Origin of the sequence: Anoxynatronum sibiricum (assembly GCF_039414295.1) — a bacterium.
In the GTDB taxonomy this organism is placed as follows: domain Bacteria; phylum Bacillota; class Clostridia; order Peptostreptococcales; family Tindalliaceae; genus Anoxynatronum; species Anoxynatronum sibiricum.
In genome coordinates this window covers 1-57,671 of record NZ_JBCITM010000001.1, presented here as the reverse complement: position 1 = coordinate 57,671, position 57,671 = coordinate 1, and the positions used below count along the sequence as shown (strand labels likewise).

Below are 57,671 nucleotides of genomic sequence, written 5' to 3'. Positions count from 1 at the left end.
GCCGAACATCGTCTGTGGTGATGTGCAGGTAGATGGGATATCCAACAGATCAGGAAACTGATGCTCGAAAAACTTCACCCAGGCAGGGCAGCAACTGGTGAGCATCGGTAGAGTTCCCCCATTTTGAATCCGGTGCATCAGTTCTGCGGCTTCTTCCATAATAGTGAGGTCCGCTGCAAAATTGGTGTCGAAAACGCCCTTGAAACCCATTTTTTTCAGAGCAGCGACAATCTTTCCCGTTGAAACTTCACCCGGGGCCATGCCAAAAAGTTCACCGATGGACACCCGAATGGCAGGAGCCACCTGCACCACCACATGACGATTCGGGTTGCTCAGAGCGCTCCACACCAAACCGGAGTTGTTCACTTCTGTCAGCGCGGCAGTGGGGCAGACGGCCACGCACTGACCACAGAAGGTGCAGGAGGTTTCGGACATGGGCAGGTTAAAGGCAGGCCCAACAATAGCATCAAAGCCCCGGTTGACGGCGGAGAGAATGCCGCAGGTCTGCACATCGTTGCAGACGGTTTCGCAGCAGCGGCACATGACACATTTGTTGGGGTCTTTCACCAACGAATGACTGGACTGGTCTTTGGCATAGTTCATTCTGGCGCCCTTCCACTTTATATCTCTGACACCCAGCTCCTGAGCCAACCGCTGGAGCCTGCAATCCATGTTTTTGGCACAAGTGAGGCAATCTTGGGGATGGTTGGACAGCAGCAGCTCAACAGACATGCGCCGGGCAGAAATTGCCCTTAGGGAATCCGTGGTCACCACCATGCCTTCAGTGACTTTTTCTGCACAGGAAGGTACCAGCGTATGACGTCCTGCCACTTCCACCATGCACACCCGACAAGAGGCGGCCTGGTTAACAATACCCAAGTCCTTTAAATTCAGGTGACATAATGTGGGGATCTTCACACCGCATTTTCCAGCGGCATCCAAAATAGTGGTTCCCTGGGGAACCTGCAAATGGGATCCATTGATTTGTACATTAACCAATTCCATTACTGGCACCTCTTTCTATGGTTTGATCACTGCATCAAACTTGCATTTGTCGAAGCAAGCGCCGCAGGAGATACAGGCCTCTTCATCGATGACGTGCACCTGTTTGACGGCACCCGTGATGCAGTTCACCGGACAGACACGGACACAGACAGTACAGCCAATGCACTTCTCCGGGTCAATTCGAAACTTGGCCAATGCCTTACATTCCCCGGCAGTGCAATGTTTGTGAACTACATGGTCTTCATATTCATTGCGGAAGTACTTGAGGGTGGACAGCACCGGGTTGGGGGCTGTCTGCCCCAGCCCGCAGAGAGAAGCATCCTTGATCATGATGGCCAGTTCTTCCAGATGAACCAGGTCCTCGTCAGTTCCTTCCCCCTGAGTGATTTTTTCCAGAATTTCATGCATTCGTTTGGTACCCACACGACAGGGAGTGCATTTACCGCAGGACTCCTCCTGGGTGAAGTCAAGGTAAAACTTGGCAATGTTCACCATACAGGTGGTGTCATCCATAACGATCATACCGCCAGACCCCATCATGGAACCAATGCTTTGGAGAGATTCGAAATCAATGGGTGTGTCCAGGTCGGCCTGGGTAATTACCCCACCTGAGGGCCCCCCTGTCTGCACTGCCTTGAATCCTCTGTTGTCCAGAATACCGCCGCCAATTTCAAAAATCATCTCCCGGAGGGTGGTGCCCATGGGCACTTCCACCAAGCCCACGTTGTTCACATTACCGGCCAGAGCAAACACCTTGGTGCCATTTGAAGTTTCAGTGCCAATGCTGCTGAACCACTGGGGCCCGTTGAGAAGAATCGGAGGGATATTGGCAAAGGTTTCCACGTTGTTGACGGTGGTGGGCTTTCCCAGGTAACCAGCTTCTGAGGGGAAAGGAGGCTTTTTCGTGGGTTCGCCCCTGGCGCCTTCCACAGATTTGATCAGAGCTGTTTCCTCCCCACACACAAAGGCACCAGCCCCCAATTTTATCTCCATGTCAAAGTCAAAGCCAGCGCTGAAAATGTCTTTTCCCAGCAGGCCCAGTTCCCTGGCCTGGTCAATGGCAGTTTGAAGCCGCTTGATGGCCAGTGGGTATTCAGCGCGGATGTAGACGAAGCCTTTGTTGGCTCCCGTGGCATAACCTCCGATGGCCATGGCCTCGATCACTGAGTGGGGGTCTCCTTCAAGGATGGAGCGGTCCATGAAGGCCCCCGGGTCGCCCTCATCCGCATTGCAGATGATGTACTTTTCTGTACCTGGGGCCCGGAGGGTGTACTCCCATTTCAACCCAGTGGGAAAACCGCCCCCGCCCCTGCCTCTTAAACCGGATTCCTTAATGATCTGGGCAACTTCCACAGGTGTCTGTTCCTTCAACACCCGGGCCAGCGCCTCGTACCCCCTGAAGGCAATATACTCACGAATGTCATCCGGGTTGATGAGCCCACAGTTCCGCAGGGCAATGCGGTGCTGTTTCTTGTAAAAACCCATCTGATCATGCTTGTCCAGCCTTTTACTGTCTTCCGGGTCCACGTACAGGAGCCGGGAGACAACACGTCCTTTCACCATGTGTTCCCGAACAATTTCCCCAGCGTCTTCAGGCTTCACCTGCACATAAAACACATTGTCAGGATGGATTTTAATGATGGGCCCCTGACCGCAGAAGCCAAAGCAGCCGGTGCGAATGACCTTTACTTCCCTGGCATACTCAACGATTTCCAGTTCTGCCTTTAAAGTGTCGATGATTTCCTCTGCGGCACATGAAATACAGCCCGTTCCTCCGCAGACCATGATGTGACTTCTCACCCGATCCATTGTTTCTCCTCCTCATCGATCCATGCAGCCGACACGTGACAGGTGCTTATCCTTTTTGGAAGGTGTTAATCAATATGGCGTTATCCAGAAACTCTCCGCCCAGAAGGTGTTTTTGAATGATCTCCCTTGCTCGCTGGCGGTCCACATTGCCGTACAGAACCGGCTCCTCACCAGGCACATTCACCTGCACAATGGGCTCAGAATGGCAATAACCCAGGCATCCCACCTGAATGACCCGGACCTTCTCCATGGCCTGTGCTTCAATTTCCTGGAGGAGGGCGTTCAGCGTGTCTCTGGCACCGGCTGCAATGCCGCAGGTGGCCATACCTACCATCAACTCTGTGATTCCTTCCGGGCTCACACCGTTTTCTCTTAGCATCACTTGCCGATGCGCTTTTTCTCGGATTTTGGTCAGTTCTTCCAGTGATTTAATGGTCATCTCGATGGTCCTTTCTGTACTTTTTCACAAGTTTCCGGGCATCTTCCACTGTCACGTGGCCGTAGATCTGGTCGTTGATCAACACCAGGGGCGCCAGGCCGCAGGCACCCACACAGCGAACATCTTTCAGGGTGAAAAGGCCGTCTTCGGTGGTTTCGCCCGTGCCAATGGAAAGTTCTTCTTTCAGAACATCCAGCACTTTATCAGCATTTCTCACAAAACAGGCTGTGCCCATGCACACACTGATTTTGTATTTTCCCACAGGCTCGGTGGTAAAATAAGAATAAAAGCTGACAACACCGAAGACCTTTGCGCCGGGTATATCCAACTTTCTGGCAATATGCAACTGAACTTCTTTTGGCAGATACCCAAAGATCTCCTGTGCCTGATGAAGAACACGGATGAGGGAACCTTTTCTGTCCGGCAAGTTGTCGATATAAGCATCGAGGGCATCATAGTGTTCTTGGGGAAATCTTGGCATGTTCTTCGCTTCACCAAATTGCTCTTCGTTGTCAACAGGCTGCAAAACTGTCTGAGACATGGATCAACCACCCTTTCTTTAAAATACATGTCAACGCCAATCCCGTTTTTCATCATCACCCCGTTCTTTATGGTCAAAATCAGTTCTTAAACAGCAACGAACATTTCGTCATGAATGACTTCGCTGGCATAATTGTTAATTATTTAACAATTATGCCGAAAAAATAGAGACATTATCAATCATTCATTTTATTAATGGGTAAGTAACGGAGTATCAGCAAAGCCATGAGTCCACCCAGCAGCGCAGTGTATAGTTGGGGCAAAGAAAAGGCATGAATCAGCCGCTGCGGTATGTTCGGCATGAAGAAATGAGCTATGAAACGGATCATTGTCGCCATCACCAGGAATTTTGCTGTGGCAGCGACCAGAAGAGACAAGAATGAAAAGCTCCTTGTCAAACCTTTGCACATCAACGTGTATACAAGAATGAGAGCGGTATTTCCCAGTATGACCACAGGAACCAGCACGGGCAGGGGCATTATTCCCAGAAGAAAGGCCATGAATGGGGTTATGCAGCCAATCAACACCGCTAAAGCAGGACCAACCACAACAGCGGCAATCACCAGGGTCATGTTCACCAAAGGGCCCACAGCGGGCTGTGCCAGTGGCATCAACCCGATCTGAAAACTAAGTGCCAGCGCCATCAGAATGCCCGCTCTGGCCAGCTTTCGATTCACCACTGTTTCAACGTTCTCAATCTGGCGGATCATGTTCGTTCACCAACCCTTTCTCTTTTAGGTTTCCAAAGCTTACTCCAATTGAGCAAAAAACTGCTCGTCAGTATTAGTATACACGGATGCTCTATTACTTTTCAAATTCACGTTTATCAACCTGATTATGTAAAATGATTATATCAGACAGTATTTTATTTTGTCAATTATTTAACAATTAAAGCAGATTATTTTTCTATTTCACGGTTCCATCTCACGAACACTTTTTACGGCAGCTGCAAAATGATTCACCCCCCGCTCGTCTGAACTGCAGGGGGTGCTTTAACATATTCACCTGTTGCTATTTGCGATGATCAACTGCGTCCGAAAAATATCCTGTATAGATCTTTTTTTCAACTGTTTGGGGAATCACCAGCTGTTTAAACCCAATGGTGTCTTGACTTGCCATCATGCGCCCGCTGGCCAGTTTTTCATCTTCCTTTGATCGCCAATGCAGCATGAGGATCCAGGCGCTCTCATCTGCCTGAGCCGCGCTCATACCTCCATATCCCTCCTGGGATCGGTAGAAAACATCCAGTATTTGAAACCCTTCCAGTGCTTTCTTCTTTTCAGTCCCCTGCAGTAAATCAAACCTGACAACTTCCACGCAACCTTCTTTCATCACATTTCCTCCTTTGGCTTTTCTTAGTTCAAGCATAAAGGAATCAGAACGATGAAAATTGTATAAAAGCGACAGGCTTTCACACATCACATTTTAATCATATGGTTCTTTCACTTATAACAGATTAAGCATATCCGTTGGATCATTGGAGCACTGCATGCCTGGCATGTAATCAGCGTATTTTTTAAGCTGCCTGATATAATAGAGCACTTCAGATTGTCTATGCAGGTTCCATGAGCGTCATTCGACAGACATGAATACACTGCTGCAGGTTGCCACTATGGTTGCCGTTTTCCCAACACTCTCCATGATCTTATCATCATCCACATACGCATGGCACCTGTTCGAATGCCCGTGATCAGGCTCCCATCCATGACACAGATAAGGGCCCCGTTGGTGCCGTCATAGAGTAAAATGGTGCCGATCATGGTGACTTCTGACAAAGAAGACAGCGGATCATCCCTGTCTGAAAAGAATGTCTCCAGTTCCAGTACACTTGCCGGTAAAAGACACCTGGTCAGAGAGATCCTGGAAAAGAACCATTCCATCATCCCGAAAAGTGGTATACTGTTTTCAACAATGAATGGAAGATGATGCTGCCCATTAACGGCAACATCATCTTCTGGAGTGCAATCATTATAGACATCGACAATCTTTCACAGAGGAGACGATCCCATGACCATTCCTGTAAAACTACTTACCTTGCTAAAAAATGAAAAACTCTGTTTTCTATCCACCAGCCACCAGGACCACCCTCATGTAAGCCTCATGAATTTCACGTACCTGCCTGAAAAAAATGTGATCATTCTCACCACCCGTGTCGACACCACTAAAATGTCATACATGAACCATAACCCTCATGTGGCATTGCTCTTTACCCATTTATCGGATACCAACCGTCCACCGGTCAGTTGCACCGTATACGGAAAAGCCCATGTGGCGGATCCAACTCAGGATAATTTTTACCGACAAGCCCATCTCCAACGGCACCCGGGCATGGAACCCTTTATCATGGGGGAACACATTTCGGTGGTAACTGTCCACATTCAACACGGCAGTATCGCCAATATCCAAGACCAAGTCTCCAACTGGTCATTGTAAACTCCGCCACCATCACTTAATCTTCACCATGTGGTTCCTTCACTTTAACAGCTTAAACTTAACCGTTGGATCATTGGTGCGCAGCATGCCTGGTGTGTAGTCAGTGTATTTTTTATACTGCCTGATAAAGTGAGACTGGTCATAGAACCCACTGGCAAAACCAATTTCAGTCAGATCCATTTGACCGCTCCCATAGATCATTTCTCTTGTCGAGTCTTCAAACCGCAGAATCTGCAAAAAAGCTTTTGGACTGACACCGACACAGCGAAGAAATAACCGTTCCAAATGACGCGTGGATATTCCCGCATCTTTGCTAAAATACCTGATATTATCTGGTTTATTCTCAGCAAAAGAACGGAGAATGGGAATGAATTGCATAGATGCTTCTGATCCTAACGCAAATGATTGTATCAGGTAATCCAGCTTGTTAGCCACCTGTTGATCCAGCTGGCTGCCGCCCCCATGAATTTCAGCAATCTCTCTGCTGAGATCAGGGGAGAACTGTTGGAGTGAATGAATGCCATCAGACAGCCTGTTCATTTCCACATTGAAAAGAAGATGAAATCCCCAGGGATGAAAGCTGACGCCCCACACCTGAGCTTCCTTAAGAACTTTGACCTGCACGCTGCGAAGACGCATTCCATGAACATGCGGATCCCCGGGCACGATGACCCGATTATCCAAGTGATATTCAAAGGTGCCGGGTGGCGCCACAATCAGGTCCACATGGTCCATGGGCATGAGAATCCCTTCCCCATGACCAACGCTGGTGGTTACCGACCAGTAGTGCCGCACAATATTCCCTAATAGTCTTTCATCAGCTGTAAGCTTAGTGAATCGACTCATTCGGTGCCTCCCTGACCTTTCCCATTATCCCCTGTGCCGCATACACTTTTGCTGTTCATCAGTACCGCACCACCCATTCGATCAAGCTCACCCATCAACCATGGACAGCTTCTTCACCATCACATAATCTTCCCGGTTTTCTGATACAATGGCAAAACCCATTGAATGTACAGCCACATAAAACATGATTCTTAAAAACGCCTGATCTGCTGATGTGGCATCACGTATCTGAACCGATAGCGACATTGTCAGATTACCTCCTTCGGGTTTTCTTCCCAGCGTTCTTCAATTCAAAAGCATTTACCCCGTTTGGTCATCCTTCAAGCCCCTATCCACGCCGATGGTAGAAGCATCAGTATTTCCCAACTGTTTATATGCTGACAGTCACCGTACACACTACACCTTGTTTCTGTTATTGGCCAATTCATCTTCCAGTTTTTTCTTCTCATTCTCCAAGTCACCATATGCTTTCGCAGCGGCATGTTCGCGTTCTTTCTGCTGCTTGTTCAGCTCAGCCTCCAACTTTTCCTTCTCACTCTCCAGAAGTTTGATGCGTCGCTCCAGCTCTTTTTTGTACCCGCGATCTCCCTGCGAATTGACATAGTTATGGATGCTGCGAAAGATGCCCAGAAAGCCCATTAATACTGCCCCTGCAGCGGCAGAAACCAGGATCAGCATAAACAGCGTGAGACTGACAGTCCCCAAAAGGTAGTTCACCGTAACAACTTCCTGATTGATGATCGCAATGACCGCTATTAATATGCCAATCAACAGCGCCAAAAACAAGAACATTTTACGCATTGCCTTTTCTCCTTCCATTCTCCAATCACCATTGCCTTTAACATTGCTCTTGAAATCTTTATAATGAAAATTACTGTCCCATTAGCTCCATAAACTCTTCCCCTGTAATGGTTTCTTTTTCCAGCAGGTGCTTGGTTAATGCTTCCAGTTTCTCCCGGTTGTCTGCCAGAATCTGGTTGGCTTTTTGGTGACAGGTTTTGATGATCCGCAGCACTTCTGCGTCTATTTTTGCAGCCGTTTCATCGGACACTGTGAGCGTGCTGTCTCCCCCCAGATACACGTTGGTGGTAGTTTCAAGACCCATCATGTCAAACACGTCGCTCATGCCATATTTGGTCACCATGGCCCGGGCAATTTTGGTTGCCTGAGCAATATCGTTGGAGGCACCGGAGGTGATGGAGTTAAAAATCAGCTCTTCCGCTGCACGGCCTCCCATGAAAGTCGTGATCTTATCCAGTGCCTGGTCTTTGGACAGCAGCAGCTGTTCTGTAGCGTCCACCTGCATGGTATATCCTAAAGTGCCGGAGGTGCGGGGCACAATGGTGATTTTGTGAACAGGGGCTGAATGGCCCAATTTGGCTGTCACCAAAGCATGACCGATTTCATGGTATGCGATGATACACTTGTCTTTGGGTTGGATGACGGCATTTTTCCGCTGGTAACCAGCAATGACCACTTCCACAGATTCTTCCAGGTCGCTCTGGAGGATGGTTTTGCGCCCCATTTTCACAGCACGCAGGGCAGCCTCGTTAATCATATTGGCCAGATCTGCTCCAGAGGCACCGGAGGTGGCCCGGGCGATGGTGTTGAAGTCCACATCAGTTCCCAGTTTCACCTTTTGAGCATGGACGACTAAAATCGCTTCCCGGCCAGCCAGATCCGGCAGCTCCACAGGAATGCGCCGGTCAAAGCGGCCTGGCCGCAGCAAGGCTTTATCCAGGGTTTCCGGCCGGTTGGTGGCAGCCAGAATGATGACTCCCTTATCTGCATCAAAACCATCCATTTCACTGAGGAGCTGGTTCAATGTCTGTTCCCGTTCATCATTTCCACCGGGTCCTCCAACTGAACGACTCTTGCCAATAGTGTCAATTTCATCAATAAACACAATGCAGGGGGCCTTTTCCTGGGCTTGCTTGAATAAATCTCTGACACGGGCGGCGCCCATACCCACAAACATTTCCACAAATTCCGACCCAGAAATGGAAAAAAAGGGCACTTTGGCTTCCCCGGCAACGGCTTTTGCCAGCAGGGTTTTTCCCGTTCCCGGAGGGCCTACCAGCAGGGCACCCTTGGGCACCACAGCCCCCACCTCTGTGTACTTTTGAGTGTTATGAAGGTAATCAACGATTTCCTGAAGAGCTTCCTTGGCTTCATCCTGCCCTGCCACATCTTCAAAAGACTTCCCCGTCTGGGCCTCCACATACACTTTCGCGTTGCTTTTTCCGAAACTCATGGCATTTCCAATCCCGGTTTTGGATTGCATCCGCCTGATGAGAAACTGCCCCAGAGCGATGAAAATCACCAGGGGGATCACCCAGGAAAACAGCATCGTCATCAAAGGGGACGTTTCTTTGGGAATCACTTCCTCAAACCGTTTAATATCAGCCTGGTACAAACGTTCCGCCAGCTGGGGATCTTCCATGCGGCCGGTGATAAAGAGGGTTTCATTCCCCTCAGTATCCACGGTAACGAATCCGATCTCCTTCTCCTTCACTTCAACGCTAATCACTGCGCCGCTGTCCACCTCCCTCAGGAAGGTGCCGTAGTCCACCTCAGTGATTTCTTCCTTCGAGAGATTCGGGTAGATAAACATGTTAAATAGCAGCAATAACACCATGACGATCATATAGTAGTATAAAAAAGGCTTGCGGTGGTGTTTATCAAAGTTCATAGCTGTTCTCCTTCCACGCAGCAGTCTTCTCTGTTGAGCAATGAGGTGTTGGTCCGCTGGTCCAGCATGTTGTCAACGTCCCCGCGTCTTTACAGCTTTGCCTTATGCGCCAGTACGTCTTTAATCACCTGGGCAATGTTATCTGCCTGCAGTACCACCAGGTCTCCTGGCTTTGCCATCTCCAATGATACTTTGGTGGCCTCCTTTTCATCAGTGACCAGGGTGACCATCTCCGGTGTGAAGCCGCCTTCTAATAGCCCCTCATTCACAATTTGGGCCGTTTCGCCGACGGTTCTTCCCCTTGGGTCTGAATCGCAAAGCACAATATGATCGTAGTACATTGCAAGGGCACGCCCAAATGCCAGAATGTCTTCCTGTCTTCGGTTTCCAACGCCAGAAGCCATGCGAATTTTTCTACCCGGCATCAAGCCTTTGATAAAGTCACCGGTGGCGTTAATGGCTCCAATATTATGACCATAATCCACCACCACTTTGAACTCACCCATATCAATGACATTCATTCTTCCAGGTGACTGGCCAATGGAAGGGCTGAAACTCACCAATCCTGCCCTGATCTGAACTTCATTCAACCCCAAGGCTGCTGTGGCGGCTATGGCTGCCATCACATTCTCAATGTTAAACCCGGCGTTTCCGTCAAAGGTGATGGGAATTTCAACGACACTGGCCACGGTTGACATCCATCCTTTTTTCTGGATGATAAAGTTTCCTTCTTTAACAGTCACATTCAGGTTTCCTCCATCATAGTTCGTCTTAAGAGCCGGATGTTCCGGATCTCTTGAAAACAAAATGGGATGTCCTTTTGTTTTCTCCAGACAGGAAAGCACCCGCGGATCATCGGCATTGAAAACTGCATGGCCCGTTGGTTTCACGGCTTCTGTCACTGTTGATTTTAACCTGGTCAGATCTTCCAGGGTGTCAATGCCGCCTTCACCCAAATGGTCGGAAGAAATGTTGAGCAGAACGCCCACGTCACTTTCAGTATAACCAAGCCCACGGCGAAGAATGCCGCCTCTGGCCACTTCAAGCACGGCAAGATCAATGGTGGCGTCCATCATCACTTTTCGGGCACCCTCCGGACCACTGTAATCGCCTGTCAAAATGGGAATGTTATCAATGATCACCGCATCTGTGGAGGTCATGCCCACGGTACTGCCGTTGAGGCCCAAAATGTGGGAAATCAGCCGGGTAGTGGTAGTTTTACCGTTTGTTCCTGTAACGGCAACAATGGGAACTGCATGGGGTGTTCCCGGAGGAAACAGCATGTCCACAATGTGGGCGGAAATATCTCGCGGTGTTCCTCTGGTGGGGTTCAAGTGCATTCTGAACCCGGGTGCCGCATTGACTTCAACAACACCGGAGGAATCGTTGTGAAGGGGTTTTTCCAGTGAATCGGCAATGATGTCTATGCCAATGACATTCAATCCGATGATCTGTGAGATCCGCTGGGCCATCAACTGATTCAGGGGATGCACATGATCCGTGACATCAAGGGCCGTACCGCCGGCGCTGAGATTTGCCGTTGACTTCACATATCTTTTTTCACCCTCTGCCAGAATGCTCTCCAGGGTAAGCTGCTTAACAGCCAGTAATCGCTCCGTCATGGAATCGGCCGTAATGCGGGTCAGGTTTCTTTCGTGACCAATCCCCCGATTAGGATCTTTATTCACTTCATCAATCAGCTGCCGAATGGTGTTTTTTCCGTTTCCGATCACATAGGCCGGCTCCCGAAGGGCTGCTGCCACAAATTTTCCATCAATGACAAGAATCCGAAAATCAAACCCCTCCAGGTATTTTTCCACCAGAACCGTTTCACAGACTTCGCCTGCGATGCCATAAGCAACCAACAATTCTGCTGCATTGGTCACATTCACGGTAATGCCCCGCCCGTGATTTCCGATTAATGGTTTGACCACCACCGGGAACCCTATGTCTTCTACTGCCTTCATTGCTTCATCGGCCGTCTGAACAGAGCGCCCTTTGGGTACAGGAATACCCATGGATGACAAAAGTTGCTTCGTGCTCTCTTTATCATCAGCAATTTCAACTCCCAAAGCGGAGGTGTTATCCATCATGGTAGCCTGAATTCTTCTTTGATACACACCCTGGCCTAACTGCACATAGTTATCTTCATTGAGGCGGAAATGAGATATGCCTCGTCTGGTGGCTTCGTTGACAATTGACTGTGTTGAAGGCCCCAAAAGACTGGAAGCTGCGATTTGCTTTAACTCAATGATCAGGGGTTGTACATCTGTGGTGACTCCCCGAAAGAGTTTTTCCACCAGTTCAACGGCCATTTCGCCTGCCCTGAGGCCGGTCTTGTAATCCAGATATCGATAAACCAGGTTGTAAATGCCGGTTTCATTCGTGTCAAAGGTTTTTCCAAACGCCACTTCATGCCCGGCAAGGCATTGCAGTTCCAAGGCCACATGCTCCACAACATGACCGGCCCAGGTGCCCCTCACCAGTCGCTCATAAAACCCCCCGACCTTTCCGGGAGAGCATTTATGCTCCTGAAGACTGGGCATCATCCGGGCTATATTATCCTTGAACCCAGGAATCATGTCTGTTGGTTTTGTTTCAAGCCCCTCAATGTCCAGTTGCATCAAAATAACAGGATGCCTGCTATAATAATTGGGGCCTCGTATCGCTCTCATTTCCAGTATTTTCATGGGTGTTTTCCTCACTCTCCACCGGATTCAACCATTTAAGATCCTCAGGTTTTAAATACTTTTTCTCACACAAGTCATACCCGTAGCCATTCACAATGGTGTGTATGACTAAGTTTTCAATGGCGATGGCTTCGTCAGCGATTATTTCAGCAATATTTGTATGTTTTCGATATTGGCCATCCAGAATCACCGTGACGCCGCTTCCAATGGCTCTAAGAATACAGCCGCTTTCTATGATAATAGCCGCATCTTCTCCGAGACCAATCCCCGTGTTGCCCGAGTTCGTACTGACAACCTGCATTAAGCGGCTGAACCGACCGCGCTCCACAAAATGAGTGTCAATGATGGCGTTGTCGATGAGTCCCAGCCCAGTGGTCACATTGATGGTGCCTTTGCGCAGTGCCACCCGCTCCTCGCCGCCGTAAATCATGGTTTTTGACATGGCACTGGCTCCTGCACTGGTTCCGGCAATGATGCAACATTCCTGTTCATACCTGCGAAGCAACTCTTTTTCAATGGGTGACCCACCCAGAACACTGGTGATGCGCAACTGATACCCTCCGGTGAAAAAAATAATATCAGCAGCGGTGATGCGTTTCACTAAACTAATGTCAGCAGCCTGTTCACGTGAGGTTATATGCATTGACCCGACGATGTGATCGCTGTCTCTGGCAAAAGCCTTGAAGTAGGCCTCACCGGCTTCTTCTGAATAACGGCTGGCCGTGGTAATGATTTCAATGTGTTTCTTTTGTTTTTTGACCAGCGACAGGATCGTAGAAAGAATCTGCTGATCGTTTATTTTGTCTTCATTTCCGCCGATGGCCACCAACAGCCCTTTGGGAATCACCCGAGGCTTTCCATTGGCCGAGATATAGTTTTCCATGTTATTCCTCATTTCTAAGATAATACCAGTTTTCAAGCAGCATAGTTCAATTATACCCTCTTTAGCGCTTTACCGGACAAGGACCATCAGGTGTAAATGGTATTATAGCAATAATAATAACGGGTATCATGCCCAATCAGGCATTTTACCCGTTATCATTTTTGCAACAGTATCAGCAATATGTTAAGCCTTTGCCATCATTTGTTCTTTTCTCTATTCCATTTCTTTTTCGAACCCAGCAACCACTTAACGTAACCAGCTTCGATCGGCAACGAGATTATTGTTCTGGCTGAAGCTTGTGTTCACATCATCACGCCAGTTTTCCCTGTTTTCAACAAGTACGAGTACTTTTCCCTGTTCAATCTGATGTTCATACTCCTTGGCGTCTTCTTCCCTGACTCCCAGTTGAACCAATCCGCCTACCAGTCCACCGGCCACACCGCCTGCAACGACACCTCCCAGTATGCCCGCAATCGGACCCATAGCCAGAAAGGGACCGATTCCTGGTATTGCCAACAGACCCAGTGCCGGCAAAGCTGCAGCTATGCCACCCACTGTTCCTCCTACGACAGCACCTGTGCCTGCTTTTTCAGCACCGCCCTGCGTTTTTGTCTTCGTATCAGTTGTATTGTCAAGGTGCTCCATCTGTTCCTTGTCTTTCGCTATTACCGTAATTTCATTTTCCTTGTATCCCATCTCCGTCAACTGCTTGACAACGTTAATGACTTCATTTTCTGTTTCGAATATGCCGACCATCACTTTATCGTTATCACTTTTATCGCGGTTTATGTTCATATCTTTTCCATACTGATCTTTCATTTATAATCCTCCCTGGTCAATCATAAAAAACTCACATGCAGACATCGATACTTCTGCAGTGCTGCAACTGCCGGTTTCAGCAGGCTACTGTTGCTCTCTCTCAAATTCTCTAACTTCCTCTTCTGCTTCTTCCTTGCTTTTACCGTATTTTTCCTGAATGATACCTGCAAGCTTTTGAGCATCTCCTTCGATCATATCAAGATCATCGTCAGTAATCTCACCCCAGCGTTTTTTAATGCTTCCCATCATTTGATTCCACTTTCCTTTTAAGATTGATTCATTCATTTTAATCCTCCTCTTGTTCAACTACCAGTTATATCATAAGTTAATGACTCACATGCCGTCCGGCTACGAGTCCTGCTTTTAATGTAATCATCAAGAGATTCAAGGAAATACAAACAGAACTTTTGCTGTTTCAATAACCGCACTTTTGATTCCAATAAGCCCAATAATCGCGGTAATGTGCACTATAATCAACACACGTCTACCACTTCAGCACACAGCACCTCCTTTCATTCTCTTAAAAGCAAGCGCCCATTATGCTGATTTTTAAACTGTTTGGTCTGTTCCTATTCATGCCCGTAATCCCGATTGCTAAACAATTTCGATTAGCTTCGATAGGAGTACCTATCCGTTTATTAAAAATCATTGTGTTTTCAATTGTCTTGATTCACTCCACCGCCCCACCTTCTCAACTATGTATGAGGCATCTGACCTATAACTAAATGCTGTTGTAACGTCAAGAGGTGTTTGATCAGTTTTATGATAATAAAAAAGCTTCCGGTTGCCGCAAATCAGCCGCGACACCGAAAGCTTTGTTCAATCTATCAATGCTTCTCTTCTATAATATTCTCGTAATAAGCATTACAAGAATAATGACGACAACGATAATTCCAATCGCACGAAACATAATGATCCCTCCACTTGCAATCTCAATGGCCGTAAGCCCATTCAACAAAGTGTCCCAACGACCTTTCATTGAGAGTATACCCTTAAAGCATGCGGATCAAACGACACCCTGTACACTTAACCTTCCCAGATAAGTTCAGAAGGACTGCCGCCTCTGATTGAGAAACCGGCATTCGATGAAGCGCTACACCATCAGGTCGACACTATTTATAGTTGGGATCCAGTAATGCAATAACCCCCAAAATCACCATACCAATGAGAATGACAATCCCCCCATACGCCATGGAAATACCCATATCAAAATCATGCAAGGCATTGACCATGGCAATGGACACCGGTCGATTGTGCACTCCGTATAACAGGGCTGAAATGGTATATTCACCCAGTGAGCGCATCAACACCAGGGAAAAAGCGCTGATGATGCCGGCTGATACCATGGGCATGAAGACATGGAGAAATGTCTGTGCCCTGGTGGCACCTAAATTGCGAGAAGCCTGCTCGTATTCCCGGTTAAAGTTTTCGAAGGCGGAATAAATGCTTTTCGAAGCAATGGTGATCCCCGCCAACACATAAGCAATGGGAAGAATCCAGTAAGTGCCAATCAGTGACTGATTGAACAAAAACCACTGACGTCTGTTGAAAGCCAGGATCATGTTAACGCCTAAGGTACTGGCAGGAATGGCCATGGGCAACAGCACAAAAAAATGCAGCCACCGTGAAACAATCCCCTTGCTTCTAAGAATAAGGAACGCGCTGACAGCGCCAATGGCAGTAGCCATGAAACCGGCCTGCAAAGACATTTTCAGCGAATTAAGAATGGGATCAAGGACCCGCGGCTGGGCAAAAATTCGCCGATAGTTTTGCAAACCAAACTCAGAAGGAATGATCTCAGTCATCCAACGGCTGGAGTCTGCAAAAGAGAGTATCAACACACCCACAATGGGTAACAGGATCAACACCAGGATGATCCCCGCCGCCAAGTGCATGAATCCTCTTGTCAGAGGATGCTGAACCCACACCCGACGGAATGTTTTTGTTTTTGTTGTGCGGGACTGAAAGCTTTGGCGATTGTAGTAACTGTATAAGCCCATGGTCATAAACACTAACACCATGAGCAGGGTCACCTGAGCCGCTGCCATGCTCATCTGATTATTCATTTTTGAATGAAGAATCTGGGTGCTCATCATCCGGTAACCACGACCAATCAGGTAAGGAGCAGAAAATGAACTGACCCCAGTGGCAAAGGTCATGAGAGCTGATGTCACCAGGGCTGGGGCCAGGTGGGGCAAGAGCACATCCTTCAAAACCTGCCAACGGGAGGCCCCCAGGTTTCGGGCCGACTCCACCAGAGAGTAATCGAGAAAGGCAATGGCAATCTTGGTGTTGATATAAAAATAAATGTACTGGGTGAAGCTGTGAACAAATAAAATGCCCCAAAACCCAGAAAACCGCAGGGGTGGGTTTGCAAGATGAAAAGCGGTCTGCAACAGGTGGTTGATGATCCCTATTTCAGCATATAGCTGTATAAAGGCAATGACAATCATCACACCGGGCAACATCACTGCACTGAGCATCACCATGTGCATCAGACGCTGAAAAGGCGTTTTAAAATAACCGGTATAGAATGCCATAAACACACCCACCACCAGGCAAGCTGCCACCGTGGAAACACCCACTGTAATCGTGTTGCGCAGGGCCATCTGATTGGTAGGGGTTGAAAAAAAGTGGGCATACCAGTGGAGAGAACCCCCCCCACCTTCATATTGCAGCGAACGCCAAATAGTATTACCAATGGGAAATACCACGAAAACAGCAGCCAGGTAAAATAGCAGTCCATAGACCAGGCTTTTTATCACTTTATCCCTGTTCATGTGTTCACCTTCAGCCCGTGCACAGCACCGTCCTTCACTGAAAGCCAGACCTCTTCGCCGGTTTCTCTGGGCTGCATTCCCTGAATATGTTCAACAGATACTTTAAGTGTTTCTTCCCTGCTCACACAGTCATACATCACCGTACTGCCAGTGAATTCCACAGTCTTCACCCATGCTTGCACCTGACCACGTTCCCCCATGCGAAGGGCATTGGGACGTATACAGGCCTTCTCTTCTTCCAGCCCTGAAAACCATTCAGGAAACACTTGGCGGCTTACCAGGTTCGACTCTCCAATAAAGCGTGCCACAAACTCATTGATGGGTTCATTGTAAATGGTCATAGGGTGGCCTACCTGCACCAGGTGGCCCTGATGAAAAACAGCGATGCGGTCAGACATGGTCATGGCCTCTTGCTGATCATGCGTCACAAAAATAGTGGTGATGCCCACTTCTTTTTGCAAATCCCTTATCTCCCGCCGCATACGGTCTCGCATGTTCGCATCCAGATTCGAGAGAGGTTCATCCAATAGCAGCACTTTGGGACTCACAGCCAGGGCCCGCACCAGGGCTATGCGCTGCTGCTCTCCACCTGAGAGTTGACTGATGTCTCTTTTTTCAAACCCTGTCATGCCCACCAAGCTGAGTAACGTCTTGGTTCTTTCCACGATCACATCCCTGGAAGTACGGCGCACCTTCAATCCATAAGCCACATTTTTTTCCACATTCATGTTGGGAAACAGGGCATAGTGCTGAAACACCATGGAAATCCCTCTTTTTTCCGGAGGAAGCCAGGTGATGTCCTGTTCATCCACCCACACCCGACCCTTGTCTGGTGATTCAAGACCGGCTAAAATGCGCAGCAATGTCGTTTTGCCACACCCCGAGGGACCCAGAAACGTAAAAAGCTCTCCCTGATCAATGGTCAGGTCAATGTCTTTCAACACCGGTTTGTTCTCAAAGGATTTTGCAATGTGGTCAAATCTAATCATGGAGTGTTGCTTCCTTTCTTCCATACTAATCTTCCATACTAAACGCCCTACCGGGGACACGAAGCACTGGTACCGGCAGGGCGTAAGAGAGTTATGTTTTATAAGTCTTTTCCAGCGTCACGAATTTCTGTGTCCCACAAGTTCAGCCATTCCAGTTCATGCTGAGCCACATTGCCCCAATCCACATCCATGGCCTTAAAGGGCTCCTTCATCCAATCCGGACCGGCTTCGATGGCCTCTGTCAGGGTGGGCATTCTGTCATATTCATTGGCGAGCAACACCTGCACTTCCAGACTGCCTGCATACTCAACAAAAGCAGCAGCCGCATGGGGATGGGGGGCATTGTTGATGGCTGCTATGGCGTCGGTGATGACGATAGCCCCTTCTTCAGCGTCCACAATGGCCAAAGGCATGTCATTGTTGTTCCGGTTGTCCATCACTGCACTCAGCACTCCATAGCTGATGGGCGATTCGTTTCTTCCCACAGACTGAAAATGAAGGCTGCCGCTGCCATAGTAATTTTTCGTGTTACGATCCAGGGCTTTTAAATAATCAACGCCCTCTTCCAGGGTGGCTGTGCGCTGATAGTAGTCCAGCAACGCCACAATGACAGCCCGTTGTGAAGATGACACATTATCACGGGATACAATCATGCCTTCATATTGAGGGTCTGTCAGGGCCGCCCAGCTCTGCGGCACCTGATCAGCCTCCAGGGCTTCTTCGTTGTAAAAAAGAAGCACAGGTGTCTGCATGGTGCCAAACCATCGGCCATCAGCGTCTCTGAAAATGGGATCAATGGAAGATGCCCAGGTTGGTTCAAGACTCTCAAAAATACCTTCCTCCGCCATGGTTATGTAGAGGGATGAAGGACCTCCAAACATGATATCTGCCTGGGGATTTTCTTTTTCTGCCCGCACCCGGTCTGCCAGTTCACCTTTCAGGTTGATAAAGTCCACTGCCACGCCGGTTTTTTCTGTGAACCCATCGGCAATCAATGCCAGCATTTCTTCCCCGTGGGTGGAATAAATGACCAGACTGTCCTCCAGCGTCACTGCTGATTCCTGTTCAGCAGCCTCTTCAGCAGGCCCCTCCTGAATCTCTGCGGGCTGCTGTTCTTCCGGTGCTTCAGAAGCGCCACCACACCCCGTCAAAACTGTTACTGTCAAAAACAGGACCAATACATAAAATAACCACTGTTGCTTTCTAATCACATTATCTCTCCTTTTAGTGTTAATATAGCCTACACAGCCATTTCCCGATGAAAATAATCATCATATGATCGGTAAGTACCACCGGTGTAATGCACTGGGGAAACCCTGCCTGCTTTAATGCCTTCTGTTAAGTCTTTCATGTCCCGCACCCTTCCTTCAAACCGGGTGGCGTACATGCCCACTCTTTCCAGGTGATGGGCATCACTGCTGCCCAAAAGTGGTATATCCATGGCAAGGGCCGTTTCCCGGGCCTGAGCGTTCAAGTGAAAGGGAGTGCTGCCATTAAGTCCTTCTATCCCTGCCAAGCCTTTTAGAGAAAACAGACCGTCTCCAATGCCCCGCCCGTTTTTTCGATAAGGGTGGGCGCTGATGGCCACACCTCCGCGCTGGTTGGTCCAGTCGATGAGCTGCTGGGCCTGCATCATCTCACCCGGTATGTGATCCACACCAAAGACCAGTATATCGCCCTGATAAGTTAACACTTCTGCCCCAACAAATATAGGAAAGTTCATCTCACGGCTAACATGGGCCGCTTTATCCACCAGACCCATGCTGTCATGGTCTGTGATGCAGATCCCATCCAATCCCATGGATCGTGCTTGACGAATAATCTCCTGCAACTCTATAAAACTGTCATCTGAGTAGGTTTTTTCATGAATATGCATGTCAATCAGCATTTCTCAGACATCTCCTTTATCGTGCCATGCCCGTCACAAAAACGTTTCGTTTTTTCAGGGCTTCGTCTTATAAACTGTGACATCTCACATTATACTCCGATTAGAGATACGATGAAAGCCGATTTCAATTGAATATTTCTATCGGATTCTGTAAACGGATACGATTTATCAATGAGTTCCCGAAAGCATACCGAAACAGAGATATTACTTTTGATAATCAATGATCTCCTCGTCACTTCCCACCATCACTCGCGTGCGCACTGGCTCAGTGGATGCCACTACCCGTCCAAGACTAATCACTTTTGTGGCAGTGGTCATTCGCCTAATTGCATCCATTTCGTTACGGGCATCCAGCAACACCAAATTTGCAGGTTTCCCGACTTCAAGGCCATACACATCTTCAATTTGCAAAGTCTTTGCACCGTTTAAGGTGATCATATCAAAAACGTGCTTCATCTCAAGACTCCCCGTCATCTGACACACATGAGCGCACATATTAGCTACCTGAAGCATGCTGGCCATTCCCAATCCATAGAAAGGGTCCATGATGTTGTCATGGCCCAGGCTGATGTTCAGATCTTTTTCTAGTATTTCCCTAACCCGCGTTATGCCCCGACGCTTGGGATAACTATCAAATCGACCCATGAGGGAAGTGTTGGACAAGGGATTAGCCACAAAGTTCAGGTTGGCACGTTGGGCCAAGTTCAGTACTTTGTCGGCATAAGCATGGTTGTAAGAATGCATGGCAGTGGTGTGACCTGCCGTGGTTCGGGGACCGTAGCCACGTCGATAGGCCTGCAAGGCCACATGCTCCAAGAAGCGGGATTGGTCGTCGTCCGTCTCATCGCAGTGAATGTCCACAAAACAGTCATACTTCTCTGCCAGGTCAAAGACTCGATTAATCGATTCGATCCCTTCCTCTCTGGTGAACTCCAGGTGAGGCGTGCCACCAACCCCATCAACACCCATTTTCAAAGCCTCTTCCATCAGCTCCAAGGCCTGGGGATAATCCATGATGCCTTCCTGGGGAAAAGCCACCAACTGCAACTGCACCTGCGGGGCCACCTGTTCCTTCACTTCCAGCAGGGCTTTCACCGCTGTCAGATCCTGATCGCAAATGTCCACATGAGAACGAATGAACAAAGCACCCTGACCAACATGCCACCGAATTGATTTTAAAGCACGGGCCGCCACATCTTCTCTGGTAATCTGTTGCTGCCGGCAGCTCCAAATGTGAATGGCTTCGTATAAAGTGCCGCTGACGTTCTCCCGAGGCTCACCTGCTGTCAGGGCACTGTCCAGATGAACATGCGGCTGCACAAAGGCAGGCACCACCAAAGCCCCTCGTGCATCGACAATTTCATGGGCTTCAATGGGCTCATGGGCGTCCGTCTCATCATAGGTACTGATTTGACATATCAATCCCTGGTCAACGGCAATATGAACCAGCTGGTCCCGGTCTCGCAGCTTAGCATTTTTAATGATGAGTTGATTTCTCATGGGTACCTCCTTCATGCATGTCAGGTTCCTGGTTTTTTTATCCGACACAATATCTATTGAAAACTCTCATTTGAAACATCACAAGAACATTTTCTGCTCATTTTTTCAATCATTATCATGTATTCCAGCGAAAATAATGGAACGGGTGATAAGCGTCCCCTTGTCTCACTTATTAGTCTTTGTGAAAAGGGGTATGACCATACTAATAAGATAAAACTTACCGAGGAGTGTGTCAAATGATCAAAGCAACGGACTATTTTCAGCGCCAAGAATTAATCGACCTCACCAAAGACCTGCTTCGCATTCCCAGCCATACAGGGGTGGCGACCCAAGAAAAAGAAATAGCCGCGTATATGCTGGAATTCTTCAACAGACACGGCATACAAGCTTATCTTCAACATGTGGAAAAAGAGCGGAGCAATGTGATTGCCTTCATCAAGGGAAGAAAATCTCCGGAAGGAAAGAGCCTGATGCTCAACGGGCACATTGACACCGAAAAGCCGGATGACATGAATGAAGACCTGTTTGGTGCCGAAATGAGTTCCTCGAACATGTTTGAAGGAGAAGTCAGGCAAGGATACATCTGGGGCAGGGGTGCCGTGGATATGAAGGGACCCGTAGCTGCCATGATGATGACTCTGGTTGTCTTAAAGCGGGCAGCGCAGAAGCTGGACGGCGACATTGTTTTTTCCGGAGTGGTGGGTGAGGAAACCCGCAGCAAAGGTATGGAAAGCCTTGTGGCCTGTGAAAAATGTCTGAGCCAACATGATATTTCACTGGATGGCGCCGTGGTGGGTGAGCCCACCGACTTTCAATATGTGGCCAGTCACCGTGGCCTGGTATGGCTGGATATCAAGTTTATAGGTAAGGGAGCCCACAGCGGCAAGCCTCATCATGGCGTCAACGCCATCGAAAAAGCCGTGGCGTTTTTGAATATTGTCAAAGAGGAACTATATCCCAAGTTGAGGGAGCGCAGGCATGATTTTATGGGCACCTCTGTGATGAACATCGGTACCATCAAGGGAGGCACCGGCCAGTCAACGGTGGCAGAAGAAGCACTGGTGAGGCTGGATCGCCGCTACGTGGAAGGTGAAACCCTGGAGTCTGTCATTCAGGAATACCAAGACATTGCCAATAAAATGACTAAAGAAGATCCCAGTTTCAGCATTGAAATCAGCCGCACACCAGAAAGCGTTTCAGTACTGCCCCATCCACCCCTGCATACAGAGATGGATGAATCCATTGTTTTGGCCGTTAAGAGGGCTCTCCAGCAGGTACTGGGTCACGATCCGGAAGTACACACAGAATATGGCTGGACAGACGGTGCTCTGATCTCCAAATACATGAAAATACCCACCGTGGTCTTTGGCCCTGGCGACATTGCCCTGGCCCATACATCAGAGGAAAAAATTGATATCGACGACCTGGTGAAAAGCGTGGAAGTGTACACCCATATCGCCGATGAATTTTGTGTGTTTTAACGCAGAATGAGGCATGCCACCATCTAAATATCTTTCATCCAATTGTATTGAACATTATACAGCTATATTGCAATGTCTTTTGAACTTCAAATGTATCTAACGCAATTACCCACAACAAAACCGGCGGGAACAGTAACAGGAAAAGCGTTCCCGCCTCCTTATCACTTCTCATTGCTGTGTTGTGCTATGAATCGACAGATTGATTGGGACAGTAAAAACGTTCCGCTGTCCCTACCGTTGTCACTACCACTTTCCTTATTTTGTCAGCTGCTTGTAATGGTCAATCATCTCTGCGAGAGTCTCCCGGCTCAACTGGCCCGACAGTGAGACTGTTTCGAAAAAACGGTCAGCAAAACGCAGGTTGTCCACAGAAAATCCCAACTGATGACGAACGTTGTTTTTCAGTGCATAAATCTCCTCACCCAGTGCCTCCAACGCTTCCTCTGTGGTCTGAATCCCTATGGACGCCAGGGCTTCCAGGACTGTCTCCGTATCATAAATACTGCGGGCAAACAGGCAGATGCAAAGTGATGTGAGGACATTTCGCTGCTGTTCTTCTTTTACAAGGGCTTCCACCATGGTTTTAGGGTCCTGCTCCCGATGCTTCTGATCCACCGAGTACCCGGCGTTATCAAGATGTGAATGGCGCGATCCCACAGCCATGCCCACCAGATTGGCGTGGCCGGTATGATACCCTGCCATTTCATGTTTCCCCATGGTCATGGCAAATTCAAGGCCGCCATAGGCTTCTGCCGCTGCTTCCACACCCTTGGCCAGCGTGCGGTAGAACTCGTTGGGCTGGCTCACCATGTAGCCCAGCGCTTTCTTGCAGCTTTCAGGATCGTCAAAAGCCACCGATGTCAAAACATCATCTTTCGTAATCAGGCCCTTCTCCAGCGCTTCGATCACCCAGCCCAGTGCCACACCGGCAGTGATGGCGTCCAACCCCAGTTGTTCCACAGCATCTATGAGTTGATACACTTTTTGCGTATTGCTCATTCCCAGGTAAGACCCCAGGGCAAAGATGAGTTCGTGATCATAAGAAATGCTCTGGAACTTATATTCATGGCTGTGGCCAAATTCTTCCCTGAAAAGACCCAGGTGAATGCACCCAATGGGGCATCCGGAACAGGCCACTTGCCGCAGCAAGGTCTTTTTCGCGAAGGTTTCTCCGCTGATGGCCTCTGCAGCTTCAAAGCTGGACTGCTGCATATTCCGTGTGGGAAGGGCATTTAGCTCATTCAGGGGAATCACGTTGATGGAGGTTCCCAGGTCATGGTATTTTTCCATCAGGTCAGTTTTCACCACTTTTTGGTACACTTTTTCGTAGGCAGCGCGGTAGGCTTTCAGGTCCTGGATTTCTTCCTCCCGGTCTCCGTAAATCACTGCTGCTTTCAGGTTTTTGGCTCCCAATACTGCTCCCATACCCAGCCGGCCAAAGTGTCGGTAGGTGTCCACGTTGACACCGGCAAAAGCCACCCCTTTTTCTCCGGCAGGACCAATGCGAATACAGCTACGGTATCCTCTTCCAGGAGCGATTCGCCGTAGAATCGTACCGGTCTCTCCACAGCCCAGGCCCCACATGGCCGAAGCATTTTTAAACTGAACCCCCTGGGGTCCAATTACCAGGTAGGTTGGTTGATGCGCTTTCCCCCGCAAGATCAGGGCGTCCACGCCGGCGCCCCGCATGGCGAGTCCCAGGCGCATGCCCGCATGACTTTCGCCGTACTCTCCGGTAAGGGGAGAACGGAACACTGCCACCACTTTGGTCACCACGGGAAAAATAGTGTTTAATGGTCCGTTGGCCAGGATCACCGGCTGGTCGGGATGAAGGGCATCCAGCTCGGGGTCCATGTTTTCAGAGAACAGTTTTGCTGCCAGGCCGGTGCCTCCCAGGTACCGGGCCAAGTCTTCACGGTGGCTCACTTCCACCTTCTGTGTGGTCATGTTAATCTCCATAACGCAAATACGCCGCTTATTCATTGGTGCTCACCTCCATCGCCAAAACCTCATGGGGGCAGAACCTGACACAGGTACCGCACTGGATACAGGGCATGGATTTTTTCTTATCCTCGTCAAGGTGCAGCACATCAATGATACAGGCCTCCACACATTCACCGCAGCCTACACATTTATCTTCCTTGAACTTAACGCCGCCGCCTTCCCGAACCAACAGCGCCCCATATTTACACGCCAGTGCACAGGGAGCATTGTCGCACCCCCGGCAGATTTCCGCCACAAACCGGGACTGGAATCCGCCAGCTGTTCGAATCTGCAGAGAAGCACGACTGGGGGAAAAGCTTTTTCGGATGGTGCGGGCACAGGCCAGCATGCAGGAATAACAACCGATGCACCTGTCAATGTCCGCCACCTTCAGTATCTTTGCCATGGATCAACCGCCTTTCTGATCATCACCACTATAGTGTTTCCCTGAATTCCACCTCAATGTCACCATTCCTTTTCTCGTATGGTATACAAAGAGTCCAGGTCGTTACTTCTATATTCTAACATTCTTTTCACTTCGGAGTATTTTTTGCTGTCGAAAGAAACCGCCCAAACTCCTCATCAATGGATGGAAGCTTTGGGCGGTTATTCTTCAATCATTCGTTTAGATTGGCGATTATCACGTTGTTTTCCCTTAGCACTTCATTCACTTTTTTGGCCACTTCCACGGCGTTGGGTGCATCGCCGTGTAAACAGACGGTGACGCCGTTGGCCTCAATCACTTTTCCGCTGATGGTGTTGATTTTTTTCTCTTTGGCCACCATCAAGGCCCGTTCAGCCACTTCTTCCGGTGTTCTTGCTTTTTTTGTCCGTTCAATGACCCAGTTACCTTCATCGTCATAGCTCAGGTCAATGAGGATTTCCGGTGCCAGCTTCATTCCCAGTTCTTTACCCCTTTCGAAAGCGGGGGCACTGGGAGGCAGCATGATCCAGAGATCTGGGTTGTATTCACGAATCGCCTGATAAAAGGGATCGATGTACTCCTCATACTCGGTCACCATGCGGTACAGGATACCATGAGCTTTAACATGCTGCATTTCCATATTGTGGATTTTCAAGAAGGCTTCCATGGCGCCTATTTGGTATAGGGTATCTGTGCGCAGTTCATCCGGGGTGATTTTCATTTCTCGTCTGCCGAAGCCTTGCCGGTCAGGCAGCCCCAGGTGGGCTCCCACGGCCACGTTGTATTGTTTGGCCCATTTAATGGTTTTTTCCAACACGAGGGGGTCTCCGGCATGAAAGCCGCAGGCAATGTTTGCAGACGATATGTACTGCATGACTGCTTCGTCATTGCCAAGGGTGTACCTGCCGAAGCTTTCTCCCATATCCACGTTGATATCAATCTTCATCCTAGATTCTCCCTTCCGAAGTTACCGTTCCACCACATCTTCTGTGAACAGTTCTCGCTGGGCTTTTCTGGCTTCAACGGCTTCTTCCATGGTCACCTGTTTAAACTTGACATAGTCTCTGCCTGGAGCGCATTGGCCAACTTTCCACAAGTCGGCGTTGATGATGTTCAGAGCGCACATATACCCACCGAGGGTGGGGCCGTCTGCAATTAGAATCACCGGGGTGTTGCCTGTGATGTTAAGGGCCCCCCGCATGTTGTAAGCGTGGTCTACGATGTTGGAAGGGTGGCTTCCCCCCACGCCGCCGCTGTCTCTGGCAAAGAAATAATCCGGCAGGGGATCCAGCCGGCAGGCAGACCGGTTGGATTTTTCAGACACCTGGAAGGGGGTGCTGAACAAGTATTCCATGCCTTCCAGAGTGGCAAAGTCAGGGTATGCGTTCATGCCCACCACAGAGCGCACTTCAAACTCATTGGTGTATTCCGGAATCACACTTTTCTTGAGTTTTCGCCCCGCCAGTTGATCCAGATCTTTTTGGGATGTTCCGATCTTCAGTTCATCTCCTTCTTTCAGCTGCCGTCCTTCATAACCTCCATAGCTGCCAAAAATACAGGTGGATTTACTGCCCAAATACACGGGCACGTCGATTCCCCCTGCAACGGCCAGGTATGATCTGAATCCGGTTTTCCCATAAATACCGCACTTAAGCACATCGCCTTTGTTTACTCTAACGGATTCCCACAGGGGCATTGGCTGGTTGTTCAACCTGGGTTTCATGTCGGTACCGGTGATGGCTATCACCACATCCTTTTCAAAGCTTACCCTGAACTGTCCCACAGCAATTTCCAGGCCAGCTTCTCCCACATCATTGCCTACCAGCAAATTGGCATATTCCAAAGCCACATTGTCCATGGCGCCTGACGGGGCCATGCCCTTCCCCAGGTACCCCAGCCGACCGGGCCAGTCTTCCACAAGTGTTTGGAATCCTCCCTTGATTACTTTAAGCATTTGATAACCTCCCTGCTTTTCGTCTCTGGGTATCGCAGCCCCTCTACAGTTTGGGAGCTGTGGCAGCACCTTCTGCCTGTTTTTTCAGGTAAGCTTCTGTTTCACTCTTGATGTCCTCCCGGTTCAGCCATTCAATATAGTCTTTCACCACAATACTGCCTTCTTCAATGTCGTACCGGTAATCGGTTTTATCGTGAACATGTTCGAAAATGCCCAGAACTTCCTGCTCTGTGGCTTCGTAAAACCGAATGCGGTCAGCGTTTCGATAGAGGAATGGCCCCTCCTTAAACTGGGGGTGCTTCATGGCAAACTGGAAGGTGGGAATGGTGCGTCCAAACAGCTGGTACCCGCCGCCGGTGGCCGTGGTGTATGTGAAAACACAGGGGCCGCCGATGCCCACAGAACCTTCCGGTGTCCATGTACGGGGCGGGTTGTATTTGGGAACCACCAGGGCGCACCGGGGGTCCAGGGGCCAGAAAAAACCGCCTCCCGGCCAAAAGCCACAGCCGCTGTTAAACCATTCTGTTCCCAACAGCATCTTCTTCACTTCTTCTTTGGTCACCCCATTGCACAGAGCAATGTATTCCAGGTTATACCCGTCAATGATGTTGGGGGCGTCAGGTCGAATGCTCTGGGCATACTTTTCCACGGCTTTTTTCGTCTCGCTGTCTTCAAAGGCGATGGGCAGGTTGATCAACCGGGATTCAACCACCACATCGTCAATGCCTTTAAAGGATTCTTCCGTTTCTTTGATCACTTCAATCAGTTCCTGTGCGGTGATTTCTAAAGGGTCAAAATGAAACATATTGGTGCGCAGGCCCGGTACCGTCTCAATGAGACCTTTGACATGTTTTTCTTTAATGGCGCTGTCAACCGCCAGCATGCGGAAGGAGTCAGGTACATACAATACTTGCTCATGGCCGTATTCCACCTGCAAAAAACCATCTCCCGCCTGACGGAACAAAACTTCTTTCCTGTCATTGTCCTGGGGCAGGGTATCTATCATCGTTTCATAGCCTTGGGGTTTCATGAACAACCTCCTGTTCTGTCCATCCATTCGCCACTATTCCAGCACAACCAACACATCGCCGGCCTGAACAGCGTCTCCCTTTTTCACCCGAATCTCTTTCACCGTTCCATCCACTTCAGCCATGATTTCATTCTCCATTTTCATGGCTTCCAAAATCAATACCGTGTCACCTTCCTTCACCTGTGCTCCCACTTCCACTTCCACTTTCCAGATGGTTCCAGGCAGTGGTGCTTCAATTTGTCTCAAATCCATGGGCCATTCTCCTTTCTTTTAAGGCTGCCAGGGAGTTATTTCCACTGGCAGCCATTGGTCATCCCCAGGTTATCCGCCAGCCACCGGCGGCATGATGTGCACCACCTGGTCTTCTGCCAGCACTGTGTCCATGTAATGCATCAACTTTGAATTACGGCCGTTGATCAGAATCTTATAATAAGGTGCCAGGTCTGTGCCCGCTTCGTTCATCACCTGGGCTTTCATGGTGTCACCATAGATGCTGAAAACCTGTTGCAGCATCTCCCTGACCGTGGTGCCTGGTTTCACGTCCAGAGTAAAGGTGGCACTGCCCACAATGTTAATCAGGGGTCCCAGCACTTTAACGGTGATGGTCATCCCACTACCGCTGCTCTTTCACAAAAGCCAGGCCCAATGTGTCATAGCGCTCATCAGTGGGGTATCCCTTGGTGTCCCACCCTGATTTTTCATAGTAATCCTGCAGCATGAAGGGCAGTTCACACACCTTGCCTTTTGCCGGACCGTCAGGAGCCGGGTCTTTGGTAAACCGGTCGGGCAGGGTGTCCAGGCTGGGGTCCATTCCGTAGCGGTACAGGTTCAGGGCCCGTTGCAGGGTCAGGGCACGGTCCACAGTTTCTTCCAACCGGGCCACATCCATAGGCAGGCCGGTAACGGTTTCGGTCAACCGGGCCAACTGGGCGGGTGACAAGGTATTGCACAACACCGTGAACTTGCACATGCCATTGAGGTCAGTGAAGATGGCGGCTTTTTCCATGGCTTTAACCACCCGAGCTTTGTCTTCCGGTACGATGGGATCTGGGGTGCCGCTTAAATCGATTTCTGCCTGGCCAAATCCAAAGAGGGTGAAAGCAGGTGACCAGGGACGCAGATGGTCGCCGCCCCGGTTGGCAATGGCGTGGCCCAAACCAGAGTCTTGGGCGGCCCGCAGTTCTGTGGCGGTGAGTTCAAGGCCTTTCACATGCATGGCATACTTTTCAGCACCTTTGCCAATTTTCTTCGCTGCTGCCCGCACGCCTTCTGCCAGGGTGTCTCCCAGGCCTTTTCGATGGGCCAGGTCCTGCAACAGGGTGTTCATGGCCTGGTGGTTGCCAAATGTCAGGTCCAGCCCATTGCATTCTTCCTTGGTCAAAATGCCTTCTTCAAACAATTCCATGGCAAAGGCGATCATGGTGCCGGCAGAAATGGTATCCAACCCTAATCGATTGGCATTCATGTTGGCCATGGCAATGGCCTCCAGGTTGTCGACTCCACATCTTGATCCAAAAGCGTTGACGGTTTCGTACTCAGGCCCTTCACTCTCCACCCCGGCATATTCGCCTTTGTCCACCTTGGTGTACCGGGTGCATTTAATGTTACAAGCAAAACAGCTGCGGGTTTTCACCAGAATGCTTTCTGCCATGGCTTCCCCGCTGATTTTTTCCGCTCCTTCAAAGGTGCCGCTGCGGTGGTTGCGGGTGGGCAGTGCCCCGAAAGCGTTCATGCCGTTCACCAAAGAGGCTGTGCCGTAGTTGGGCAGCAGCTGGGCTGTGGCAGGATGTTCGTAAATCACCTTATTCACTTCTTCCAGTATTTCCTTAAAGCCTTCAGGGTCTGCCACCTGCACTCCTTTACTTCCGTATACTGCAATGGCCTTTAAGTTCTTGGCTCCCATGACAGCTCCTGCACCGCCACGGCCGCCGGCCCGGTACAAATCACTCATGATGATGGCACTTTTTACCAGATTCTCGCCCGCCGGGCCTATTCCCATGACCTTGGCCCCTGGATGGGCTTCTTCCAGGGCATAAGTGGTGTCGAAGAAATCCTTGCCCCACAGGTGGGCAGCATCCTCCAGGCTCACCTGATCGTTATGAATGTTCAGGTATACCGGTTTTTCCGCTTTGCCGCGAATGATCATGTAATCATATCCTGCATATTTTAGTTCCGGGCCCCAATAACCGCCGCCACGACCTTCACCATAAATGCCGGTGGTGGGTGCTTTAAAACCAACGTACCAACAGTTGCCGGTGGGAGCCAATGTACCGGTGAGGGGGCCTGTCATAATGATCAACGGGCTTTCCGGGCCCAGAGGGTCTGTGGATTGACTGGTCTCGTCCCAAAGTATGCGGGCACTGAAACCACCGCCACCCACATACTCCTGAATCATTTTTTCGTCCACTTCTTTTTTTTCAATCTGACCTGTGGTCAGGTTAATGTCCAGATATTTTCCTGTGTAACCGCCTCGCATGAAACGCCACTCCTTTCAAATTATACTGGTCATGTTTGACTCATTTTTGCTGCGAACCAGGTTTATCCGATGATGGATAACCCATTCAAACCATCTGATGGCGTTAACACTTTACCAGAAGCTCAGAATCCTGTTTATGCCTGGTGAACAATGGCCTCACTGGGACAAATAGTTTTGCAATACTGGCCTTCACACACTTCACATTTCAGGGCATAAGCCCCTTCCGGCTCCATGAACATGGCGCCGTAGGGACAGGCATCCACACAAAGGCCGCAAGCGGTACAGGTGTCTCTGTCAATGTGCCAGATGCCCGTTACTTCATCCATGGTGATGGCTTCCACAGGACATGCCGCCGCACAGGGAGCGTCGTCACACTGGAAGCAAATATGGGGCAAATCCAAGGCATTTCCTCCCCGCTCCACCTGAACCCTGGATAGTTTAGGATTGAAAACTGTCTCCAGGTTCAAGGAACAGGCCAACTCACACATCCTACATCCCACACATTTTTCCTTCAGACCTACCATTTTCTCTGCCATACGCTTTCCCGGCGGATTTTTCAATCCTGCCGGGCCCACCTCCTTCCATTCTTCTGGGTTTCCACGGGCCAGGTCATCCCTGTTAAAGCAAGGGATAAAAAAAATTCACCCATACACACCCAAAAATGAAGTGTGATGAATGAATTCCTTTGCACCATGGCAGGCAGCAAAATCACTTTTGCGACCCTATCGTTTCGAACCACTACAGGAGCCGTTCGAAATCGGAATTCCTGATCACCGTGATTAACGATATACTTTTCTCTATATTCAGATTATAAAGTCTATGGTAACCATAGAGTCAAGGGGTTTTTACCTTAATTTGCAATTTAATAAACATATTCCGCTCCTCCTGACGAAACAACGGCAGTTCCGTCACCACTTCACACAGGTAATGGCCATCAATGGCATATCCCTGCTCTTTTACCGCCTGAAAAAGCCGCTGGGCACAATCCCATTCTTCTTCGAAGGCATAGCAATAGGCACACAGGTAATGACCACCTGCCACGGTTTCCAGCAACTCACCGGGAATCAGTCCATCGTCCATGAACAGGAAGGTTTCTGTTGAAACAAAACGGTCTGCCATCAGGTCTTCGTACCGAACAACGGTACCCACATTACAAAAGTAGACCATGGGCACATGCTGCAGGATCGCCTGTTGCTTCAGCTGCCGAATCATTATTTCATAGGTATCCAGTGTGTTGGAGTACAGGTCAATACCGCTGTCATGGCAGAAAATTTTTCGATCGGGAATGTGCTGCAAGTTGATGGCACCCTTTTGGGACGCTCTCAGATAACGGTCAAGATTATGGACACATCTTTCCGCCGCTCTGTGCTTCAGCTGATAATCCTGTATTTGCTCTTCCAGCCAGGACTGATGCTCTCGCAGGGTTTCCCGAATGACCATGGCATCTTTCTTGTCAAATTTCTCTTTGATTTTATCCAGTGACATGCCCATGCTCTTGAAATACTGAATCAAATCCAGTTTGGCACTCTGGCGAATATCATAGTACCGGTACCCTGTTTCTTCATCCACATGGGCAGGTTCCAGCAGGCCAATCTGGTCATAATGCCGCAGGGTTTGAACCGTGACACAGTTCATTTTTGCCATTTCACCAATGCGCAGCCGGTTCAATGCGTCCAACCTCCCTTCACCCACACCCGAGAGCAAGCTGCATTACCTGTCCTGCCCTTATACACCATGGCAAATGACCTTCCATCATCCCTGTTCTGATTATATCAATTATTTATCACCTTGAGTGAAGTGTACATAAATCTGTTGTTATTGATGATGGTCACTATCGTTTCCATGCGTGTTATTTCTCCGAATTCTATTCAATGCTGCAGGTTGCCACAATGGCTGCCAGCCTCCCCACACTCACCATCATCTTATCTTCATCCACATATGCATAAGAGAGTCTAAGTGTGTTGCTTCTTTTAAAATCATAAATACTGCCGGGATTCAGCAGGATTTTTTCTTGTAAAGCCTGTCGAAACAACTTATCAACACTAATATGATTTCGCAAAGTCAACCAAATATAAAATCCACCTTTGGGTGTCTCCCAATCAGCCAGCTCTCTGAAGTACGTTTCCAGTGCCGTCAGCATGGTGTCTCGACGCTTTTTCAAAGCGCTTCGAGTGGTGTTCATGTATCGATCGTACACATCGCTTGACAAAATCTCTTTCAAGATCCATTGGGAGACTGAACTGGCACCATAATCCATTTGCATTTTCACATCCCCTAACCGGTCCACCACAGATTCAGAGCCAACCATCCATCCAACCCTCAGCCCCGGAAACAGGCTTTTGGAAATGGTGCCCACATAAAGGATCATGCCATTTTTGTCCATGCTTTTCAGTGGCAGGGGAGGCGCTTCATCAATCCAGAGATCTCCATAAGCGTCATCTTCGATGATGGGAAGGCGGGTGTCTGTACAGAAGTTGAACAGTTCTTTTCTTCTTCTGGGCGACATCACATATCCGGTGGGATTGTGAAAAGTGGGGATGGTGTACAACAGGGCTTCTTCCCTGCCTGTTCGTTCCGAAGCAATCTTCCAGTACTGAATCCCCTCCCTGTCCATGGGTACTCCCAAGAGCCGCATTCCTGCTGATTGAAATACCTGAAGCGATTTGATGTAGGAAGGTGCTTCTGTAAAGATGGAAGATCCCTGGTGCAGCATGGATACTGAGATGAGCTGCAGTGCCTGTAGAGACCCTGAAGTAATCAGCACGTTGGTTGGCTTGCAGTGAATCCCCTTTTGCTTCAGCTTTTCACAGATCACTTCTCGCAACTCCAATAACCCCAACGGCTCCACATAGTTGAGCGAGGAAATGGCGTGGGGAAGCCTGCTGAACACTTTTTCCATCATTTGATCCGGGTAAAGTCGGGGAGACAGTTCTCCCGTTCCCAGACGGAGGATGCCTTCTTCAAACTCCATCTTGTTAATCATGCGAATGGTGGGTATGTTTTCCTTGAAAAGCCCTGATCGTAAGTACTGGCTCCAGTCTGGCGTGGAAGCCGACATCAGCAACGACCAGGTGTTACTGATCACTTGTGTTCCTTTGCCCACTTCACCCTTTATAATCCCAAATGACTCCAGTTCCTGCAGTGCCATGACCACCGTACTGCGATTAACGCCAAAGATGCGAGCCATTGCCCGCTGTGACGGCAAGACACTGCCAATGGTCCAGTCACCCTTGGAGATCTTGGTGCTCATATAATCAATGATTTGCCTGTAAGCCGGAATTTTGCTTTCCTTGTCCGGCTTCCAGCTCAGTTCAACCACTCTTGTTGATGTTGAATAGCCCGCCATGATCTCTCTCCCATATCACACGCATCACATAAACTGAAAAACGCTCCCAAGCCCTTTTTGGAGCGCTCTTTCATAGACCATCACTGCCGTTACATTATCCTGGATGCCCATTCCAGTGGTATCAAAAATGGTTATTTCATTTTCACATTCCCGCAATGCCTTCTCGCCTGCCAAAAGCTGGCCAATTTCCCCGTGTATGTCTGATTCCGTCATCACTCCAGCCATCAGCGCATTTCTGGTTTCACCTCGGGACACACACTGGGCAATACTGTCATTGACAATTTTAGCCCCTCTAAAGATGGCCGGGTCCAACTCATTCTTGCCTGCCATATCGGCTCCCACGGCCACAATATGCATGCCTGGTTTGACAAGGGATTGATGGATATACGGCGTCTTTGCCGGTGTGGTGGTAATGACAATATCCGATCCCGCCATGGTTTCTTCAGGATTGTTGCAGACAACCACTCTGGCAGCTGTTTGTTGCTCCATCTCTTTTTGGTAGCCCGTCAGTTCATCCCGGTTTTCACTGAAAACCCGGACTTCCCGCAGGTTCATCACGTGGCATAACCCCTCCACCTGCATTCTGGCCTGCCCCCCGGCACCAAAAACAGCAACGGTGGCAGCATCCTTGCGTGCCAGAAGTTTGGATGAAATAGCACCTGCCGCACCTGTTCGAATACCTGTGATCAGGCTCCCGTCCATGACACAGAGAAGGGCCCCGTTGGTGCCGTCATAGAGTAAAATGGTGCCCATCATGGTGGGCAAGTTGTTATTTTTCCCATTATTATAGAACCCTGAGGCCACCTTCACCGAAATGCGTTCATTCAGCTCATTATAACATGATTTAATATCTGTCTCCCCGTTGTTTTCCGGCATTTCAATGGAAACAATTTCCGGCTGTCTCACCTTTCCCCTGTGGAAAGCCAGATAACCTTCTTCGACGACATCTATCACTTCTTTCATGGATAATGCTTTCTGAACGTCTTCCATACTCAGCAATAAGGTTTTCAAGCAACCGCCTCCTCAAATATTGATGCGGCAAATAAAGTCACCCTCTGACCTTATTTGCCGCAGTCTTCAATGCTTATACCAATTTTTCCTCAATGAGGAACTCTTCAAACTTTGCCAAGCTTTCCGGCACATTTTTGCGGCCATACCCCATTCGAAAATACTGGTCTTCCATATCGTAAATCTCTGAAGGCAGCAGGAGCACACCCTTCCTGTCAACGGCCATCTGGCAAAACGTCTTCACCGGCATGTCCAAAAGAAGCTTATGATAGGCAACGGGCCCGCAGGTAATGGGTTTTTTCTCAAAGAGTTGGGGATATCTGTGGAAGAAGGCATCCACCACTTTCATATTATCCCTGATGATCTGTCGGTTCCGCTCCAGCAATACTTCGCCGTGCTTCAGTGCCACTTTTGCCAGAAACTCTGAAGGGGCAGAATTGCAAATGCTCATGTAGTGCTTAAACTTCACCACTTTTTCCAGCGTCTCGTGATCCTTTGACACCAACCATCCCACCCGAAGACCAGCAAGGCCGTAAGCCTTGGACATGACTCCCAAGGAGACGCATTTGGCATAATGATCTGCCATCCAGTCCCGCTTTTCCCCCTCCAGCTCCAGCCCTTTGTATACTTCGTCAGCGAACAGGTAAATGTCGTGCTTTTCACAGATAGCACACAGCCGCTTGATTTCATCGTTGGTAAAGGTATAGCCTGTCGGGTTATTGGGAGAAGTGACCGCAATAAGCTTTGTGTTGGGCTTGATCAAGGCTTCCAGCTCATCAAAATCCATCACCCACCCGGTGCCATTATCTCGAATATACCATTTGGAGCACTCGCAGTTTGGAATAGAATTGGCCACCTCGTAGGCAGACTGGTAATTGGGAAACATGGCGATCATGTGATCCCCTTCCTCCAGCATCACGTTCATGTACCCGAAAATGGCTTCTTGGGCGCCATGGAATGCCAGCACATCCGCTGCCGTCATATTCTGATAAAGGGCAGCAATCAGGTTTCGCAGCTCAGGATCTCCCCAGGTTTCCGTGTACCCCAGCCACTGGTTTAAAAAGGCTTCCTCTGCACCAGGCTCCAATGCCAGCAGTGCCTTTGTTGACATGGATTCACAGTCTGACTGGGTCAGCAGATAAGGTGCGGTAAACTCATATTTTCCAAAATAGCATTCCAGTTTAAAATCGTTGATATTCATTGGATGACTCCCCCTTTTTCATGGCAAGACCTGTCTTTTGGCATCTATTGCATAACCTCTCTGTTTCTTTTTATCATATTAGCGCACCGGTGTCTCCAACCATTTCTTTTCTTAAGATCCAACCAATATGATCCAGCCAATGGTGAGCTTCTGTCAAAAAAGACAGCAGCTGAAATCCTCCATGACAAGAAATCCATCTTTCCTTTGCTCCCTCTCTCAGGGATGTTTGCCTATTCCATATCATGAAGCTGCTTAAGGACAAAATACATATGGGTTTGCTCTTCTTTAACCAAGTCTTCAAATTGCCTTCTTCCGACAGATCCCAGTTCAAACAGTTTGGCAATTGCCTGATAAAGTGCAATGCTGTCTTTTTCCATTTTCAGTGCATGCCGAAATAACTGCTTCCGTGAGGCAGCAGCTGCTTCGATTTTTGAGTCACTTTCTTTCAGGTAGATCATCAGCCGCTGGCCTACTTCATCACTCACCTGCTGATTCAGATCACCCCTATGTTCAATCAAAGACTTGATGCGCTGAGCATGCTGCCTTTCTTGTTCAGCAAAAACCAAGGAGGTGCTTGCCACGTCACCCTCGTTCCGGCTTGCAATGATCTCATAAACTGCTCCAGCATCATATTCTGACGTCACCAGTGCATCAAGTACCGTTTGTAAAGTCATCTCCACATCCTCCTTTTCAGCTTCATGCAGGACCATTTATGTCTTTTCATTAAACCTTCTGCGTTCTATGTTCCCCCACTGTTTGCTTCCTTTCCGATAGTTGAAAAAAGAACTGACTCGCCACACTACCGTCAGCTGTCGGTAGACAATTTGCTCCAGCAGGCTAATTCCAAATAAAGTAACCACACTGCTGACCCACTTATACCTCCGGTACGCCACCTCTTCAAAAAATATGCCGGAAAAAGAGAAGAAAAGCCCAAATAAATACGCCATGACAAATATGTATACCATCACCATGGAATAAGTCCCCTGATAGAGTGCCAGGGCCAGCACTAAGTAACCGATGAATTCTATCACAGGACCAAGCAGCTCCACAAAGAAAAAGTAAGGCATTGCCAGCATACCCACAGTTCCATACTTGGGGTTGAACAGCATCACCCGATGTTTGATCAGTGCATCCGCCAACCCTCTATGCCACCTCACCCGCTGAATTCTCAAGCTTTTCAGGTTGTCTGGCGCCTGTGTCCAGCACACTGCATCTGATGCAAAATCAACTCGATACGATTTTTTCTCTCTGCGATAGCGCTCATGCATCCGAACAGTCAGTTCCATGTCTTCACCAATGGTTTTTTCATACCCGCCCACATCTACAACGGCTGATTTACTGAAAAGTCCAAAAGCACCGGAAATAATCAGAAGGGCGTTCATTTCCTGCCAGCCGACGCGACTTGTGAGAAAAGCACGATAATACTCCACTGTTTGAAACTTTTCAATCAGCTTTCGGGGAATCGCCGCTTGTTTAACAACGCCATTTTCAATGCGGCACCCATTTGCTATGCGGACAATCCCCCCCACAGCAACCGTTTCTGGATATTTTAAAAATGGTTTCACCAAACGAAAAAGGGCATCTTTTTCAATGACACTGTCTGCGTCAATCGCACAAAAAAGAGGGTAGCGGGATACATTGATCCCAGCATTCAGCGCATCCGATTTTCCACCATTCACCTTATCCACCAGCACCAGCTCCGGCAGTTCAAAAGAAGAATACACCCCCCGAATTTCATTGCAGGGAACAGCCATGTTAATCTCTACGTCAATTCTTCTCAGCTTATAATGCTGGATCACTTGCTTCAGCGTATCATCACTGGAACCGTCATTCACCACTAAGACTTCATATTGGGGGTAGTCCAGGTTTAGTAGAGATTGAATGTTGTCAATGATAGTGGCTTCTTCATTATAGGCAGGCACCAGCAATGAAATGGGCTTCGTATACCCGCTGACCAGCGTCATATCCGATTGAATGATTTTGACAAAAGTGCGAAGCCTTTGCCACGAGTACCCTATGAGGCTGATATACAAACCGTTCACCAATAGAAAATAGCCAAAGAGGAGCATGCTGTAAATGACAATGGTTTTGCTGATCACGTCACTCAACTTCCTCCACCTCCGTCTTCTGAATGGTTTGGTATACCGACTGGTTGGCATCAAGAATGTAATATGCTAAATCGGCTGCATGTTGATCTTGGTTATTGAGAGAAATATCCACCAGAGCATCAATGCCCACAAGACCCTTCCGGGCCAGCACCTCTGCTGCATTAAAGCGTACCCACCAGCTGGAATCATAGAGCATTTGTTTCAGCAGTCCAATCAGTTTGTTTGACTCATCAACTGAAAAATGGTGCATCGCCTTTGCAATAGCCGCCCGCACCTCCCAGGCTTCTTCTTTCAAATATCGTTCCAATAAACGGGGCAACACATAAGAAGCTTTCGAGGATCCAATGGCCACTACTGAGGCTATGCGCACTTCCTTAGAACACGCCTCATCTTCCATCGCGGCCAAGATGCGATGGATAATTTCATCATCCGCCGCATCCAGTCTGTTTTCAAGGACCCTCATAAATATCACTCTTTCCAGTTCGGTTTCTGCTTTTTCAAGAAATCGCCAGTAAACTGAAGTTTCCAAGGACAGGTTGTTTAGCATTTCGATCGTCCGATCCCTCATTATATCTGCAGCCAACAGTTTTTCCACATAACCCTTCACTTGGGTATCTTCCAGTGGCAGCAGTGAAATGGCATAGCAAGACTGATACATCATTTCAAAGTCTTCACTTTGTATCTGGCTCATCAACACTTCAAAAGCCTTTGGTGATCGCATTACCCCCAACTGTTTTACATGCTTCATCTCCAAGGCATGGTCCTTCGTTTTTCTCAGTACACCCTCCACATATCCCAGTGCCTCACAGACCTGCCTCATCTGTATTGGGTCAAGCTTCACTGATCCCTGGAGCAACTCCAACATTACCTGGGTTTTCATCTCATCACCATCATACATAATGGTTTTTGTATCCTGCACCTGATTATTCACATATGCCTGCAGTTGGGGCAGCATTCTCTGATACATTTGTTGATATTTTTTATACCTTCGCCGGTCACTGAGTTTCAGCTCAACTGTCGTGAGCACCAACAATCCATTGACCAGCACTAAAAGATAGATCACAATCAAAGTTACCCACATGACATATCGGTCCACTTTCATGACCCCTTTCAACAAGGAACATCTCAACGCTCCAAGTATTCCTGCAAAATCTCATAACTTGCCTTAAACCGTTTTTGGTACCGAGGCTCTTTCCATGAATCCCAGCGAAAAGGTTCTATAGGCATCCTAAAAGAGTTTGGTAAGTGGTCTATCACCAAACCATCTTTTTCAACCAGCAAGACCGTCACCCTGAATCCCTCTGTTTCAACTGTTTGAAACTCGTCTCTGGCTGCATAGTCATAAAAAGTCCTAGAATCGTGGATCACTTGGTACGTGGTTGGGTCTGTTACAAGAAGGCGCCCCCAGGGAACACGCAGGTAAATGGCATTTTCTTCCCGATACCAGTGATTGGGTTTTCCCTCCCAAGGGCCTTGATTCAACAGACTGGCCTCTTCACGTATTTCTTCAATCAACCTGCCATCTTTAGTCATCCGCCAGCTGTTGATAATGGGGTTGATGGTTTCAAAGGGCCCTTCACTATCCATTACTGAAGCAAACTGATACCGATCAATGTTATAGGATGGAATCACCATCAGCTTTCCCTGAAGTTGATCCAGCTGAATCATGAACTCCATGCCCGAGGGAGCCTGCAGGGAAATATCTTCCCGGTAACGTCTGGTCCCTTTTTCAGCATCATAAGTATCCAATCCGATCAGCAACTGTTGGTCCTTCAAATCCACTTTTCTATCAAAAAAAATACTTAGGTAAAAAAACGCCTCATTTCCTGCCATTTCCATCCGCTGTATCATTCCATTGCCAACGACAACCTGTTGAGGATCACTGGGATGTATGGGCTCCATGGCAACAATGCCATAGTTTTGCTCCGGATCAATGGCATTGTGCCAGAATACATTGTGTTCATATGGAATCATAAAAGGTTCTGTTGTCCATGTCTTTTTTGCCCACTCATCCATCCAGGCAAAAATAACCCCTCCGGCATACCCTTCACGCCTAATGGTTTCAAACATTCGAATAATGCCTTCACCCTGCTCAACTTCTGTCATTGCCCCGTGGTGGTATCCATCTGGGCTTTCATGAGCATTGCCCATGCCCGTAGCCAAGCCGAACTCTGCCACCAGAGCAGGATAGGCCTGGTGATGTTCCATGAAATGCTTTAAATACCCACCATAGCGAAAAACGCCCTCGTCATCAGTATACGCTGCATACTCCAGTGTATTGTTCATAAAGTCAGGGTAATTGGGATAGATGTGATACGCACCGAATAATCCAGCTTTCATCCGATCACCCGAGAGAAAATGGCGGATATCGATGGACACCCAGTCATTATATTCCAACCGCTTGTCTCCTTCTTCGTTCCACTCTGCGTCATGTTCCATCACATCCAGCGTCGGCCAGCTGACAATGGCAACTGGATGCTGCCATCCATAGATGGATTCCTGGTAAGCCATGACGTGTTCACAGCTTTTGGCCAGCCAGACTTCTGTCGGGCTACCCTGTTCAATACGTAAATAGTCTCCACTGAAACGAGTGATATCATTGTTTTTATCCGTTGCCGCCACCTCTTCTGGTTCCAGTTCCCTGCCGACCAAATATCCCAGTATATACGATGACACATCAGCATCATAATCGCCGTAAGCCCTCCCCCGCCTCTCAGGAATTTGAACATTGCCGTGCACTGCATCCACCACATATTCTATTTCCTTATAGAACGCCTCTATATACGCTTCTCTCAGGTAATCATTTTCTTGCGGGTGTTCTTCCGGCCAAATTTCCTGTAACAACCAGAGGGGATTTTCCGGATGTTGCACATTATAACGCAGCAGCGCCCGGTAGAAAGAGGGATGCATCAAAGTATATACACGAACACTGTTGGCATTCATGGCCCCAATGTCTTCAAACCATTCCATATACACAGATTCCTGTGTAGGAAAATCCGTAAACCAACGTCCGGGAAAAGCAATGCCCAAGTTAACGCCTTCCACGAAAAAATCTTCCCATTGGCCATCTCCATAGATCTGCAGATACCTACCCTTCGTGCGTGAAACCATTTTGGTTCCATCCTCGTGGTACACCGGCCGGTCCTGCACCAACTGAACACCTTCCGGAAGTTGGCGCTCATGGGGCTGCAACTTGACTTCAGCAAGTATTTGCTTCATCAGTGGTACATAACCACGCCAAAAAAAACGATTATCCAATCCCAGTGAAAACCGTTCCATTAACCCAGTCCATCCAGCAACTTTGTAAAAAGGCGGCATACCGGGGTAGTCTGCAAAGTCACCTGCAAAGTAGTAGGTGGTGTACAAGCCAGTACCATTGCGGATCACTGCCGGAAATGTCAAGGGAATGCCTTCTGTCTCCAGTTTGCTCCTACCAGATTCAGAAAGCCGCAACCCATATTCTGCCAACACCGAGTCAGCTTTATCAGGCACAATGATATCAAACCAGTAGTTGTACGCCAGAGTCTCCTCTGTTCCCACAAAGGCTTGTCCTTCTTTTGTCCATTGAAAAGAAACGCCGCCGACTTCCACATCCGCTTCTTCCAGAACAATCACCCGATCCCGGTCATCCACGAAAACAAATCCACTCCCCTGATAAGACCAGTTCTGTTGTTGCTGTTGCTGATAATTGGCCACAGCCCAGTCGGGCACTTCTACCCCTGGGGATAAATCGTCAAAATAGCGGCTGATCCAGCCTGTCCAACGAAGTCCCAGAAGATCATACAAAGCCTCCCTGGCTTCATAACCTGTAGGGCTTCCGAATGTGTTGAACTCTGCCACCACCACAGCACCTTCGTAGGCTGCTTTGCGGATTACCTCAACCTCTTCTTTAGTAATTCCACCATATACCAGCTCAGAACGGTCGCCAGAAACATTCTCCCCATCAAGATCTGCCTGGTAAACCCCATATGTATCCGCAATATAAATAAGGTCAGCACTCTTCTCAAGGGTTTTCAATGATCTAACCCTGTTTTCCCACTCTCTTTCAGGGAAATAACCATAGTAGTCTACCCGTTTATCATACATGCCTCCAGTATCCGGCTTCACAATCTTCTGATTGCGGAGTAACCATACCAGAGACTCATGCTCCCGGTAGCTGGCATCAGGCACCGTCTTGTCTATTATGACAATATCCAATACATTTGCTTCACCCGCATACCACACTATCACGGGAAGAAAAAACAACAACAACAAACAAAAAAACGTTGCCGCAATTCGTTTTCGTTGCATACGCTACCTCCCTCATTGTCACTTCCCTTTTCCTGTTAGAAACCGTCGAAAAAGTGGTAAGTGAATACCACCACCTATTTTCTTCAAAGGGGGATTCCCATGTTCAACTTTACAAAGACCAGTTCAATTTCTACCCTTTTGCAGGTAGTCATCCTGCTCTGGTTCATATGCATTCTTGTGATATCTATGACAGAGGTGAGTTCCGGGTTGAACGCTCCCAGCATTCAGGTTAACCTCCAGCCTGTTCTGATGCCACCATATGAGCCGGCTCCATTCATCAGCACATCAGGCCGCACCATGGTGCCTCTTCGAGCAGTAACAGAAGCAATGAATGCTTCCGTTGACTGGCATGCGCCTACCCAGACAATCACCATTCGCCATGCCGACACTCATATCACTCTTGTACCAGGTGAACCCTGGGCCTCTATAAACGGTATTCAACTCCCACTGGATACGCCTGCAACCATTGTTAACGGTCGTACCTTCGTTCCTCTCCGCTTTGTAGCCGAATCAACGGGTGCTGACATTCAGTGGGACCCGGTTTATCGATTAATCGCCATCACCACCGGCCCGGTGATTGAAGCGGTGGTCTATGAAGAAGCTGTTTATATACTACCCACGCTTCCCTCAGCCCATATTACCATAACCAACCCACTGAATGAAGAGGCTGTCGTCTGGCTTGGCCACAGCCTGCTGAACCCGCTTCATCAGTGGATTGACATACCGGCCGTCAACGTATCTTTAGCTGCACAAGAGACCCAAACCATTTTAAGAGAAATAGACTATGAACACATCTCCCCTAATGAACTGTTGTCTGGACCTTATACTTCCGTCTTTGCAATCTGGGATAAAGATCCTTCCAGCCCAAATGCCCAGAGACTCTACCACTGGCAGCAGCCAGAGGCATTCCGACTCTACCGCCAGCAGGAAAATTTCGATGCCTTGGATCCAAAAATCTGGTTCAGCCGCAGCGGCCAGCTTGGCCGGTCTTCACTAAATCCTCAGAATGTGACGGTACAGAATGGTATGCTCCAAATTCGCCTACCCCGCAGTTCATTGCAGGGTGGAGAGTTGCAAACACAAGAAAAGCTCCATTATGGTTCTTTTGAAGCTAGTATGAAGCTACCCAATGCACCTTCATCCATCACTGGGTTCTTTCTCTATCAAGCACCTGATTTTGACCATGAAATCGATATTGAAGTCTACAATCGCAAAGATTCAGAAGTGATGTTCACCACATATGCTGATGGTGCAGTCAGAAGAGAAGTCGTTTTCCCCTTAGCTTTTGACCCCACCGAATCTTTCCATCAATATCGTTTCGACTACACACCCCAAGCAGTGACCTTCTATATCAATAACCAACTGATGCAGACATGGACCGATGGTTACTCCCACGAGCCTATGTACCTCATGATTAATGCCTGGCACCCCCGCTGGCTTGATGGAACTCCTCCCGATCGTGACCAGTACCTTTGGGTGGAATGGTTACGCTACTGACGCCGACTTGTCATTATTATCCAATTAAATATCAGTTGCTGTTGGAATCACAAAAAGACACCCTTGAGGCAGCTGGCTATCTCTTTTTTAAAAAAGACCCTGTAGCTTTGCGTCCTTACCTTGCGGTAAGTTTGCCACTATCATCTGAATGTCTTATCTACCTTTGAATATTTTTTTCACTTGTTTCCATTTGAATGCGTGATAGTTTCATGCGGATTTCATGGCAAACTCTTAAAAACCAGCGCTTGAGATTACTCACTATGGTACTTTCTTTTCCGAAAAAAGAGTCGCCAATCCGCCGCCAGCCCGTTTTGATTCATACATCACAGAGTCTGCTCTATTCAAAATATCACTCACAGAATCATCCTTTGCATTTATTTCTACAATCCCCAGGCTGAAAGAAGGATTCCACCATGAAGGCCTTTCGTGGTTCTTTAAATTCTTAATGATCTCAAGCAGCTTTTCTGCCATTAAAAGGACTTCATCCCCTTTGCAATGAGGGGCAATAATCACAAACTCATCGCCACCAATCCTGCAGAAAATGTCATTAACTCTAATGTGTTTTCGAATAAATGAAGAGACCCATTTCAATACCTGATCGCCAAATTCGTGACCGTAATCATCATTCACCGCTTTAAACTTATCCAAGTCAATAAAGATGACAGAAAAAGGGGCTCCATATCTTTTCCAATGATTCATTAACTGCTGAATCTCCTGCATGACAAACCTTCGGTTGGGTAATCCAGTAAGCTCGTCTACCATAGACAGATTTTCCAGCCGTTGGTTTGCTTCTTCTAAAGCCCTTGTTCTTTCTCTCACTTTCTCTTCCAGTCCTTCGTTAATGACTTCCAGCTCTTTATTCTTTTGGGATACAAGAAAAAACAACGCTTTCAGCGCTTTTAACAAGGGCTCTGTATTTGCATCATCATCGCTTACTTCCTTTTTAAAAGCTTCCTCAGGAGAAAAGCCTTCTTCCTGAATCCGATCAATTTGCCTCACTAGTCCCTTATCTGTACTCAGAATATGATACGCCAGCCATCGGATCAGAAATTCATTGATTTCACTCAGGCAGCTCTTGTTTTTCAAGTTTTCGGGGATCTCAAAGAATTGATTCACATTGTCTATAAACTCTTTGTGAGCTTTCTCATGATTCTCTTTATGCTGAGAAACTATTGAAAAGGATACCATCAATGCTTCTTCCGTATTGAAATGCTCAAGAGTATAGTCCGTTAGTTTTTTTTGAAGGCTGCTGATGCTTTGGTCATCAATTGCTTCACTTTGTAAAGAGAGTTGCATTAATTCATTAATGGTCATGATGAGACTGCGGTGTTGGTCATCAATGATCTTGTTGCCAGTAACAAAGTCTGAGTCCCATTGAAAAAAGCTGTTCTCCATGGTTCTCCCCCCTTTCTAAAAGCGATAACTCGTGAAAGCTAAGACTCTACTCAAGTTTATTGTTCTTGATTTCCAACAAGTTTGCTAGTTTTCCTATTGCTAAACTACCCTTCAGAACTTCAGCTAATCAAAAACAGTTGGGGCATGGGTCGTTTTGCCCCTCTCTACTGGGTGAAAAATGCTTCAGTTATCCATTCACTTGAAAAGCTGGGACGGATCCCTGCTCTGTTTCACTTGCATACTTATCTTGGCACGTTGTCTTACTGCCATCATCACTTAATCTTCACCGCCACCTATTCTTTCCGATTTTCTGATGCGATGGCACAGCCTGCCCGCAACAACTGGTCATTGGTCACCTCTAAAACCGACTGAGACACACAGGTACTGCCCCGGCATCCAAAAGCACAGCCAGTACCGGAAGGTACTTGTGGTTAGATAAAGTCACTTTTCCCGAAAACAACAGTGACCCAAGCTTCACGCTGCCCATCACCAGAGCAGAAAAGTCGGCAATGTCAATGGTCATTGTCACCTCCGGCACCCGGGATTGACGGGAAAAAGCAAGCTGGTTACCTTCCTTGTAAAGATAGTAAGCACCTTCCTGGTTTGGCAACAGGCGGTCTTTCACATCGATGCACAGGTTGGGAAAGGCTTCAGGGATGCCTTTTTCTGTCAGAACACCCAGCACATGCTCCATGTTGATCACCCGGTACATCATGCCCACTCCCAAGCGGCAGATCTCCTGGTGCCGTGTCTGAAAGGTGCTGAAGTCATCAGAAGAAGGATCATCAAAATACTCACTGAAGTGGGGATCCTGTGTTTCCAGCAGGACCTCTCTCACCTGGTCGGCCTGACTGTGGAGAAAGGTGGAAAAAGCCTGAAAAGCGGCTGTCGTCAATGTCACCATTTCATCTACCATCAGGTCGATTCCATAAACAGTATCTTCTCCCACACGTTTAAACGTGAAGATTAACAAACCCTCCAGCTGTGATTTTTTTCGAAAACCCACCATGATGTGGTCTCCCTGCAGCAGGTCTTCGATTTCTCCTGCCGACTGCTTCATCATGCCGTGATGGGTTTCATAATACCGGTCATACAACTCCTTGATTTCCCCAATGTCGCTGGGACTGAGTTCCACCAAGCCTTCTTTGCTGCTATAGTTGAAAAACCGGGACGGTTTGAGGCGATATTGTCTGACTTGCGCCCCCAGTCCAAAACCCATGTTTCTGTAAAAACCAATATTGAAGGGGTCCAGTACCGCCATGGCAGCACCCTTCTCCACAGCATGTTCCACCGCATCCTTGATCAGTTTGAAGGCTATTTTCTCTTTCTTATGAAACAGATCCGCCGCCAGAGTGGCAATTCCCAGCGCTGTCAGTTGGTTTCCCCTAAAGTTTAAGGGTTGGGTCAACACACGTACTGTCCCAGTTAGCGAACCGTCGTCTTCAAAAAAGCCCTTAAAACAGTCTTCTTCTCCCCGCTGCAAGATCTTGAGAAACATTTTTTCCCGCTTCTCATAAGCGTCTATTCCCAATCCTTTTCCTGCATAGGCATACACTGTCAAACGCTTAAATGCCTCTTTGTCTTCCTGGGTCAGCTTTCGAATATCACTCATGATGATCTCCTTTCGTTGAAACTCTCATCAACAGCAATGAGGGTTCCCATCTTTAATAGTATCTTAAACCACCCGGACAGTTCAATCATTCTTTCATTTGTTACATTCTCCCTGCCCACAGATGTATGGCCATCAGTCTTAAGATGCTCCTCCAACTCTATCATAAGCCGGTGCCAGTTCAGAAAGGGTGCATGGCCTTACCGTTTTTGTCTAATTAAGTATAACTTATCCATCTTCGTTTGTAGATATATCATCAGGATATATGCCACTCGTTTTTTAGGATATACGTCATCTTGTTTCTATCGTTTAACCCTAACACCTGGTACTTTGGAAACGTTTTCAGGAAAATGTGGTAGAATCAAATTGCATTTTTATTGATAAGTACTTGTCAATGAATGATACCCGGCCTTAATGGTTAATCATTTGATGCCAGGAGAATCCATTCAGCGCTAAAGTAACTTGCCGTAATAACTATCTTTAGAAAGGAATTGAGTACATGGACAAAAAACAGATAGTGTCAGCAGTGGTTCTGGTGGTCCTGACTGTAGGTCTACTCTTCAGCTTTAATGCTATGGGTACCAATGTTTCAAATGTTTCAGCAGATACTGCAAACTATGAAGTGACCGCCGAAGGTTATGGCGGTCCTATTCGGCTTATGGTCTACGTTAAAGGCACAGAGATTGTCAACATTGAACTTCTGGAACAAAATGAAACCCAGAATATCGGAGACAAAGCCATTGATGAGATGATCACAAAAATCCTTGAGAATCAATCTGCAGATGTTGACGTACATGCCGGAGCAACTGTATCTTCCAATGCAGTCATCGCTGCAGTGAGTAATGCCCTTGGTGAAGCAGGTGTAACAATGGGAGGATCTGACGCAGCTCACAAGGATCCAACCGACGAGAATTCCACTGCCTATGAAGCTGAAGGAACGCTCGCTGTTGGTTCAGGGTACGGCGGAGACATTGTCCTTGATGTTGTTATGGATGGGGATAAAATTGCAGATATTAAGTTGTTGGATCAAAACGAAACAGAAAATCTCGGAGATGTGGCAGTTGATGCCATGATCAAGAAAATTCTTCAGTCCCAGAGCACGGATGTGGACGTTGAATCCGGAGCCACGGTTTCGTCTCAAGCTGTTCTGACTGCTGTGGGCACAGTCACCGGTCAACAAATATCTGAAGCCGCAGCACCCCAAGATCCTGCTGCTGCATATGATCTGGAATCCTATGAACCGGAAGGGATTTTAGTGTCTGGCAAGGGATTTCAAGATCGTTATGACATCTTTATGGACGTCATCTTTACCGGAAACGAAATCACGGAAATTCGTGTTATTGAGCATAAGGAAACAAAAGGATTTGGTGACGGAGCATTGAGAGTGGTACCAGAGCGAATCGTGAACCAGCAAACAACCGAGGTCGATGTACAGACCGGCGCAACATGGACTTCCAATGCTGCGATGAAAATTGTTCAGCAAGCAGTTGAACATGCCGGGGTGAACCTTGCTGAACGTGAAAAGGGAGAAGTTTCAGCACCAACAGCAAGTAGTAGTGGGGGCGGAACCTGATAGAACTCTGTCTGCGAGTTCGCAGACATAAGTGTTTAATCTGCTAAACACATTTATCCATGATTAAATCTTCAATATCCTTATCAAAAGAGGAGGGTTACATGTGAGTGATGATATGAAACATATTAGCCGAAAAGACTTTCTAAAGAAGATGGGCACCACCTTTACAGGAGTTGCTCTTCTTGGAGGAATGGGCAGTATTCTCACGGCATGCAGTGAAGAAGAGATGACTGAAGCAGCAGAGCAAATGGGACTGGCGCCGGAGCAGGTTGAATATCCGGTTCCTTACGCAAGAATCGATCCCGATAAAGCTGCAGAAAGAGCCTATAAATATTATAAAGAAAAAGGTGGCTGAGGCGTTGGGACAGCCGAAGGTCTTTTCGGCTACTTGGCAGAAGAGGTGGGTTATCCTTATAACCAAATCCCCACGATGATGTATCGTTCTTTTGCTGGTGGATTCGCCCTGGAAGCTTCTTTATGTGGAACCCTGGCAGTGGCCGCCGGTTTTATCGGTTTGGTTGCCGGTGACAAGCAGAATGCATTGGTAAAAGAACTTTTTGATTGGTACAAACTTGCGGAACTACCCGTGTATAACCCAGACTTCCCTGACCACGCCATCACTGTTGCCGAATCAACTCTGTGCTATGATTCGGTCTCAAAGTTTATTGAAAAAGAAGGGGTCGCTTTTGGCTCTTCCGAACGATCCAGCCGCTGTGCCGGAGTTGCAGCAGAAGTTGTTCGAACAACTGCAACAATCTTAAATCGCGAACTGACTTAAGCAAAGGAATTATTTGAAGTTAAAGAAACCACACCGACCACCACAGCAAAAAACCGCCCAAAATGCTCATCAACTGATGGAAGCTTTGGGCGGTTATTTTATTGAAGAACGTCCTGCACCTTAATCTTCAAAGGTGCCTCGTTTCACTGGTTTTCCTTCTGCTACCATCACCTGTCCACGGGCAATAACCGTATCAACGAGGAGTGAACCCGGCTCTACCAACACCAAATCTGCTGCCATGCCCACACCAATACGTCCTTTCCCTGCCAGCTTTAAGTGGCTGGCTGGCGTGGAGGTAATGGCTTGAAGAGCTGTAGGAAAAGACACACCTGCTGCAGTCACAGCATCTTGTACCGACTGGAGCAGACTGCTGGCTTTTCCAACTGCCAGACCTGTCAGGTTGCCCTGGTGATCGAAGGCCGGCAGACTTCCCTGGGCATCAGAGCTGAAAGAAAGACGTTCAATGGGGATGCCTGCATCCAGCGCTTTGGCCAAGGCTTCATGGGCCGCCACTTCACCTGCTTCTAAAAACTGGGGCACAGTGCTGGTGGTGAAGTCCATCCATCCCCCTGATTTGCCATAGGTAAGGGCTTCTTCAAATACCTGTTCGCTTCGATTTTGATGAGTGGGTAGAAACTGAGAAAGGGGAATGGCGGCATCCCTGGCCACCTGCTGCAACATTTCCAATCCACCCGGGGTATCCCCCAGGTGGATGTTCACCACCCCTGCTTTTCCTGACAGCATCCCCCCCACCCGGGCAGATGCTGTCAGTTTTTTTAATGCTTCCAGACTTGGTTGAGAAGACCGGTGGTCTGCCAGGGCAATCTCTCCCACGCCGATCACTGGCGCCAGGTACAGAAGATCCTCTTCAATGCTGTCCATTAAAGTTCGGGGAGGCACTTGATAAGAACCTGTCCAGGCAAAGGCAGTGATTCCTTCATGGGTAAGGGCCTGTGCTTTTGCCAGCAGGTTACCCATGGTGCGGGTGAAACCATCTGTCCCCAAACACCCCACCACCGTTGTGACTCCTGCCATGGTTAGGTCTGACAGCATAATTTCAGGAGTTCGAGTATGGGGCCCCCCTTCGCCGCCACCCCCGGTAAGGTGCAGGTGGGTGTCAATGAAGCCGGGAAGGAGCCATCGTCCCTGACCCTGAATAACCTGTACTTCCGGCAGTAACGTACCAGGATCAATCCGTTCCTGAATGGCTACGATCTGTTCTCCTGCCACTAACACATCCTTCAGCCCCAACGGCCTCGGAGTGTAGAGCTCTACATTTTTCAACAAAATCATTTATTTTCCTCCTGTCGAACCCAGTGAACGCTCACTGACAAGGAACTGGGGCAATTTAGCTGTATCCAAGCATCACTGCCACTACCATGACCACCGATGCAAGGGTAAAGAGAATTGCTTGAAATTTGATTTGAAACTTAAACCATTTGCTCCAGTCCAGTTTGGCAACACCCAGTACTCCCATGAGACATCCTGAAGTGGGAACAATTAGGTTGGTGAAACCGTCACCCAACTGGAATGCCAGCACGGCCACCTGACGGGTGACACCTACAATGTCTGCCAAAGGGGCCATGAGGGGCATGACCAACGCCGCCTGCCCGGATCCTGACACCACAAAGAAGTTGAACACCGACTGAAACACATACATCATCCAGGCAGAAATCACTGGCGGCAAGTGGCCGACAGCACTACCCATGGAGTGAAGAATGGTGTTCAGCACCGTTCCTTGGGTGGGATCAGTGCCTCCCAGCACCAAAATAATTCCCTGAGCCATTCCCACCACCATGGCAGCACCCACCAGTTCTTTTGCCCCGTCGCGAAATGCGCTGGCAATGTCATTGACAGTCATGTTGTTCAGCCTGAAGATCACACCGATGATACCGGACACCAGGCCCATGACAAAGAACTGGGTTGCGATTTCTGGAATATAGTATTCATGCTGCATCACACCCCAGACCACCCACACAACACCCAAAAGAATGGTCAGCAATACCAGTGCGTCTCCTGTGCTAAAGCTGCTTTCTATGTGCTGACGGCCTTCAAAGTCTTCCCGATAGTAAGCATCTGACTCATATGAAACAGATTTGGTGGGATCTTTGCGAATACGTTGAGCATACACATAAGTATACCCAATCCCCAAAGCGGTAAAGAAGACCCACAAGCCAATACGAAACCCAGCTCCAGAGAGGACCGGCAGGCCAGAAACGCCTTGGGCCACTGCCAAACTGAAGGGATTCATCCAGGAAGTGGCAAACCCAATCTGGGTGGCCACGTAAGTGATACAAATCCCGGTGACAGCATCATATCCCATGGCAATCATAAGGGGTACCAGAATCATGGCAAAGGGAATAGCTTCTTCACCCATGCCAAAAACGGCTCCGCCCAGGGAAAATAGAAAGAAAATCAAAGGAATAGCAAGCGATTCTCTGCCCTTGGTGCGCTTAATCATGGCCAGTATCCCATTTTCAACAGCCCCTGTTTTCAGGATAATACCAAAGGCTCCTCCAATGACCAGAATAAAAGCAATAATCCCAACAGCAGTTCCCCATTTACTTCCGGTAACCAAGCCTTCAAATGTATAATTGAGAAGGCCCACGCCGCCGAATGGTTCGAAAAGACGAATGCCCTCCCGCACCGTCTCCCCTTCTTCTGTCATCACCAGTTGAAAGGTGTCTGGATCCAGCACCGTCCGACTTTTCTCCGCACCGTCTTGCACATAGGCGACTTCATGCATCTCAAACTGTCCCAGAGGTACCACATAGGTCATTAGAGCCGCCAGCACCACCACAAAAAAGATGATGACATAGGTGTCAGGCATTTGCCACCGTTGCTTCAGCTTATGTCCCTTGCTTTGCTTCTTCTCCTCAGTCATTTCTCCTCACTCCTCTTTTTCTTTTCACGATTCAAAATCAAGGAACCGTTTTCTATTCATAGTGCATAGTCCGTGCCAGGTTGTGAAAAGAATCAGAAAAAAATGGTGGCAACCATCATACCGCTTGTAAATACTCTCTAAAACATTTATTATCCCCTTTAATGATCTCCTTCCTATTGAAAGGAAACACCTGAGGCTTCTCATAAAACAGGTGCTTTCTGGTTATTTCTCCAGTTAAGCACCTGTTTTCGCCAATTTTCAACCTTATCTGTTTCCTTTATTAGCTTTTCCATTTCTTGTTTAGGTTTTTCATCTTTACTGACTTTCTAACTTTGCTGGGTTAATGCGCCTTGCTGGCTGGCTATCGCTCTTTCTGTATCAACTGACGCCAGGCCAACCTTCCTGCTTCGGTGAGGCGACTGCCCTGACGGCCCACTCCAGCCGTCAGGTGGCCTTTTTCTTCCAGCTCTACCAACGCCATCCGCACTTTGTGGGCTGTCCATCCTCCCAGGGGATCCTCTGCATTCATAGCTGCCAGCAAGCTGCCCCGGCCAGGGCTCTGTCCCCGGTCTTCCAGTTCTCCCACCTTTACCATCAACCGCTGAAGCGGCGTAAGATGACGAATCAGGAACGGTTTTTCCCGGTTTTCTGATGGGGTGAAAAAAGCGGCGGCCGGCAGGTGTGCCATGGTCATCAGAGGGGTATCTGCCACCGCCAGCATATAACTCACAGTGTTCTGCAGTTCCCGGACATTTCCCGGCCAGTGATAGGAGACCAGGGCGCGGGAAACATCTTCCGATAACTGGATGAGTCGGCTGGTTTCCAGGCGAATAAAATGCTGTGCCAAATCCAGCACATCTTCCCGGCGGTGACGCAGCGGAGGAAGGTTTAGGTATCCCATCTTCAAGCGGTAATACAAGTCTTCACGGAACTGGCCCTGGGCCACCAGCTGCTCCAGACTGCGGTTGGTGGCAGCCACAATGCGTACGTCTATGGTACGGATTGCCTGCCCTCCCACGGGCATTATTTCTTTTTCCTGCAGTACCCGCAACAGACGCGCCTGCACCTTTAGAGACACATCCCCGATCTCATCCAAAAACAGGGTTCCCCCATCAGCCTGCTCAAAAAGACCAATCTTTCCACCTTTACGGGCACCGGTAAAAGAGCCTTCTTCATAGCCAAACAACTCACTTTCAATTAACTCGTCGGAAAGAGCGCTGAAGTTCACCGCCAAAAAGGGGCCTTGCTGTCGTGGAGAGGCGTTATGGATGGCGCTGGCAAAAATTTCTTTCCCCGTCCCACTCTCCCCGACCAGCAACACGGTGAGACCACTGGCTGCCAGTTTTTTGGCCGTGTTCACCACCTGTGTCAAAGAGGGAGAAGTGCCCACTAAATCGTCAAAGGTATATCGGGCGTAATGACCTTTGCGAACTAAGTCCCTTTTGATTTGCTGACCAGAGGCAATGGTTTCTGCCACATTTTGGAAAACAGCGGTGGTTTCGCCTGTCTGCAAACTTTCCAGCCGTTTTACCAACACCGGCTGATCAAACAGGGTAAACACCCGTTCGCTCGCTCCCGGAGTCATCAAAAATTGCCGCAGCTCCCGAAAAGGAATGAGACGGCCGAGGGAAAGGCCTCCCTGTCGGAGGTTGGGTAAATGAAGGAGCCTTCGCGCATTCTCATTGATGAAGGAGATCATTCCCTGCTGATCAAAAACCAGCAACCCGTCGTTCAAACCATCCAGCACTGCCTGTAAATGACGGTTCAGTGATTCAATGGCTTCATGGGATCGGGCCAGCCGGCCTGCCATGTGGATGATTTTTTTCAGATATCCTTCGGAGAATACAGTAGAGCAACCGTCAAACAGATCCAGCTTTTCCAATAGCTGGACAACGGTGGAAAAATCGCAGACCCGCGGGCCAATATCCACCACCTGGGTCACTCCCCGGGGAACCAGCGCCGGTTCTCCCGGAGTGATGCCATAGACAGGAATAGGGTGGGGCAAGGGAGCTTCCGGCCACCAGGGAATCAGATTCACATGGTCCACGCCAATACGATGAAGAGCCGCCACACTTTCCTGAGCAGATGCCGGCACGTCATTCACCAGCAGCACCGCCGAGCCGGCAGGAATGCGCATGACCTGCTCCAAGTGGTCCATGGCAATGCTGCGAGCTGCAGTGAGGGTTTTTTGCTCTTTCTTCAGCCGATTCATAGCCATCATTTCATCTTCCACCTGAGGGCTTGAAAAAAGAATTAAGTCTGCTGTCAGTTCAGCCGGCAACCCCGTATCAATGGCATAGCTCACAACTGATACATGACTACCATCAAATATGACCCGCAGCTGTTTTTCCAGAGACCTTTGCGTGGGCTCAGTGCCAGTAATAAGTATCAGATGTTGGGTTTTCATGGCGTCCCTCCATAGAAAAAATGACCCGAACGAATCAATGGCCCATAACAGACAGACCCTTATTTGGCAGTTCCGGCATAAACACCTCGCCGAACGACCCATTCCATAGGACCTTGGTGGTAACGCTTCATCCACAGGGTACTTGCCCACAACTGAAACAGATACACGCCCACAACAATGGCAGTCATCCGGGCAGGCCCCAGCATCCCGTAGTAGCCCAGTCCATAACCATACAGCAACAGAGATCCGAAGGTTGTCTGGAACAGGTAGTTGGTCAGTGACATCTTCCCAAGACAGCTGAAAGGCAAGAGCATTTTTTCCGGCAGAATACGTGTCAAGTCCCGCAACAGTACTAAGTAGCCAAAGGCCATTGCTGGACCACTAATGGGGAACAGGGCGTAGGCCAGGTCGTAATGCAGGGGAAACTCACTCCAGAAAAGAGCGTACCCAATAAATCCCAGAAAAAATGTAAGAAAGCCCGTTGACAACCAAAGGCCGCGATGGTGGTGGTAATCATCCCTCCAAAAGCCTCCTCTGACACTGGCACCTCCCAGTACCATCAGTCCTCCCACCTGCAGATAATAGCTGGCGCTGGCCATTGTCTCAAAAAAACCATCCCCAAAACCGCTCAGGTAGGCAGCCAAAAAATCCTGGATACGCTTTTGGGCAATGACCCCAAAAGACCCGTGACGGTAAACCTGAGCATCTTCCAGCAACATCTCCTCCGAACAATACTCGTCCACTGATTCATCAACCATCTGACCACTGGCGTGGTACCACCCTGTATAAAGGAGCAACATCATCGTAGGTACCAGTAATAGTCCCAGGCCAGTTTTCAGAAGTGCTGTGGCTTGAAGGTTCCTCAGCAGGAGGACCATCGTGCCTGTCAATGCGTATAACAGCAATATGTCACCCCACCAAACCAGCAGAACGTGAAAAGCTCCAAAAAGAGCCAGCAACAACAGGCGGCGCAATAATAAACGCATCGGTGATTTGAGTTCGGATTTCTTGTTATCAAGAAAAAGAAACAGGCTAGCTCCAAAGAGAAATGAGAACAATGGGTAAAACTTGTCGGCAAAAAACAGATACACCAAGTCGTTCACGAACACATCCCGAGAACTCTTCACACCTGCAAAAGTCTCCTCCACAAGGCATAAGGCAGTGTTCATACTGGGCAGATTCACCAGAAAAACCCCAAAGAGGGCAACTCCCCTTATCATATCAATGCTTTGAATGCGCTGACTATTGGCCAGCTTTGGTAAATCTTTCACATGAGCACCTCCATTTGTGCAATCCTTTGGTAGACTCTGGCAGCAGTAAGACTCTTTCCTTAGCATCATAACAGATTTTTTTCAATGAAGTAAGATATTGCTAAAAAAGCGCGTGATCCGGGTCATCTGAAACAGCACTGAAGCATGTGGCATCTGCCTCTTAAAATTCCCCAACTTTCTGATATCTTTATTCATTATACAACACAATCAGTCAGGTCAATAGCAGGTTTTGTGGTTTTTGGAGCATCGCTGATTATCATTTCAGACAATATCTCTTTTCACCATTAGCCCCAAAACCCCCAGCACCAAAAAGAGCACCCCCAAACCGCCAAAGGTGAAGGATGCGTGCACCGTGTCGAAGGCTCCCATCAGCGGCGGCAGCACCGCCAGGGAAAGGGACCAGAACAAACCAATAAAGGCCATGGCGGTGCCCATCAAATGTTGGGGCATCACCTCTCCCACAAAAACCAGGGCAACTGTCTGCAAGGCACCACTGGAAAAACCAATGAGGCAGATAATGAGCACCTGCAGACCAAAATGGCTGGTGAGGGGAATGAGGAAGAACCCTGCCGCCCCCATGAGAATACTGCCAAAGAACATTCCTGTAAACTTGATTTTTTCAAGATAAATACCGCTAAGAAAACCGCCTGGTGCCGAAGAAAGCGCCCGAAGGCCCACCAAAAGCCCCACCAGTGTGGAAGAAAAACCCAGCTGGTTCTGCATGTAAATGGGATAAAAGGAGCTGACCAGCGCCCAGGAAGTAGCCCCGCAAAAGGTGGCAATGCCGGCAAAGTACAGGGGTTTCTCCTTGATCACCACCAGCATGGACTCCATTAACCCCATGGTTTGGCCCGTGGTTTCACCCGGGTGCAGCCGGGGCAGGGCCAGCGTCACCAGCATTAAAATCACCGACACCCCCAACAGAACAGCGAAGGATTTTTCAGGCCCCACCAGATCTTTGCTGTACCCGCCTGCCAGAGGCCCCACAATGCCGGCCACTCCGGTTAATAAATTAAACATGCCCATGCGGTACCCCAGAGTGCGGTGGCTCATGGAGGCCACATAAGCTTGGGTGGATGGCCAGAACAAGGTACTGGAAACACCTGAGAACAGTTGAATCACAATGAAAAATGGCAATAAAGGCCTGGCGAAAAAGAAAATAATGGACAACAGAAAGGCGGCACTGCTCAGCTTGGTGGCATTGTGCTGGCCAATCCGATCGATATACGCTCCCATGGGCAACCGTAAGATCACCTGAAAGACGGCAGAAACCGATACCAGTGCTCCAATCAACATGGGACTGAACACCAGGTGATCCAGGTATAAAGGAAACAGGAACAAGTACATGGATAACGCCAAATTATATAAAATGACCACCGCATAGATGGATTGAGCCGCCATTGTCATGATTCCCCCTGTTTGTTCTCTCGTTCAATTATCTTCTTATTGTGCTTCTTCTGAATTACAGATCCGGCAGCAACACCCAACATCCCTTTATAACTCCCTCTATAACCGGGTCCCTGTATCACCGTTACGCTGGCTCCAAGCACTTGCCCAGAAGAAAATTCAACATCTTATCATGTTCTTGTATACTGGAAACAGCACGGGTGAGCATTCATGAGTATAAAGGTTACTGTGGTCGT

The 57,671-nt window shown here is 48.5% G+C and carries 50 protein-coding genes, 1 pseudogene and 1 riboswitch (1 of these 52 running past the window's edge); of the genes and pseudogenes, 6 read left to right on the top strand and 45 right to left on the bottom strand.

Annotated features, from left to right (window positions below):
* The 7 genes from AAIG11_RS00255 to AAIG11_RS00225 all read right to left on the bottom strand — a co-directional run.
* Positions 1–1,005, bottom strand: the 5' portion of a protein-coding gene (locus AAIG11_RS00255; RefSeq protein WP_343184275.1) for an NADH-dependent [FeFe] hydrogenase, group A6. It extends 738 nt beyond the left edge of the window; the window shows 1,005 of its 1,743 coding nt (coding positions 1–1,005); it begins with the start codon at positions 1,003–1,005; the stop codon falls past the left edge of the window.
* A gap of 15 nt (positions 1,006–1,020) precedes the next feature.
* Complete coding sequence (locus AAIG11_RS00250; protein WP_343184274.1) at positions 1,021–2,814, bottom strand: NADH-ubiquinone oxidoreductase-F iron-sulfur binding region domain-containing protein; 1,794 nt, start codon at positions 2,812–2,814, stop codon at positions 1,021–1,023.
* A 46-nt stretch (positions 2,815–2,860) separates the two neighbouring features.
* Positions 2,861–3,253: a (2Fe-2S) ferredoxin domain-containing protein gene (locus AAIG11_RS00245; protein ID WP_343184273.1), complete on the bottom strand. Its 393-nt coding sequence runs from the start codon at positions 3,251–3,253 to the stop codon at positions 2,861–2,863.
* Positions 3,243–3,734 (bottom strand): NADH-quinone oxidoreductase subunit NuoE family protein, encoded by a 492-nt coding sequence (locus AAIG11_RS00240; protein ID WP_343184590.1) that lies wholly within the window; start codon positions 3,732–3,734, stop codon positions 3,243–3,245. Before AAIG11_RS00240 ends, AAIG11_RS00245 begins: the two co-directional genes overlap by 11 nt.
* A 235-nt stretch (positions 3,735–3,969) precedes the next feature.
* Entirely contained in the window at positions 3,970–4,503 is a 534-nt protein-coding gene (locus AAIG11_RS00235; RefSeq protein WP_343184272.1) for an ECF transporter S component, read from the bottom strand.
* A gap of 301 nt (positions 4,504–4,804) precedes the next feature.
* Complete coding sequence (locus AAIG11_RS00230; RefSeq protein WP_343184271.1) at positions 4,805–5,125, bottom strand: hypothetical protein; 321 nt, start codon at positions 5,123–5,125, stop codon at positions 4,805–4,807.
* A gap of 278 nt (positions 5,126–5,403) precedes the next feature.
* Entirely contained in the window at positions 5,404–5,676 is a 273-nt protein-coding gene (locus tag AAIG11_RS00225) for a hypothetical protein (protein WP_343184270.1), read from the bottom strand.
* A 124-nt stretch (positions 5,677–5,800) separates the two neighbouring features.
* Between AAIG11_RS00225 and AAIG11_RS00220 the strand changes: the two genes are divergently transcribed.
* Positions 5,801–6,226, top strand: a complete 426-nt coding sequence (locus AAIG11_RS00220; RefSeq protein ID WP_343184269.1) for a pyridoxamine 5'-phosphate oxidase family protein — start codon at positions 5,801–5,803, stop codon at positions 6,224–6,226.
* A gap of 39 nt (positions 6,227–6,265) precedes the next feature.
* Here AAIG11_RS00220 and AAIG11_RS00215 read toward each other — a convergent pair whose 3' ends face one another.
* The 13 genes from AAIG11_RS00215 to codA form a co-directional block, all read right to left on the bottom strand.
* Complete coding sequence (locus AAIG11_RS00215) at positions 6,266–7,072, bottom strand: AraC family transcriptional regulator (protein ID WP_343184268.1); 807 nt, start codon at positions 7,070–7,072, stop codon at positions 6,266–6,268.
* An 87-nt stretch (positions 7,073–7,159) separates the two neighbouring features.
* Positions 7,160–7,318 carry a hypothetical protein gene (locus AAIG11_RS00210; protein WP_343184267.1) on the bottom strand — a complete coding sequence of 53 codons (159 nt, stop codon included), beginning with the start codon at positions 7,316–7,318 and terminating at the stop codon, positions 7,160–7,162.
* Between the two features lie 150 nt (positions 7,319–7,468).
* Positions 7,469–7,873: a LapA family protein gene (locus AAIG11_RS00205; protein WP_343184266.1), complete on the bottom strand. Its 405-nt coding sequence runs from the start codon at positions 7,871–7,873 to the stop codon at positions 7,469–7,471.
* A 70-nt stretch (positions 7,874–7,943) separates the two neighbouring features.
* Entirely contained in the window at positions 7,944–9,764 is a 1,821-nt protein-coding gene (ftsH, locus tag AAIG11_RS00200; protein WP_343184265.1) for an ATP-dependent zinc metalloprotease FtsH, read from the bottom strand.
* 89 nt (positions 9,765–9,853) lie between these two features.
* Complete coding sequence (gene cphA, locus AAIG11_RS00195) at positions 9,854–12,454, bottom strand: cyanophycin synthetase (RefSeq protein ID WP_343184264.1); 2,601 nt, start codon at positions 12,452–12,454, stop codon at positions 9,854–9,856.
* Complete coding sequence (locus AAIG11_RS00190; protein ID WP_343184263.1) at positions 12,408–13,337, bottom strand: cyanophycinase; 930 nt, start codon at positions 13,335–13,337, stop codon at positions 12,408–12,410. The genes cphA and AAIG11_RS00190 overlap by 47 nt, the downstream gene beginning before the upstream one ends.
* A gap of 246 nt (positions 13,338–13,583) precedes the next feature.
* The gene (locus AAIG11_RS00185) at positions 13,584–14,156 is read right to left on the bottom strand and encodes a general stress protein (RefSeq protein ID WP_343184262.1); all 573 of its coding nucleotides are present in this window, start codon (positions 14,154–14,156) and stop codon (positions 13,584–13,586) included.
* Between the two features lie 84 nt (positions 14,157–14,240).
* Positions 14,241–14,441, bottom strand: a complete 201-nt coding sequence (locus AAIG11_RS00180; RefSeq protein WP_343184261.1) for a CsbD family protein — start codon at positions 14,439–14,441, stop codon at positions 14,241–14,243.
* Between the two features lie 827 nt (positions 14,442–15,268).
* Positions 15,269–16,936 (bottom strand): ABC transporter permease, encoded by a 1,668-nt coding sequence (locus tag AAIG11_RS00175; RefSeq protein ID WP_343184260.1) that lies wholly within the window; start codon positions 16,934–16,936, stop codon positions 15,269–15,271.
* Complete coding sequence (locus AAIG11_RS00170; RefSeq protein WP_343184259.1) at positions 16,933–17,925, bottom strand: ABC transporter ATP-binding protein; 993 nt, start codon at positions 17,923–17,925, stop codon at positions 16,933–16,935. The genes AAIG11_RS00175 and AAIG11_RS00170 overlap by 4 nt, the downstream gene beginning before the upstream one ends.
* A 98-nt stretch (positions 17,926–18,023) precedes the next feature.
* Entirely contained in the window at positions 18,024–19,136 is a 1,113-nt protein-coding gene (locus AAIG11_RS00165) for an extracellular solute-binding protein (RefSeq protein ID WP_343184258.1), read from the bottom strand.
* Between the two features lie 29 nt (positions 19,137–19,165).
* Positions 19,166–19,813, bottom strand: coding sequence for a PHP-associated domain-containing protein (locus AAIG11_RS00160; RefSeq protein ID WP_343184257.1), 648 nt, complete (start codon positions 19,811–19,813; stop codon positions 19,166–19,168).
* Between the two features lie 204 nt (positions 19,814–20,017).
* Positions 20,018–21,313: a cytosine deaminase gene (gene codA / locus AAIG11_RS00155; RefSeq protein ID WP_343184256.1), complete on the bottom strand. Its 1,296-nt coding sequence runs from the start codon at positions 21,311–21,313 to the stop codon at positions 20,018–20,020.
* Between the two features lie 236 nt (positions 21,314–21,549).
* Here codA and AAIG11_RS00150 point away from each other — a divergent pair, with 236 nt between their 5' ends.
* A complete protein-coding gene (locus AAIG11_RS00150; RefSeq protein WP_343184255.1) occupies positions 21,550–22,794 on the top strand; it encodes a M20 family metallopeptidase in 1,245 nt (414 codons plus the stop codon).
* Positions 22,795–23,049: 255 nt separating this feature from the next.
* Here the strand turns inward: AAIG11_RS00150 and AAIG11_RS00145 are convergent, their stop codons facing one another.
* From AAIG11_RS00145 to AAIG11_RS00065, 17 genes are all read right to left on the bottom strand, one after another.
* Positions 23,050–24,777, bottom strand: coding sequence for an aldehyde ferredoxin oxidoreductase N-terminal domain-containing protein (locus AAIG11_RS00145; RefSeq protein WP_343184254.1), 1,728 nt, complete (start codon positions 24,775–24,777; stop codon positions 23,050–23,052).
* Entirely contained in the window at positions 24,770–25,183 is a 414-nt protein-coding gene (locus AAIG11_RS00140) for a 4Fe-4S binding protein (RefSeq protein ID WP_343184253.1), read from the bottom strand. The genes AAIG11_RS00145 and AAIG11_RS00140 overlap by 8 nt, the downstream gene beginning before the upstream one ends.
* 211 nt (positions 25,184–25,394) lie before the next feature.
* Positions 25,395–26,147, bottom strand: coding sequence for a 5-oxoprolinase subunit PxpA (locus tag AAIG11_RS00135; RefSeq protein ID WP_343184252.1), 753 nt, complete (start codon positions 26,145–26,147; stop codon positions 25,395–25,397).
* 21 nt (positions 26,148–26,168) lie between these two features.
* Positions 26,169–27,155 (bottom strand): 5-oxoprolinase subunit C family protein, encoded by a 987-nt coding sequence (locus AAIG11_RS00130; protein ID WP_343184251.1) that lies wholly within the window; start codon positions 27,153–27,155, stop codon positions 26,169–26,171.
* 43 nt (positions 27,156–27,198) lie between these two features.
* Entirely contained in the window at positions 27,199–28,185 is a 987-nt protein-coding gene (locus tag AAIG11_RS00125; protein ID WP_343184250.1) for a carboxyltransferase domain-containing protein, read from the bottom strand.
* A 33-nt stretch (positions 28,186–28,218) separates the two neighbouring features.
* Positions 28,219–28,437, bottom strand: coding sequence for a biotin/lipoyl-binding carrier protein (locus AAIG11_RS00120; RefSeq protein WP_343184249.1), 219 nt, complete (start codon positions 28,435–28,437; stop codon positions 28,219–28,221).
* A gap of 69 nt (positions 28,438–28,506) precedes the next feature.
* Entirely contained in the window at positions 28,507–28,794 is a 288-nt protein-coding gene (locus tag AAIG11_RS00115; protein WP_343184248.1) for a MoaD/ThiS family protein, read from the bottom strand.
* 4 nt (positions 28,795–28,798) lie between these two features.
* The gene (locus AAIG11_RS00110) at positions 28,799–30,661 is read right to left on the bottom strand and encodes an aldehyde ferredoxin oxidoreductase family protein (protein ID WP_343184247.1); all 1,863 of its coding nucleotides are present in this window, start codon (positions 30,659–30,661) and stop codon (positions 28,799–28,801) included.
* A gap of 134 nt (positions 30,662–30,795) precedes the next feature.
* Entirely contained in the window at positions 30,796–31,197 is a 402-nt protein-coding gene (locus tag AAIG11_RS00105; protein WP_343184246.1) for a 4Fe-4S dicluster domain-containing protein, read from the bottom strand.
* 298 nt (positions 31,198–31,495) lie between these two features.
* Entirely contained in the window at positions 31,496–32,329 is an 834-nt protein-coding gene (locus AAIG11_RS00100; RefSeq protein WP_343184245.1) for a MerR family transcriptional regulator, read from the bottom strand.
* 196 nt (positions 32,330–32,525) lie between these two features.
* Positions 32,526–34,007 carry an aminotransferase-like domain-containing protein gene (locus tag AAIG11_RS00095; protein ID WP_343184244.1) on the bottom strand — a complete coding sequence of 494 codons (1,482 nt, stop codon included), beginning with the start codon at positions 34,005–34,007 and terminating at the stop codon, positions 32,526–32,528.
* Positions 34,008–34,031: 24 nt separating this feature from the next.
* Positions 34,032–35,018 (bottom strand): ornithine cyclodeaminase family protein, encoded by a 987-nt coding sequence (locus AAIG11_RS00090; RefSeq protein ID WP_343184243.1) that lies wholly within the window; start codon positions 35,016–35,018, stop codon positions 34,032–34,034.
* A gap of 73 nt (positions 35,019–35,091) precedes the next feature.
* A complete protein-coding gene (locus AAIG11_RS00085) occupies positions 35,092–36,216 on the bottom strand; it encodes an aminotransferase class I/II-fold pyridoxal phosphate-dependent enzyme (RefSeq protein WP_343184242.1) in 1,125 nt (374 codons plus the stop codon).
* Positions 36,217–36,446: 230 nt separating this feature from the next.
* On the bottom strand, positions 36,447–36,890 hold the full coding sequence (locus tag AAIG11_RS00080) for a ferritin family protein (RefSeq protein ID WP_343184241.1): 444 nt from the start codon (positions 36,888–36,890) through the stop codon (positions 36,447–36,449).
* A 36-nt stretch (positions 36,891–36,926) separates the two neighbouring features.
* The gene (locus tag AAIG11_RS00075; protein WP_343184589.1) at positions 36,927–38,315 is read right to left on the bottom strand and encodes a glycosyltransferase family 2 protein; all 1,389 of its coding nucleotides are present in this window, start codon (positions 38,313–38,315) and stop codon (positions 36,927–36,929) included.
* 1 nt (position 38,316) lies between these two features.
* Positions 38,317–39,405 carry a HEAT repeat domain-containing protein gene (locus AAIG11_RS00070; protein ID WP_343184240.1) on the bottom strand — a complete coding sequence of 363 codons (1,089 nt, stop codon included), beginning with the start codon at positions 39,403–39,405 and terminating at the stop codon, positions 38,317–38,319.
* A gap of 44 nt (positions 39,406–39,449) precedes the next feature.
* A complete protein-coding gene (locus AAIG11_RS00065) occupies positions 39,450–42,614 on the bottom strand; it encodes a hypothetical protein (protein ID WP_343184239.1) in 3,165 nt (1,054 codons plus the stop codon).
* A gap of 99 nt (positions 42,615–42,713) precedes the next feature.
* Here AAIG11_RS00065 and AAIG11_RS00060 point away from each other — a divergent pair, with 99 nt between their 5' ends.
* The gene (locus tag AAIG11_RS00060; RefSeq protein ID WP_343184238.1) at positions 42,714–44,111 is read left to right on the top strand and encodes a stalk domain-containing protein; all 1,398 of its coding nucleotides are present in this window, start codon (positions 42,714–42,716) and stop codon (positions 44,109–44,111) included.
* 64 nt (positions 44,112–44,175) lie between these two features.
* A riboswitch (cyclic di-GMP riboswitch) is annotated at positions 44,176–44,257 on the bottom strand.
* Between the two features lie 112 nt (positions 44,258–44,369).
* Here AAIG11_RS00060 and AAIG11_RS00055 read toward each other — a convergent pair.
* The 3 genes from AAIG11_RS00055 to AAIG11_RS00045 form a co-directional block, all read right to left on the bottom strand.
* Positions 44,370–45,506 carry a GGDEF domain-containing protein gene (locus tag AAIG11_RS00055; RefSeq protein ID WP_343184237.1) on the bottom strand — a complete coding sequence of 379 codons (1,137 nt, stop codon included), beginning with the start codon at positions 45,504–45,506 and terminating at the stop codon, positions 44,370–44,372.
* A 358-nt stretch (positions 45,507–45,864) separates the two neighbouring features.
* A complete protein-coding gene (locus tag AAIG11_RS00050) occupies positions 45,865–47,118 on the bottom strand; it encodes a GNAT family N-acetyltransferase (RefSeq protein WP_343184236.1) in 1,254 nt (417 codons plus the stop codon).
* On the bottom strand, positions 47,115–47,282 hold the full coding sequence (locus tag AAIG11_RS00045) for a hypothetical protein (protein ID WP_343184235.1): 168 nt from the start codon (positions 47,280–47,282) through the stop codon (positions 47,115–47,117). Before AAIG11_RS00045 ends, AAIG11_RS00050 begins: the two co-directional genes overlap by 4 nt.
* Before the next feature lie 332 nt (positions 47,283–47,614).
* Between AAIG11_RS00045 and AAIG11_RS00040 the strand changes: the two genes are divergently transcribed.
* The 3 genes and pseudogenes from AAIG11_RS00040 to AAIG11_RS00030 all read left to right on the top strand — a co-directional run.
* On the top strand, positions 47,615–48,688 hold the full coding sequence (locus AAIG11_RS00040) for an FMN-binding protein (protein ID WP_343184234.1): 1,074 nt from the start codon (positions 47,615–47,617) through the stop codon (positions 48,686–48,688).
* 103 nt (positions 48,689–48,791) lie between these two features.
* A complete protein-coding gene (locus AAIG11_RS00035) occupies positions 48,792–49,043 on the top strand; it encodes a hypothetical protein (protein ID WP_343184233.1) in 252 nt (83 codons plus the stop codon).
* A gap of 24 nt (positions 49,044–49,067) precedes the next feature.
* Positions 49,068–49,466: pseudogene (locus AAIG11_RS00030) on the top strand (C-GCAxxG-C-C family protein); the annotation flags it as partial.
* A 120-nt stretch (positions 49,467–49,586) separates the two neighbouring features.
* Here the strand turns inward: AAIG11_RS00030 and iadA are convergent.
* The 5 genes from iadA to AAIG11_RS00005 all read right to left on the bottom strand — a co-directional run bounded on the left by iadA (position 49,587) and on the right by AAIG11_RS00005 (position 57,435).
* On the bottom strand, positions 49,587–50,759 hold the full coding sequence (iadA, locus tag AAIG11_RS00025) for a beta-aspartyl-peptidase (RefSeq protein ID WP_343184232.1): 1,173 nt from the start codon (positions 50,757–50,759) through the stop codon (positions 49,587–49,589).
* Positions 50,760–50,814: 55 nt separating this feature from the next.
* Positions 50,815–52,350, bottom strand: coding sequence for a putative basic amino acid antiporter YfcC (gene yfcC, locus AAIG11_RS00020; protein ID WP_343184231.1), 1,536 nt, complete (start codon positions 52,348–52,350; stop codon positions 50,815–50,817).
* A 361-nt stretch (positions 52,351–52,711) separates the two neighbouring features.
* A complete protein-coding gene (locus tag AAIG11_RS00015; protein WP_343184230.1) occupies positions 52,712–54,757 on the bottom strand; it encodes a sigma-54 interaction domain-containing protein in 2,046 nt (681 codons plus the stop codon).
* A 59-nt stretch (positions 54,758–54,816) separates the two neighbouring features.
* The gene (locus tag AAIG11_RS00010) at positions 54,817–56,028 is read right to left on the bottom strand and encodes a DUF418 domain-containing protein (RefSeq protein WP_343184229.1); all 1,212 of its coding nucleotides are present in this window, start codon (positions 56,026–56,028) and stop codon (positions 54,817–54,819) included.
* A gap of 261 nt (positions 56,029–56,289) precedes the next feature.
* Positions 56,290–57,435 (bottom strand): MFS transporter, encoded by a 1,146-nt coding sequence (locus tag AAIG11_RS00005; protein WP_343184228.1) that lies wholly within the window; start codon positions 57,433–57,435, stop codon positions 56,290–56,292.
* Positions 57,436–57,671 lie beyond the last annotated feature (236 nt).

Bases quoted from the DNA above. Each gene is read 5' to 3' on its own strand.
- iadA (WP_343184232.1), bottom strand. From the start codon at position 50,759: ATGATTTTGTTGAAAAATGTAGAGCTCTACACTCCGAGGCCGTTGGGG.
- AAIG11_RS00045 (WP_343184235.1), bottom strand. From the start codon at position 47,282: ATGATAGAGTTGGAGGAGCATCTTAAGACTGATGGCCATACATCTGTG.
- AAIG11_RS00240 (WP_343184590.1), bottom strand. From the start codon at position 3,734: ATGCCAAGATTTCCCCAAGAACACTATGATGCCCTCGATGCTTATATC.
- AAIG11_RS00125 (WP_343184250.1), bottom strand. From the start codon at position 28,185: ATGAAACCCCAAGGCTATGAAACGATGATAGATACCCTGCCCCAGGAC.
- AAIG11_RS00135 (WP_343184252.1), bottom strand. From the start codon at position 26,147: ATGAAGATTGATATCAACGTGGATATGGGAGAAAGCTTCGGCAGGTAC.
- AAIG11_RS00180 (WP_343184261.1), bottom strand. From the start codon at position 14,441: ATGAATGAATCAATCTTAAAAGGAAAGTGGAATCAAATGATGGGAAGC.
- AAIG11_RS00235 (WP_343184272.1), bottom strand. From the start codon at position 4,503: ATGATCCGCCAGATTGAGAACGTTGAAACAGTGGTGAATCGAAAGCTG.
- AAIG11_RS00145 (WP_343184254.1), bottom strand. From the start codon at position 24,777: ATGAATAAGCGGCGTATTTGCGTTATGGAGATTAACATGACCACACAG.
- AAIG11_RS00105 (WP_343184246.1), bottom strand. From the start codon at position 31,197: ATGGCAGAGAAAATGGTAGGTCTGAAGGAAAAATGTGTGGGATGTAGG.
- AAIG11_RS00110 (WP_343184247.1), bottom strand. From the start codon at position 30,661: ATGCGAGGCGGTTACACAGGAAAATATCTGGACATTAACCTGACCACA.
- AAIG11_RS00160 (WP_343184257.1), bottom strand. From the start codon at position 19,813: ATGCTGATTGACATGCATATTCATGAAAAAACCTACTCAGATGACAGT.
- ftsH (WP_343184265.1), bottom strand. From the start codon at position 9,764: ATGAACTTTGATAAACACCACCGCAAGCCTTTTTTATACTACTATATG.
- AAIG11_RS00080 (WP_343184241.1), bottom strand. From the start codon at position 36,890: ATGACTTTACAAACGGTACTTGATGCACTGGTGACGTCAGAATATGAT.
- AAIG11_RS00115 (WP_343184248.1), bottom strand. From the start codon at position 28,794: ATGACCATCACCGTTAAAGTGCTGGGACCCCTGATTAACATTGTGGGC.
- AAIG11_RS00170 (WP_343184259.1), bottom strand. From the start codon at position 17,925: ATGATTAGATTTGACCACATTGCAAAATCCTTTGAGAACAAACCGGTG.
- AAIG11_RS00250 (WP_343184274.1), bottom strand. From the start codon at position 2,814: ATGGATCGGGTGAGAAGTCACATCATGGTCTGCGGAGGAACGGGCTGT.
- AAIG11_RS00120 (WP_343184249.1), bottom strand. From the start codon at position 28,437: ATGGATTTGAGACAAATTGAAGCACCACTGCCTGGAACCATCTGGAAA.
- cphA (WP_343184264.1), bottom strand. From the start codon at position 12,454: ATGAAAATACTGGAAATGAGAGCGATACGAGGCCCCAATTATTATAGC.
- AAIG11_RS00130 (WP_343184251.1), bottom strand. From the start codon at position 27,155: ATGCTTAAAGTAATCAAGGGAGGATTCCAAACACTTGTGGAAGACTGG.
- AAIG11_RS00065 (WP_343184239.1), bottom strand. From the start codon at position 42,614: ATGCAACGAAAACGAATTGCGGCAACGTTTTTTTGTTTGTTGTTGTTG.
- AAIG11_RS00005 (WP_343184228.1), bottom strand. From the start codon at position 57,435: ATGACAATGGCGGCTCAATCCATCTATGCGGTGGTCATTTTATATAAT.
- codA (WP_343184256.1), bottom strand. From the start codon at position 21,313: ATGAGAAATCAACTCATCATTAAAAATGCTAAGCTGCGAGACCGGGAC.
- AAIG11_RS00015 (WP_343184230.1), bottom strand. From the start codon at position 54,757: ATGAAAACCCAACATCTGATACTTATTACTGGCACTGAGCCCACGCAA.
- AAIG11_RS00220 (WP_343184269.1), top strand. From the start codon at position 5,801: ATGACCATTCCTGTAAAACTACTTACCTTGCTAAAAAATGAAAAACTC.
- AAIG11_RS00060 (WP_343184238.1), top strand. From the start codon at position 42,714: ATGTTCAACTTTACAAAGACCAGTTCAATTTCTACCCTTTTGCAGGTA.
- AAIG11_RS00085 (WP_343184242.1), bottom strand. From the start codon at position 36,216: ATGAATATCAACGATTTTAAACTGGAATGCTATTTTGGAAAATATGAG.
- AAIG11_RS00190 (WP_343184263.1), bottom strand. From the start codon at position 13,337: ATGGAAAACTATATCTCGGCCAATGGAAAGCCTCGGGTGATTCCCAAA.
- AAIG11_RS00050 (WP_343184236.1), bottom strand. From the start codon at position 47,118: ATGAGTGATATTCGAAAGCTGACCCAGGAAGACAAAGAGGCATTTAAG.
- AAIG11_RS00185 (WP_343184262.1), bottom strand. From the start codon at position 14,156: ATGAAAGATCAGTATGGAAAAGATATGAACATAAACCGCGATAAAAGT.
- AAIG11_RS00210 (WP_343184267.1), bottom strand. From the start codon at position 7,318: ATGTCGCTATCGGTTCAGATACGTGATGCCACATCAGCAGATCAGGCG.
- AAIG11_RS00205 (WP_343184266.1), bottom strand. From the start codon at position 7,873: ATGCGTAAAATGTTCTTGTTTTTGGCGCTGTTGATTGGCATATTAATA.
- yfcC (WP_343184231.1), bottom strand. From the start codon at position 52,350: ATGACTGAGGAGAAGAAGCAAAGCAAGGGACATAAGCTGAAGCAACGG.
- AAIG11_RS00055 (WP_343184237.1), bottom strand. From the start codon at position 45,506: ATGGAGAACAGCTTTTTTCAATGGGACTCAGACTTTGTTACTGGCAAC.
- AAIG11_RS00230 (WP_343184271.1), bottom strand. From the start codon at position 5,125: ATGAAAGAAGGTTGCGTGGAAGTTGTCAGGTTTGATTTACTGCAGGGG.
- AAIG11_RS00140 (WP_343184253.1), bottom strand. From the start codon at position 25,183: ATGGCAAAGATACTGAAGGTGGCGGACATTGACAGGTGCATCGGTTGT.
- AAIG11_RS00175 (WP_343184260.1), bottom strand. From the start codon at position 16,936: ATGAACAGGGATAAAGTGATAAAAAGCCTGGTCTATGGACTGCTATTT.
- AAIG11_RS00070 (WP_343184240.1), bottom strand. From the start codon at position 39,405: ATGTGGGTAACTTTGATTGTGATCTATCTTTTAGTGCTGGTCAATGGA.
- AAIG11_RS00150 (WP_343184255.1), top strand. From the start codon at position 21,550: ATGATCAAAGCAACGGACTATTTTCAGCGCCAAGAATTAATCGACCTC.
- AAIG11_RS00225 (WP_343184270.1), bottom strand. From the start codon at position 5,676: ATGATGGAATGGTTCTTTTCCAGGATCTCTCTGACCAGGTGTCTTTTA.
- AAIG11_RS00040 (WP_343184234.1), top strand. From the start codon at position 47,615: ATGGACAAAAAACAGATAGTGTCAGCAGTGGTTCTGGTGGTCCTGACT.
- AAIG11_RS00095 (WP_343184244.1), bottom strand. From the start codon at position 34,007: ATGGCGGGCTATTCAACATCAACAAGAGTGGTTGAACTGAGCTGGAAG.
- AAIG11_RS00245 (WP_343184273.1), bottom strand. From the start codon at position 3,253: ATGACCATTAAATCACTGGAAGAACTGACCAAAATCCGAGAAAAAGCG.
- AAIG11_RS00215 (WP_343184268.1), bottom strand. From the start codon at position 7,072: ATGAGTCGATTCACTAAGCTTACAGCTGATGAAAGACTATTAGGGAAT.